The sequence below is a fragment of the Paenibacillus naphthalenovorans genome, assembly GCF_900099895.1.
GTDB lineage: Bacteria > Bacillota > Bacilli > Paenibacillales > NBRC-103111 > Paenibacillus_G > Paenibacillus_G naphthalenovorans.
The window spans coordinates 1-51,839 of the sequence record NZ_FNDY01000032.1 but is presented as its reverse complement, the minus strand read 5'-3'; the positions used below and the strand labels follow the sequence as shown (position 1 = coordinate 51,839).

At 47.9% G+C, this 51,839-nt stretch carries 51 protein-coding genes and 1 pseudogene; 13 read left to right on the top strand and 39 right to left on the bottom strand.

Going from position 1 to position 51,839, the window contains the following annotated elements:
- Positions 1-127: 127 nt before the first annotated feature.
- From BLT35_RS21560 to BLT35_RS21525, 8 genes are all read right to left on the bottom strand, one after another.
- Positions 128-1,411 carry an efflux RND transporter periplasmic adaptor subunit gene (locus BLT35_RS21560; RefSeq protein ID WP_074729703.1) on the bottom strand — a complete coding sequence of 428 codons (1,284 nt, stop codon included), beginning with the start codon at positions 1,409-1,411 and terminating at the stop codon, positions 128-130.
- Between the two features lies 1 nt (position 1,412).
- The gene (locus BLT35_RS21555) at positions 1,413-2,075 is read right to left on the bottom strand and encodes an HlyD family secretion protein (protein ID WP_062408389.1); all 663 of its coding nucleotides are present in this window, start codon (positions 2,073-2,075) and stop codon (positions 1,413-1,415) included.
- A gap of 70 nt (positions 2,076-2,145) precedes the next feature.
- The gene (locus BLT35_RS21550) at positions 2,146-3,723 is read right to left on the bottom strand and encodes a DHA2 family efflux MFS transporter permease subunit (RefSeq protein WP_062408390.1); all 1,578 of its coding nucleotides are present in this window, start codon (positions 3,721-3,723) and stop codon (positions 2,146-2,148) included.
- Between the two features lie 49 nt (positions 3,724-3,772).
- Positions 3,773-4,651 carry a TetR/AcrR family transcriptional regulator gene (locus BLT35_RS21545; protein ID WP_062408391.1) on the bottom strand — a complete coding sequence of 293 codons (879 nt, stop codon included), beginning with the start codon at positions 4,649-4,651 and terminating at the stop codon, positions 3,773-3,775.
- A gap of 254 nt (positions 4,652-4,905) precedes the next feature.
- The gene (locus BLT35_RS21540) at positions 4,906-5,145 is read right to left on the bottom strand and encodes a YkuS family protein (RefSeq protein ID WP_054820207.1); all 240 of its coding nucleotides are present in this window, start codon (positions 5,143-5,145) and stop codon (positions 4,906-4,908) included.
- Between the two features lie 62 nt (positions 5,146-5,207).
- Positions 5,208-5,702 (bottom strand): hypothetical protein, encoded by a 495-nt coding sequence (locus tag BLT35_RS21535; protein ID WP_074729702.1) that lies wholly within the window; start codon positions 5,700-5,702, stop codon positions 5,208-5,210.
- A gap of 199 nt (positions 5,703-5,901) precedes the next feature.
- The gene (locus BLT35_RS21530; RefSeq protein WP_062408393.1) at positions 5,902-6,330 is read right to left on the bottom strand and encodes a GNAT family N-acetyltransferase; all 429 of its coding nucleotides are present in this window, start codon (positions 6,328-6,330) and stop codon (positions 5,902-5,904) included.
- A gap of 78 nt (positions 6,331-6,408) precedes the next feature.
- Entirely contained in the window at positions 6,409-7,620 is a 1,212-nt protein-coding gene (locus tag BLT35_RS21525) for an MFS transporter (RefSeq protein WP_062408394.1), read from the bottom strand.
- Between the two features lie 127 nt (positions 7,621-7,747).
- Between BLT35_RS21525 and BLT35_RS21520 the strand changes: the two genes are divergently transcribed.
- Positions 7,748-8,623: a LysR family transcriptional regulator gene (locus tag BLT35_RS21520; RefSeq protein WP_074729701.1), complete on the top strand. Its 876-nt coding sequence runs from the start codon at positions 7,748-7,750 to the stop codon at positions 8,621-8,623.
- Positions 8,624-8,673: 50 nt separating this feature from the next.
- Here BLT35_RS21520 and BLT35_RS21515 read toward each other — a convergent pair whose 3' ends face one another.
- The 7 genes from BLT35_RS21515 to BLT35_RS21485 form a co-directional block, all read right to left on the bottom strand.
- Positions 8,674-9,732, bottom strand: a complete 1,059-nt coding sequence (locus tag BLT35_RS21515) for a tartrate dehydrogenase (RefSeq protein WP_062408396.1) — start codon at positions 9,730-9,732, stop codon at positions 8,674-8,676.
- A 20-nt stretch (positions 9,733-9,752) separates the two neighbouring features.
- On the bottom strand, positions 9,753-10,436 hold the full coding sequence (locus tag BLT35_RS21510; RefSeq protein WP_074729700.1) for a haloacid dehalogenase type II: 684 nt from the start codon (positions 10,434-10,436) through the stop codon (positions 9,753-9,755).
- A 109-nt stretch (positions 10,437-10,545) separates the two neighbouring features.
- Positions 10,546-11,229: a GntR family transcriptional regulator gene (locus BLT35_RS21505; protein WP_062408398.1), complete on the bottom strand. Its 684-nt coding sequence runs from the start codon at positions 11,227-11,229 to the stop codon at positions 10,546-10,548.
- A gap of 115 nt (positions 11,230-11,344) precedes the next feature.
- A complete protein-coding gene (locus BLT35_RS21500) occupies positions 11,345-13,354 on the bottom strand; it encodes a methyl-accepting chemotaxis protein (protein ID WP_062410918.1) in 2,010 nt (669 codons plus the stop codon).
- Positions 13,355-13,567: 213 nt separating this feature from the next.
- Positions 13,568-15,088, bottom strand: coding sequence for a tripartite tricarboxylate transporter permease (locus BLT35_RS21495; RefSeq protein ID WP_054818413.1), 1,521 nt, complete (start codon positions 15,086-15,088; stop codon positions 13,568-13,570).
- A gap of 21 nt (positions 15,089-15,109) precedes the next feature.
- Positions 15,110-15,556: a tripartite tricarboxylate transporter TctB family protein gene (locus tag BLT35_RS21490; RefSeq protein WP_062408399.1), complete on the bottom strand. Its 447-nt coding sequence runs from the start codon at positions 15,554-15,556 to the stop codon at positions 15,110-15,112.
- A gap of 97 nt (positions 15,557-15,653) precedes the next feature.
- On the bottom strand, positions 15,654-16,691 hold the full coding sequence (locus BLT35_RS21485) for a tripartite tricarboxylate transporter substrate binding protein (protein WP_062408400.1): 1,038 nt from the start codon (positions 16,689-16,691) through the stop codon (positions 15,654-15,656).
- A 354-nt stretch (positions 16,692-17,045) separates the two neighbouring features.
- Here BLT35_RS21485 and BLT35_RS21480 point away from each other — a divergent pair, with 354 nt between their 5' ends.
- The 4 genes from BLT35_RS21480 to uraA all read left to right on the top strand — a co-directional run bounded on the left by BLT35_RS21480 (position 17,046) and on the right by uraA (position 22,118).
- On the top strand, positions 17,046-18,530 hold the full coding sequence (locus tag BLT35_RS21480) for a spore germination protein (RefSeq protein WP_074729699.1): 1,485 nt from the start codon (positions 17,046-17,048) through the stop codon (positions 18,528-18,530).
- Positions 18,531-18,534: 4 nt separating this feature from the next.
- The gene (locus tag BLT35_RS21475) at positions 18,535-19,650 is read left to right on the top strand and encodes a GerAB/ArcD/ProY family transporter (RefSeq protein WP_139170842.1); all 1,116 of its coding nucleotides are present in this window, start codon (positions 18,535-18,537) and stop codon (positions 19,648-19,650) included.
- A gap of 2 nt (positions 19,651-19,652) precedes the next feature.
- Positions 19,653-20,726, top strand: coding sequence for a Ger(x)C family spore germination protein (locus tag BLT35_RS21470; RefSeq protein WP_062408402.1), 1,074 nt, complete (start codon positions 19,653-19,655; stop codon positions 20,724-20,726).
- Positions 20,727-20,837: 111 nt separating this feature from the next.
- The gene (uraA, locus tag BLT35_RS21465; protein ID WP_062408403.1) at positions 20,838-22,118 is read left to right on the top strand and encodes a uracil permease; all 1,281 of its coding nucleotides are present in this window, start codon (positions 20,838-20,840) and stop codon (positions 22,116-22,118) included.
- A 69-nt stretch (positions 22,119-22,187) separates the two neighbouring features.
- Here the strand turns inward: uraA and BLT35_RS21460 are convergent, their stop codons facing one another.
- The 9 genes from BLT35_RS21460 to BLT35_RS21420 all read right to left on the bottom strand — a co-directional run bounded on the left by BLT35_RS21460 (position 22,188) and on the right by BLT35_RS21420 (position 32,344).
- Positions 22,188-22,583, bottom strand: a complete 396-nt coding sequence (locus BLT35_RS21460) for a hypothetical protein (RefSeq protein ID WP_062408404.1) — start codon at positions 22,581-22,583, stop codon at positions 22,188-22,190.
- 296 nt (positions 22,584-22,879) lie between these two features.
- Positions 22,880-23,605: a response regulator gene (locus tag BLT35_RS21455; protein ID WP_083351371.1), complete on the bottom strand. Its 726-nt coding sequence runs from the start codon at positions 23,603-23,605 to the stop codon at positions 22,880-22,882.
- 6 nt (positions 23,606-23,611) lie between these two features.
- A complete protein-coding gene (locus BLT35_RS21450; RefSeq protein WP_074729698.1) occupies positions 23,612-25,237 on the bottom strand; it encodes an ATP-binding protein in 1,626 nt (541 codons plus the stop codon).
- A gap of 121 nt (positions 25,238-25,358) precedes the next feature.
- A complete protein-coding gene (locus tag BLT35_RS21445) occupies positions 25,359-26,885 on the bottom strand; it encodes a tripartite tricarboxylate transporter permease (RefSeq protein WP_062408406.1) in 1,527 nt (508 codons plus the stop codon).
- Positions 26,886-26,916: 31 nt separating this feature from the next.
- Positions 26,917-27,381 carry a tripartite tricarboxylate transporter TctB family protein gene (locus BLT35_RS21440; RefSeq protein WP_054818408.1) on the bottom strand — a complete coding sequence of 155 codons (465 nt, stop codon included), beginning with the start codon at positions 27,379-27,381 and terminating at the stop codon, positions 26,917-26,919.
- Between the two features lie 98 nt (positions 27,382-27,479).
- Positions 27,480-28,529 (bottom strand): tripartite tricarboxylate transporter substrate binding protein, encoded by a 1,050-nt coding sequence (locus tag BLT35_RS21435; RefSeq protein ID WP_074729705.1) that lies wholly within the window; start codon positions 28,527-28,529, stop codon positions 27,480-27,482.
- 190 nt (positions 28,530-28,719) lie between these two features.
- Positions 28,720-30,111: an MATE family efflux transporter gene (locus BLT35_RS21430; RefSeq protein WP_074729697.1), complete on the bottom strand. Its 1,392-nt coding sequence runs from the start codon at positions 30,109-30,111 to the stop codon at positions 28,720-28,722.
- Between the two features lie 165 nt (positions 30,112-30,276).
- Complete coding sequence (gene floT, locus BLT35_RS21425; RefSeq protein ID WP_074729696.1) at positions 30,277-31,794, bottom strand: flotillin lipid rafts scaffold protein FloT; 1,518 nt, start codon at positions 31,792-31,794, stop codon at positions 30,277-30,279.
- Positions 31,795-31,807: 13 nt separating this feature from the next.
- The gene (locus BLT35_RS21420; RefSeq protein ID WP_062408635.1) at positions 31,808-32,344 is read right to left on the bottom strand and encodes an NfeD family protein; all 537 of its coding nucleotides are present in this window, start codon (positions 32,342-32,344) and stop codon (positions 31,808-31,810) included.
- Positions 32,345-32,677: 333 nt separating this feature from the next.
- On the opposite strand from BLT35_RS21420, the gene BLT35_RS21415 reads away from it, so the two are divergent.
- The gene (locus BLT35_RS21415) at positions 32,678-33,661 is read left to right on the top strand and encodes a YpdA family putative bacillithiol disulfide reductase (protein WP_074729704.1); all 984 of its coding nucleotides are present in this window, start codon (positions 32,678-32,680) and stop codon (positions 33,659-33,661) included.
- A gap of 63 nt (positions 33,662-33,724) precedes the next feature.
- Here the strand turns inward: BLT35_RS21415 and BLT35_RS21410 are convergent, their stop codons facing one another.
- From BLT35_RS21410 to BLT35_RS27160, 3 genes are all read right to left on the bottom strand, one after another.
- Positions 33,725-34,456, bottom strand: coding sequence for a phosphonate ABC transporter ATP-binding protein (locus tag BLT35_RS21410; protein WP_062408636.1), 732 nt, complete (start codon positions 34,454-34,456; stop codon positions 33,725-33,727).
- A gap of 78 nt (positions 34,457-34,534) precedes the next feature.
- The gene (locus tag BLT35_RS21405; RefSeq protein WP_074729695.1) at positions 34,535-35,017 is read right to left on the bottom strand and encodes a DinB family protein; all 483 of its coding nucleotides are present in this window, start codon (positions 35,015-35,017) and stop codon (positions 34,535-34,537) included.
- A 122-nt stretch (positions 35,018-35,139) separates the two neighbouring features.
- Positions 35,140-35,286, bottom strand: a complete 147-nt coding sequence (locus BLT35_RS27160) for a hypothetical protein (RefSeq protein ID WP_175472029.1) — start codon at positions 35,284-35,286, stop codon at positions 35,140-35,142.
- A 201-nt stretch (positions 35,287-35,487) separates the two neighbouring features.
- Here BLT35_RS27160 and BLT35_RS21400 point away from each other — a divergent pair, with 201 nt between their 5' ends.
- The 3 genes from BLT35_RS21400 (at position 35,488) to BLT35_RS21390 (ending at position 37,329) form a co-directional block, all read left to right on the top strand.
- Positions 35,488-35,643 carry an aspartyl-phosphate phosphatase Spo0E family protein gene (locus tag BLT35_RS21400; protein WP_249929428.1) on the top strand — a complete coding sequence of 52 codons (156 nt, stop codon included), beginning with the start codon at positions 35,488-35,490 and terminating at the stop codon, positions 35,641-35,643.
- A gap of 184 nt (positions 35,644-35,827) precedes the next feature.
- Positions 35,828-36,013: a hypothetical protein gene (locus BLT35_RS21395; protein WP_054818404.1), complete on the top strand. Its 186-nt coding sequence runs from the start codon at positions 35,828-35,830 to the stop codon at positions 36,011-36,013.
- 131 nt (positions 36,014-36,144) lie between these two features.
- On the top strand, positions 36,145-37,329 hold the full coding sequence (locus tag BLT35_RS21390) for a M20 family metallopeptidase (protein ID WP_074729693.1): 1,185 nt from the start codon (positions 36,145-36,147) through the stop codon (positions 37,327-37,329).
- A gap of 83 nt (positions 37,330-37,412) precedes the next feature.
- Here BLT35_RS21390 and BLT35_RS21385 read toward each other — a convergent pair whose 3' ends face one another.
- From BLT35_RS21385 to BLT35_RS21370, 4 genes are all read right to left on the bottom strand, one after another.
- On the bottom strand, positions 37,413-38,135 hold the full coding sequence (locus BLT35_RS21385) for an amino acid ABC transporter ATP-binding protein (protein ID WP_074729692.1): 723 nt from the start codon (positions 38,133-38,135) through the stop codon (positions 37,413-37,415).
- The gene (locus BLT35_RS21380) at positions 38,128-38,808 is read right to left on the bottom strand and encodes an amino acid ABC transporter permease (protein ID WP_054818401.1); all 681 of its coding nucleotides are present in this window, start codon (positions 38,806-38,808) and stop codon (positions 38,128-38,130) included. The genes BLT35_RS21385 and BLT35_RS21380 overlap by 8 nt, the downstream gene beginning before the upstream one ends.
- Positions 38,809-38,913: 105 nt before the next feature.
- Complete coding sequence (locus BLT35_RS21375; protein WP_074729691.1) at positions 38,914-39,771, bottom strand: transporter substrate-binding domain-containing protein; 858 nt, start codon at positions 39,769-39,771, stop codon at positions 38,914-38,916.
- A 201-nt stretch (positions 39,772-39,972) separates the two neighbouring features.
- On the bottom strand, positions 39,973-40,434 hold the full coding sequence (locus tag BLT35_RS21370; RefSeq protein WP_074729690.1) for a protein-tyrosine phosphatase family protein: 462 nt from the start codon (positions 40,432-40,434) through the stop codon (positions 39,973-39,975).
- 241 nt (positions 40,435-40,675) lie between these two features.
- Between BLT35_RS21370 and BLT35_RS27970 the strand changes: the two are divergent.
- Positions 40,676-40,750, top strand: a pseudogene (locus tag BLT35_RS27970) (hypothetical protein); the annotation flags it as partial.
- Between the two features lie 108 nt (positions 40,751-40,858).
- On the opposite strand, the gene BLT35_RS21365 reads toward BLT35_RS27970, so the two are convergent.
- The 3 genes from BLT35_RS21365 to BLT35_RS21355 form a co-directional block, all read right to left on the bottom strand.
- Complete coding sequence (locus tag BLT35_RS21365) at positions 40,859-41,689, bottom strand: alpha/beta hydrolase family protein (protein ID WP_062408641.1); 831 nt, start codon at positions 41,687-41,689, stop codon at positions 40,859-40,861.
- A gap of 156 nt (positions 41,690-41,845) precedes the next feature.
- A complete protein-coding gene (locus BLT35_RS21360) occupies positions 41,846-42,301 on the bottom strand; it encodes a Fur family transcriptional regulator (RefSeq protein ID WP_054818399.1) in 456 nt (151 codons plus the stop codon).
- A 66-nt stretch (positions 42,302-42,367) separates the two neighbouring features.
- Positions 42,368-43,363, bottom strand: a complete 996-nt coding sequence (locus tag BLT35_RS21355) for a CobW family GTP-binding protein (RefSeq protein ID WP_074729689.1) — start codon at positions 43,361-43,363, stop codon at positions 42,368-42,370.
- Between the two features lie 273 nt (positions 43,364-43,636).
- Between BLT35_RS21355 and BLT35_RS21350 the strand changes: the two genes are divergently transcribed.
- Positions 43,637-44,962, top strand: a complete 1,326-nt coding sequence (locus BLT35_RS21350) for an N-acyl-D-glucosamine 2-epimerase (protein WP_254777636.1) — start codon at positions 43,637-43,639, stop codon at positions 44,960-44,962.
- 115 nt (positions 44,963-45,077) lie between these two features.
- Positions 45,078-45,713: a PAQR family membrane homeostasis protein TrhA gene (gene trhA / locus BLT35_RS21345; RefSeq protein WP_054818397.1), complete on the top strand. Its 636-nt coding sequence runs from the start codon at positions 45,078-45,080 to the stop codon at positions 45,711-45,713.
- Positions 45,714-45,774: 61 nt separating this feature from the next.
- On the opposite strand, the gene BLT35_RS21340 is transcribed toward trhA, so the two are convergent.
- The 4 genes from BLT35_RS21340 to BLT35_RS27155 form a co-directional block, all read right to left on the bottom strand.
- Positions 45,775-46,185, bottom strand: coding sequence for a DUF4395 domain-containing protein (locus BLT35_RS21340; protein ID WP_062408644.1), 411 nt, complete (start codon positions 46,183-46,185; stop codon positions 45,775-45,777).
- A 37-nt stretch (positions 46,186-46,222) separates the two neighbouring features.
- Complete coding sequence (locus BLT35_RS21335) at positions 46,223-48,373, bottom strand: DNA topoisomerase III (RefSeq protein WP_062408645.1); 2,151 nt, start codon at positions 48,371-48,373, stop codon at positions 46,223-46,225.
- A gap of 82 nt (positions 48,374-48,455) precedes the next feature.
- Positions 48,456-49,058, bottom strand: a complete 603-nt coding sequence (locus tag BLT35_RS21330; RefSeq protein ID WP_062408646.1) for a YkoP family protein — start codon at positions 49,056-49,058, stop codon at positions 48,456-48,458.
- Between the two features lie 220 nt (positions 49,059-49,278).
- Complete coding sequence (locus tag BLT35_RS27155) at positions 49,279-49,455, bottom strand: endonuclease/exonuclease/phosphatase family protein (protein WP_175472028.1); 177 nt, start codon at positions 49,453-49,455, stop codon at positions 49,279-49,281.
- A 125-nt stretch (positions 49,456-49,580) separates the two neighbouring features.
- On the opposite strand from BLT35_RS27155, the gene BLT35_RS21325 reads away from it, so the two are divergent.
- Entirely contained in the window at positions 49,581-50,693 is a 1,113-nt protein-coding gene (locus BLT35_RS21325) for an MGDG synthase family glycosyltransferase (RefSeq protein ID WP_062408647.1), read from the top strand.
- Positions 50,694-50,853: 160 nt separating this feature from the next.
- Here the strand turns inward: BLT35_RS21325 and BLT35_RS21320 are convergent, their stop codons facing one another.
- On the bottom strand, positions 50,854-51,711 hold the full coding sequence (locus tag BLT35_RS21320; RefSeq protein WP_054818393.1) for a metallophosphoesterase: 858 nt from the start codon (positions 51,709-51,711) through the stop codon (positions 50,854-50,856).
- Between the last annotated feature and the right edge of the window lie 128 nt (positions 51,712-51,839).

Here is a 51,839-nt window from a genome sequence, read left to right as displayed (position 1 = left end):
TTATCATCGAGGCGGTAATTACAACAGATGCTACGGTTTTCTTCAGCTTGTGTTTCACTTGGGTTTCCTCCTGTCAAGTCTGATGTCGGTTATTTCTGTTTTTCTTCCGTTATAGCTCTCATTGCTGCTATTCAACCACAACTTTAGTGCCATCGGACAAGCTTGCCGGCGGTGAGATCACAATTTTGTCTTCATGATGGAATAAGGAGCTGTTTTCAACAAAAACCCAATCCTTATTTTTATCCTCAGTTGTAACTGCGATCTCCCGGACCTGATCTCCATCCAGCTTATACACAAGTTTTTTTCCGTCTTTTTCAATAATGGAGTCTCTCGGTATTTCTACACGTTTAGCAGCATCGGCGGTAAAGTTCACTGTAACCACGTTACCTGCGCGGAGAAGATTTTCCGGATTCGGGACGGTTAACCTTACCGTAAACGTGTTATTGTTAGGATCGGAAACCGGACTAACGAAGGAAACCGTTCCTTGAATTTTTTTATCCGGTAAGCTCGCGACTTGAATATCGATGGAGTCCCCTTCCTTGATCTGGTTCACCTCTGACTCCGGAACACTCACCTCGACTTTGGCAGGATCCAAACTAACCAGCTGCAGAAGGGAGGCACCGGAAGGCATGGCGGTGAAAGCCATCTCACCGGCTTTTGCATATTTCTTCACCACAATACCGTCGATCGGAGAAACAATAGAGGCATTCCTCAGCATTAAATTGGCCGAATCAAGATCCGCTTGTGCAGCTGCAACCTGGGCTCTAAGCTGGTCTATCGTACTGGCCGCAGCTCCGGCCTTTAATAAGTCCAGCTTCGCCTGGGCACTCCTCGCATTGGCTACCGCTGCATCGTAGGCTGATTTTGCCGTTTTATAGTTGGTTGTCGCTAACTCCAATTCATCCTTCGTGATGTTGCCCATATCATAATGGTTTTTGGCTTGATTATACGTAATTTGAATTTGGTCAAAAGCCGCTTTCGATTGATCAACCAAAGCATGGGCAGCATCCAGTGCACCTTGGACTGCACGGATATCCTCTTGCCTGGCTCCCTCAAGCGTATTAGCGAGTTGGGCTTGTGCTGCATCGAGACCGGCCTGGGCTTTTCTCACCTGCACTTCTAATTCGCTTGTCTCCAGCTGCACAAGCAAATCGCCTTTTTTCACTTTTGCCCCTTCCTCTACCAAAATGGAAGCGATTCTTCCAGGCTGCTTGGAATAGATCTCTACCGTTTCATTCACAACAACCTTACCGATGAGTCCACGTTCGACAGATGACAATGTAATCGTCTTAACCGAAGGAATCTGCTGTTCGGAGGCATTAGCAGGCAGATCGGTGCCGCAGCCTGTAAAGACCATCGTCGAAGCGGCAAGAACGGATAATATGGTGATCGTACGAAACCTTTTGTTCATCTCAGTTCTCCCCCTTAATATGTATCTTCACTTCAGCGCTCATGCCCGGAGACAGGTTCAACCCTCGCTGATCGTCTATCGATATTTTGACCCCGATCCGCTGGGTCACCTTTGTAAAATTACCGCTTGTGCTTGTCGTAGGAAGAAGAGAGAACGTTGACGCCGTGGCGTTCCCGATCTCATAGACTTTTCCAGTAAGCGTATGGCTCGGGAATGAATCAATGGAGAATTCAACATATTGGCCGAGCTTGATCTTTTCGATTTCCGTCTCTTCAATATTGGCGGAAACATAAAGTGCTTTTTTATCCACAATCATCGCTACGGATTGGCCCGGTGTGACGACCTCGCCCGGTTTTGCCGAGGTATGAATTACCGTACCGCTAACCGGAGAGCGAAGTGATGCTTGATCCAGTAACGTGCTGGATAAGTTCGTTATGTCCTGCTGACCTACGATTTGATCCGCAACAACCGTATCTCCTTGTTTGATCGTCAGTGTGTTTAGCTTCCCTGAAATTTTAGGCATGACACGATAGATCTCTCCTGCTAATCGCGCATCTTCCGTTTTCACATAATGAACCGATTGATACCAAAAATAAGATCCAATGCCTGCCCCTGAACCTATGATGACGATAATGATCAATATTAAGATCAGTTTTCTTTTCATGTTTCTCCCCCCAAGATTTCAAACGATAGATATGGTTCTGTATGGTCAATAAGCTCGGATGAACTCAACCTTAGTGAATCATGATGTCATCCCCGCCTTCACGGGACGATTTGTTTTTCATTAGAAATACGAGAGGGATGCAAATCGCTCCCAAGATCACAAGAAGAAAAAACGTATCCGTGAAGCCCCGTACTAACGCTTCTTTCTGAATCGTTTGACCCAGTACGCCAAGGAATCCGCCCTGCGAGGCAGCCGTATCCGCCCCCAGCATCATATAGTTATGTACAATATGGCCTTGGAATACTGCAAATGCCGGCGACGTTTCTGATATCTGCTCCGTTATCGCTGCTCCGTATTGTGTTGTCCGATGCGACATAAAGGTCCCCAAAAGAGCAATCCCAAAGGAGGATGACACACTGCGCAGGATGTTGGAGAGCGAAGACGCGCTGCCCATCAGCTCGTTAGACATCGTATTTAATCCCGCAGCAATAATGGGCATCATGCATAAACCGATTCCCAGCCCTCGAATAACAAGGTATACGTTCAATTCATAGTTGGAGATGTCACCCGTAATAAAATGCAATTTGTAAGTACCAAAGGTTAATAGCGCCAGACCAGTTACTCCAAAAGGAATGACTCCAATCCGGTTTGATAGCGCACCGACAAGCGGCATCATCAAGGCGGTGGCAATGGCTTGAGGCATCAGCTGTACTCCCGTTTGAGACGGCGTTAGCCCCCCGACATTCTGGTACCATATCGGAAGGATATACGCTCCTCCTTGAATCGCAATAAACACCAGGGAAGAGATAAGGATACTGACGGTAAAATCCTTATTTTTAAATAATCGTAAATTGATGACCGGGTCTTTCTTCCCCGTCTCAACCCACAGCAGCAGCATGAAGCTGGAAACCGATATCCATATGAGCGTAACGATGTATAGGGATGTCCACCCCTCTGCTTCACCCTTTTTGATGATCAGCAGCAATGAACAAAAAAAGATACTCGAGAGAATAATGCCCGGAAAATCAAATTTCAAATGCGATTGTTTGGGTGTTTCTTTAATGAGAAAAAAAGCGATCAATAAGGATAAGAGGCCTATCGGAATATTAATATAAAACAAGATGCTCCAATGCATATGCTCTACGACGTAGCCTCCAATCGTTGGCCCCAGGGAAGGAGCAGCCATGGCAGAGATCCCCCAAATCCCCATCGCGATAGGCACCTTGGAGCGATCCATAATCTGATAAAGCATGGCCATGCCTACCGGCATGATGATTCCTCCGCCTAAGCCCTGAAGGACTCGAAATACGATAAGGCTGGTATCATTCCACGCCATCCCGCACATGGCTGAAGTCATTATGAAAGCCGAAACCGAAATCATAAGTATTTTTTTATAACCGAAGCGGTCTGCCAAGAATCCTCCGAGCGGGATGACCACGGCTGTAGCCAAAGTATATCCGGTAACCACCCACTCCATATCATCTATTGTTGAATTCAATAAGCTGGTCATTTTGGGTATAGCGACATTGATTACGCTATGGTCCAACATTTCGAGAAACGTTGCAAAAATAATGGAGAATAAAGCAATCCACTGCTTGATGCCACCCTTTTCCTTATCCGGCGATGGCTCAGATGTATTGGTAGTCATACATGTCCCCTCTTATATTACATATTTTGTAAAGTTAGTGGGCCCTCTCTTAGTCAAAAAGAAGTCTTTCGAGACGGTTACACAACTCCGATAAGGGTTTATGTTCTCTTAAATAATTTAGTAATGACTTCTTGATCACGGTTCTTGGACGATTACGATTCGCTTCTTCCTTCAGATAAGCAATCGCTTCTATCACTTCCTTTTTAGACTGAGGTTCGATGTTAAGAGACGCTGCCTTGCTCTCTATCATCCTATACAATTCCAAGATTTGGTTCTCTTTATCCACAGGACTGTACTCAACAAATTCTATTTTTTTTCTTAGTTCACAAGTAATCACGGGCTCGATACGGCTTTCATGAAAATACTGAATGAGGATATCGAGGATATTTGAAATCAGCTTGGATACAACTGGAATAGCGTTTTGTTGAGTATGAATGATTTGAAAGGCATATTCCCGCATAAAGGAGTGATAGGCTAATACGATATCCCAAACGAAGGGATCGATCTCTTCACCATAGGCAGACAGCAGCATTTTTTTCGTTAAATGCATGATTTGTTTTTCAAATATGACGATGGAGGAATTCGTTTTGACTAGACTTGCAGAGCTCACATCATGGGGAGAGATCACGGATAAGAAGAAATGCCTTTGCTCAAAAATATGTTCCAGTGTGAGCTGACAATGCTTCTCGATCTTTTCTTTTGCAGTCATATCCGCCAGCAGAATGACATAGTCCGCCATTTCCTGCATGGAATCGATAAATTGAGTCAAGACTTCGCTGAGAAGTACATCCTTGGATTCGAACATTTTATAAAAGGAGCCCTTGGCTACACCGGCTTCCTTGGCGATCTCATCTACCGTGGTTGCTGCAAGCCCCTTCTCGGAAAATAACCGGCTCGCTGCATCAATGATTTCTTGGCGCTTTGGCATGCTTCAACCTCCTGGATATTCACTCAAAGAACTAATGAGTTCATTGTGAACACTAAAGTTTAAACATCTTTTACTGATTATACATTGGACATTTTTTCCTCGTCAATACTAAAGAGTCTCTTTTGAACTCATAAGTTTACAGTTTAAAGCCTTTGTTCATTGATTTTTCAATAATTGATAGATAACGTTAGGTCCCGAATAGTTATCCAAACAAAAAAACCCGCTGGCAGCGGGCGTAAGGAATGGTATAGACTCTAGCTCAAGCTTTGGTTTACTCTTTGTACAATTTCATCGGCTGTCATGCCTCGGGCGTTAATCACCGACGCTTGAGTAACGGTTTCACTGATTCCCATCACGTTCTTATCCTGACCGGAAATGACGCAGCAATCGCAATTTTGCAAATTTCCGCTGTCTATGGAAACAACCTCGTGCCCGTTTTGCTGCAGGGCATTCTTTACATCCTCCAAGCTGTTCTCAACCGCAATTTTTGCCATGGCTTTTCTTCCCTCCTTTTCCATGATGTAGTTTACCCTGGAAGTTTCCTTTTTTATACCAGCTATTTTAGGGAGATGGGATAATCTTTATTGATGACAATCGGATCGTATACGCGCTGTAAAGAAATCGTGTACTTATCCTGCTTGGAGGCAGGGATGTAAAGATCCAGGTATGGACTGCTGCTTTCGCTTGTAATTGCTGTTCCGAATCCCGTTATATTCAATTCCTCACGGAGTCTGTTTACTTTCTCCATTAATTGATCGTTTTGGGAAATTTGATCGTTATACTCTTTTATGAAGAAATACACGCCTTCCAGCCGGTCTTGATGAGGGGCTCCTTTTTTCACTTTCAAGTGAAGATACCCGTCATGATATCGAGCCTTCTCAATGACGATGTCCTTATTCTTATATCGAACCGTTAAGGGGAACGTTCCATTCATTGAAAGCTCAAAGCTGCCGCTGGGTTCTCTCTCTGAGACTTGTACCATTCCTATATGCAGGTACAGCTCCTTTACCTCGGTGTCAAAGAACACGGATGAGGAAAATGGCAGCTGCATCTTTCCGTCTTCCATCATCAATCCAGGACCGGAAGAAGTGTTGTTCGTTGTCTCGGTCCAATATGCTTCGCCTCACTTTAAATGTTTCTATTCATATAGGCGTAACCGAGCGCCATTCGGTTCAATCCTGACCAAAGAAAAACAGCTGCAATGAGCAGCTGCGAATTAACCCTATTTTTTACTCTAAGCGGCATCTTGTTCACTCATCCGATTCCACTTCATACACACATTGAAATCGTTCAACGCCGGGGAATTTTTCCCCCAGGCTTCTGATGGAAAAACCGATATTCCTATAGAACTCCACCGATTCTTCATCGGTTTCCGCTTGAATTTCCCGCGGTTTTTTGAGCTCGATCAGCTCCAATATTTGTCCTCTGCCATAGCCTTGCCCGCGATATTCCGGATGAACAGCGAGATGCTTCACTTCCAGAAGCCCATTCGGATGCGCAATAAACCCGACAAGGCCAATCATTTGGCCATCCTCTTCATATCCATACAGCTCGCGGCTGTCCTCTTTCGCATAGGCGTTCAGTTCCTTTTCCAACAAACCGGAGTCGGGAAAGACCGAATACGAGAGCAGTTCCTGTATATTTTTTTCGCCGAGCCTATGTTTAATATCCACTAGCATTGAAAGTCACTCCGTTACCGTTTCAAAATAAGGATTGCACTCTTCTATTAAATCATAGTTTCCGGCGTTGTCCAATTTTTATTTCGTTGTGATCATCCCGTTTACCCGAACCAGACTTCGGCTTTCCTCCGCATAGAGCTTTCTGGTCAGGAAGAAGGTCAAGATAAAGACCAGCATTCCGCCTCCGACCACTCCGGGCCAACGGTTTAGATGCCAAAACCAGCCCAAATAAAAACTTCCCAGGCCGCCGCCCAAATAATAAAAGAATAAGTACAGACTGGCCGCGCTTGCTTTGGCAAAGGCCGCCCGGGAATTTACCCAGCTTGCCGAGGCGGAATGGGAAAAGAAAAATCCGAAGCACTGCAGAACCAGGCCGATCAGGATAACCGGAAGCCAACCGACAAGCGTAAGCAGAAGACCCGAGGCAAAGATCAGGATACCTGCCATCATACAGCGGCTTTTGCCCCAGCGGTCGGACAATCTTCCGGACACCGCGGAACCCAGGCTGCCGGCCGCATAGGCCAGAAAGAGCATGCCCAACTGGGAAGGACTCAGATGAAAGGGCTCCTCGCTAAGCAGGAAAGTAAGATAATTAAACGAACCGATAAACACAAAAAAATGCAGGCCTCCGATCAGCATTCCGATGCTCAGCGTCGGGTTTTTCAGATGATTGATCATAGCCAACGCGGCACTGCGCCATTGCAGAGGCGAAGGCTTAAAATTGCGGGAACGGGGAAGCAAGAACACAAACGCGACAAATAAAGCCACCGACAAGAATCCTATCATGGCAAAGGACGAGCGCCATCCCCAATGCTCTGCGATCACTCCGCTCAGAATCCTTCCGCTCATTCCTCCAAGGCTGTTCGCCGCGATATAAAGACCCATGGAAACACTTAATGCTTTGGGTGAAAATTCTTCACTCATATAGGCCATCGCCAAAGCCGGAAGCCCTGCAAGAAACAAGCCCTGTACGGCGCGCAGGATGAGGAGAACCGAGTAATCGCTGACGTAGGCCGTCAGAACCGTGGAGACGACCCCTCCTGCCATGCACCAGACCATGATCGGTTTTCTTCCAACCGCATCGGATACGGGCCCGTAAATCAGCAAAGCCACACTGATACAAAATACCACCACCGAAAGCGATAAGCTTGACATAAATTCGCTTAATCCAAATTCAACAACGAATAAGGGCAACAGCGGCTGCGTCAAATAAACGATCGCAAATACCAGGAAGGACCCCAGGCTTAGCGCCGCCGTAGCTCTCCAATATTCTCCTGTACCATAATTCATCAACGTAAACTCCTTTACATGACTGTTCTACAGATGATACCATGATGACATACTATTAATAAAATATATTAATTTCATCATTTCCATAACTATTAGGAATAGTGTATTCCGCAAAGGAGAGCCATGGATGGATTTTAAAAAGCTGCAGTATTTTGTAGAGATTGCGAATTCCGGCAGTTTTACCAAAGCTGCCGAGAAGCTGCTGGTTGCCCAGCCGGCGATCAGCAAATCGATTCATAAACTGGAGGAGGAATTGCATCTCACCCTGTTCGACCGTTCGGAAAAGGCAGTGGCTCTAACCCCGGAAGGCCGCGCGCTGCTTATTCACGCCCGGGCCATTCTCAGCCGTGTAGAAGAAGCCCGTAAAGAAATGGAGGAATTAAGAGGACTCGAGAAAGGGGAAATCCGCATCGGTCTCCCCTCCATGTTTGGCAGTTATTATTTTCCCCAGATCATTAAGGAATTTAAAAAGAAATATCCTGCTCTCACCATCAGCGTAGTAGAAGCAGGAACGCTGGAAGTTCAAAAGCTGTTGGATCGTAAAGAGGTGGACATTGGAATTAGTGTTCTCGGCGACCACCAGCAGGAGCATCACGAGGTCATCCCTTTGTTAAGGGAGGAAATGGTGGTTTGTCTGCCGGCCGGTCATCCTCTGGCGGAGCGTTCGTCCTTGCGCCTTCAGGAGATTTTGAGCGAGCCCCTGGTTTTATTCAAAGAAGGTTATCTCCAGCGTGAATTGATTATGGAAGCAAGCCGATATGCCGCGAGCCCACCGAATATCACCTTCTCAACCAATCAATTGTCCCTGATCAAATCTCTGGTATCCGAGGGCTTTGGAATCACTTTGTTTTTGCGTATGGTCATTAAGCACGACGATCAATCTCTGGTTCCCGTCTCACTCGATCCGCCGGTATATCTGCATTTGGGGGCTTCATGGAACAAGGATACGTACTTATCGAAAGCATGCCAAACCTTTATGAACTTTCTCAAGCAGTGGTTATAAAGGCGAAAAATAAAAACAGAAGCACCAGCTGTGCCTCTGTTTTTTACCGATTACAATGTCTTAAGCCGGCGGCAAATTTCCTGAACCACTTCGGTCGTCGACGATGTGCCCCCGATATCCGGAGTTTTGATGCCATCCTGAATGACGCTTTCCATAACTTCAAGCATTTTGCGTCCGGCCTCGACTTCGCCCAAGTGATCCAGCATCATCTTCGCCGTCCAGATTTGACCTATGGGGTTAGCAATCCCCTTGCCGACAATATCGGGTGCGGAACCGTGTACGGGCTCGAACATGGATGGATATTTCCCGTTGATGTTAATATTGGCTGCCGGCGCGATGCCGATGCTGCCCATGATGGCCGCTCCCAGATCGGTGAGAATATCCCCGAACAGATTGCTTGCGACAATGACATCGAACGTGTGCGGGCGGGTGACAAAGAATGCCGCCAAGGCATCAATATGGCAGGATGACGTCTCGATGCCGGGATAATCCTTCCTTACTTCGTTAAACACGTCGTCCCAGAACGGCATCGAATGCACGATGCCATTGGATTTGGTTGCGCTGGTGACACGGCCTTTTCTTTGCTCAGCCAATTTGAAGCCGTACCGAATGGCCCGTTCCGTTCCTTTTCTGGTAAAGACGGCGCCTTGAATGGCTACCTCGTCCTCTCCTTTATGAATCCGTCCGCCGATCTCACTGTATTCTCCCTCGCTGTTTTCCCTCACCACGATCAGATCGAAATCGTTCGGAGAGTGTAAGGGGGATTGAATTCCCTTTATATATTTGGCGGGGCGGATATTGATGACCTGCTCGAATTCACGGCGGATTTTGATCAACAACCCCCAAAGGGACACGTGATCCGGAACCCTCTGCGGATCCCCCACCGCTCCGAGAAATACGGCAGTATAATTTTGCAGGATTTGAATCCCGTTATCAGGCATCATTTTCCCGTGTTCCAAGTAATAATCGCAGCTCCATGGATAGCTGGTAAAATTAAATTTCAAGCCCCCGTGAACTTCCGCTACCGTGTTTAACACTTCCAACGACGCGGGGACAACCTCCTTGCCGATGCCGTCGCCTGGAATCACCGCTATATCGTATATGTTCATGTGTTATCTCCTCCAGTTCCCTACTTGGGGCTTATCATTTGAAGCAGCCCCGTTAAATCAGCCATTTCATAATCCGGGCTGTAGCGGGGGTCAAGCGTATAATCATTCAGCCGGTTGGACCAGGCGCAGGTAAGCCCCGCTGATTTGGCTCCCATCACATCAAACAACGAGCCCGCAACATGCAATAATTCCCTTCTATCCAATCCGAGACGGGTAAACGGAAGCTGATAAATTTTGGGGCTTGGTTTATATGCTTCGGCCTGATCGGAAGAAAAAATGTAATCAAAATGAATGCCGATCTCCTCTTGAAGCGCTTGCAGCATCGCTTCCGTTCCGTTGGACAAAATGGCGATGGCGTAGCCTCTATTTTGGATTTCGGACAGGACCTCCGCCGCCTCCGGCCAAAGGCGCAGTCTCGTCCAAGCCAGTAACAATCGTTCTCTCGCTTCATCGGCCAGCTGAATGCCGAAACGCTTGGCTGTGTAGTCCAATGCGCGGAGGGTGATGGTATCATAGCTTAAATATCCCGTATCCAACGAATTGTTAAGCAATAAATAATCCCACTGCCGGGTACGCCACGTCCGAAAAAACGCCGTCGTATCAAGCTTATTTGAACCAATTTCCTTTGTGAGCTCGGGAATCAGACTCCCTTCAATATTAGCCAAAGCCGAGTATACATCGAAAGAAATCAACCGATAGGACATTGATTTATCCTCCTCTCTCTAAATTTGTAGACTGTCGACAGTAAACAATTATAGTATAACAGATCCGATTTGATTTATGAATCTTTTTTTGAATCGGATCGTGTTTTTTTTAAAGCGGTCCGCCGGAATGCCCGAGAACTTGAATCAAATGCTGATAATCGGCCGTCAAGTGGCGTATCATGGCGCTTGACGCTTCTTCTTCGTTACGCTGCTTCATATACTCATAGATTTCCGCGTGCTGGTTATAAATCGTCCAATCGCGGGCTTCGCCCTGGAAATTCATGATCCGGTATAGAAACATCAAGGATCTCAAGTCGTTTAATTGTTTTTGTAAACGGTCATTCCGGCTGAACCGGATAATCAGATGATGGTATTGTTCGTTTAACCGGATCACTTCGTCCTTATCGTATCCATGGGGCTGTTCAATTTTTGATTTGGTTAACCTCAGCGTCTCTTCGATCTGCTTCAATTCCTCATCCGTCGCTTTTTGAACAGCCACACGGACAGCAAGCGCCTCAAGCGCCATACGGCATTGATAAATATCCTCAACGTCCTTTACCGTCGGCTTATAAACGATGATCCGCGATTTGTCGTCAATGATGACCAACCCTTCTTTTTCCAGGGCCCGGATCGCTTCCCGGATGGGACTTCTGCTGACATTCATTTCCTTGGCCAGCCTGGACTCCACAATTCGGTCTCCCGGTTTGTATATACCGTCAAAAATCATTTTTTTGATCGCATGGTACAGTTGATCATAATAGGGCATGGGCTTCTCGACGGAATAGGACTCCATTCATTTCACCTTCTTTTTCTGTCGGCATCAGTATAGGTATAAATGTAATGAATGCCCTCAGCGAAGTCAATGTCTGAATCCCATGAACCTCCCGGCTTCGCATGCTCAGGAGCCCTTAAACCCGGAATTTCGTTAAAGCCGCCTCCAATGAATCGGACAAGCTCTCAAGCTTCTCGGACAACCTGACGAGTTCCTCGCTGATATGGGTCTGCCCATGACTGAGTGAAGCGACCTCTTCCGTCGTTGCCGACGACTGCTCTGCTACAGCACTGACATTATGAATCGCAGCGCTGAGCGCGTATTGCGATTCATCCAATCGGTTGATCGATAAAGATACGTCCGTCAGCTTCTGAACAAAGCCGTCCATGTGCTCCTGCACCTGATTGAACAGCGTATCCGCTTCCTTGACGGATGCGATCTGTTCTTGGAACAACGGATAAGCGGTCGACAGCACCGATACCGTCTCATCGATTTCGCTTTGAATCGTCTCGATAATCTGCCCTACCACGTCGATGGATTGTTTGGATTGATCCGCCAGCTTGCGGATTTCGTCAGCCACGACCATGAATCCCTTGCCTGCGGCTCCGGCTCTTGCCGCTTCAATCGCAGCATTGAGCGACAAGATGTTGGTTTGCTTGGTTACATTATGTAATACATCCAATATTTTTCGAATGGAACGCGTGCTTTCCTTTAAATGATCCACTTTTTCAATCAGGGAACGAGTCATTTGTTCGGTAGAGTTCGTCTTGGAGATCAGCTCGACCATATATTCCGTTCCTTGTTTACTAGCTTGCTGCACCTGTGTCGCTGAGTTGACCATATCTTTATTAACCTCAACAACCTGCTCCATTTGCTTGCCGATCGTTTGCATGATGTCGCTTCCGCGTTCGGCCTCGACCGCTAAGCTGCCGGCTCCACCGGCGATTTCTTCTGTAGCCACGGCAATTTCTTTGGCCGATGCCGCCGTTTTCCTGGCAGCCTCTGAAAGTTCGCTTGAGGTGGACAACACCTCTTGGGCGGAGCGATTCGTTTGCTGGACCAATAACGTGATTTGTTCCATCATCTGGTTAAAGCTTTGTGCAAGCTCGCCGATTTCATCCCGGCTGTTCACTGTACAGCGAACGACAAGATTTCCCCGTTCCCCTTCCTTCATCAGGTTTCGGAGTTCGACCAACGGACGGGCAATGATCCGAACAACCAGATACCCGATGCCGCAAGCCACCAATGCCGCAATCAATGTCATCAAAACCGTTATTCCGGAGATTTTTTTGGTTTCCGCCAACAATTCATTCATCGGAACGCTTCCAAGCGTATACCAGCCTGTTTTTGACGACTGCTGATATACAACGAGCTGACTTTCGCCCGACGGATCAACCACAATATCGGAATATTGAGCCTGATCCAAATTGACGGCCACCTTGGAACCGGAACCTACAAGCTCTTCATTAGGATCATACACCATTCGGTGATCCGGGCTGACAATCGCAGCGAATCCGGTTTCCCCCATCTTCACGTCATTCATTTCATTCTGAAATACGCTGTACTTGTATTCAAACAGCACTATCGCATGATCCTGACCGCCTGAAATATCCGGCAGGATACCGGCTAGCGCAAAGGATTTCACCCCTTGTGTTCCGAAAAAACCGTCGTTTCGGGTTTCCAGCCAAACCGGAACGCCCTCAGCGGCAGACGATACTTTTTTAAACCAATCCGTATCGGTAACCTCCGTATTCGGCGGGTTCCCTGTTGTAACGATCGCTTTTCCGTTCTTGTCAAGCAGACTGATGGCATACATCGTATCGGCGTTGGATAAAGCGGATATCTGTGCTATGATTTGGCTGCCGATTTCCATCTGATCGAAAGAACCTTCAGGCGCCGAATAATACTTGAGAATGAGTAATTTTAAATCGCTGTCGGACAATGCCTGTTTGAAAATATCCTCAAACGAATTGTACAAAATATCGAGCTTGCGGCTGGTTTGAACAATCGTCTGTAACGACGCATCCGCTACCTTTTCCTGAATCACGTTTTTGGAAATAAAATAGGATGACGCTCCCATGGCGACAACCAAAACGACAACGCTGGCAAAAAAAATCAAAAACAATTTCATACCGACCGATTTCATCGGGTTTTTCTTCGTTATAACGAACGTCTGCTTACGGTTATTCCGATCCAATGAGATGAGTGAACTCCATGCTTTTTTGAACATTAGGCACCATCCTGTTTAACTCAAAAAAAATGGGAATTCAACCTTCTTGAGATGGTTAAATCAATTGGATAACCAAGTCCTTCAGGTAGCGAATTCCCTTTTTTTGAAGTTTATTATATTTGTGCAGATCTATCCGGAAATATCCACCTCAGAACCGACCGCGGCTTTTACCCGTTGTTTGGTACGCCGGATCAGGATCAGCGAAACAAAGAGAAGTACGAACGCCATGATCAGAATGCTCAACGATATCGGACGTGTAAAGAAAATGGAGAAATCGCCTGACGACATCGACATGGATTGAACAAAGGACTGCTCGAACATCGGCCCAAGAATAAAGCATAAGATCAGAGGAACCACCGGCCAACGGTATTTTTGCAAGAAGTATCCGACTGCGCCGAAAACTAATGCCATGAACACATCGAACAAACTGTTTCTTACCGTATAAGCCCCAATAATACTTAATACGAGGATAACAGGAGCCATCACACCGTATGGTACGGTAGTCAGTTTTGCCCATAATCCAACTAACGGCAAATTGAGTACAAGCAGCATCACATTACCGATAAACATACTCGCGATAATCGTCCAAACGAAGCCTCCGCTTTGTTCGAACAAAACCGGCCCCGGCTGAAGTCCGTAGATCATCAAGCCGGCGAGCAGAACGGCAAGCGGCGGAGAACTGGGAATACCCAGAGCAAAAAGCGGGATAAAGCCGGAAGAGCTGGTCGCATTGTTGGCCGACTCCGGTGCTGCCACCCCTTCAATCGCCCCTTTGCCGAATTGTTCCGGGTGCTTGGACACTTTCTTTTCTACGTCATAAGCCAGAAAGGTCGTAACCGCAGTGGAGCATCCGGGTAATAAGCCGAGGACAAAACCGATAAATCCTCCCCGGAACATCGCTTTGTAACTTTTCTTCAGGTCCGCAAAACTCGGATATACGCTGCCGATTTTGCCCGGAGCAATGGCGCCGCTCCTTTCTTCCATCCCCTTAATGACCTCGGTGATGGCGAATAGCCCGATAATGACGCTGATCATATCAATGCCAGCCGATAACGTATCGCTTCCAAACGTAAACCGCATCTGACCTCCGGAAGGCCCCATTCCCCCCATGGAGAACAAATAACCGAAGAGTCCCATGATTAATCCCTTAATAATGGAATTGCCCGCCAAGTTTACAATGACCGTAAGCGCCAACAACATCAATGCAAAATATTCCGGCGGACCGAACTTTAACGCCTGGTCTGCAAGGATCGGAGCAAAGAAGACAAGTCCGATCACCCCCATGGTTCCGGCCACGAAAGAACCGATTGCAGCGATGCCGAGCGCCGGACCGCCTTTTCCCTGCTTGGCCAGCGGATAACCGTCCAAACAGGTCGGCACCGATGAAACCTCTCCTGGAATGTTAAGCAGAATCGCCGTCGTTGAGCCGCCATACATGGCTCCATAATAGATTCCCGCTAACATGATAATTCCTTCTACCGGGCCGAGCACCGTTGTTAAAGGCAGCAAAATGGCGATGGCGGAAGTAGGTCCGAGACCCGGCAGCATCCCGACTAACGTTCCTACAAGTGCGCCCAATATGGCCATCGCAAGGTTAAGGGGTGTAACCGCTTCTGCAAATCCGTGTAAAAGCATGTTTAATGCTTCCATTGTTCATGTTTCACCCCTTCTTTATATATTGAATATTCCCGTCGGGAATGGCATTCCGAGCCAAAAAATGAAAAGGAAATAAAAAATCGTAGTTAAAATCGTTGCGTAAATCGCCGATTTGGCCAAACTGAAAAAACCAAGCACTTTAAACAAACCGATAGAAACCAATAAAGTACTGATCACATAGCCCAAATATTGAATGGCAAACCAATAAGCGAACAATAAACCTAAGGCGAGAAGCATGCTTTTCATGATCACACGGTCCGGAAATTCTACCTTAAAGCTTTCACCCTTTACAAAGAAAACCAACAGCAGACCTAACAAGATTAATGCGCCGCCAACAATCCCCGGCATCGTATGATCCCCGACGAATGTATCCATTCGTGCCGGAAACAAGCGAATTGCTTCCGACATTGCGATGCTCCCGAATATAATGCTGATGATGCCCCCAACACGATCAGACAGCATGTACTCTCCCCCTTCTGTTTGGATTTGACCCGTTACCTTGCAATCTCCTCCTTCTGTCGGTTTACCAACAAAAGGAGGAGATTGTTTTTCCTATCGATTACTTGATGAGTCCCTTATCTTTTACAATTTTCGTGAAGAGTTCCGTTTCTTCTTTTACGTATTTTTCATAATCAGCAGCATTCAAATATGCGCCTTGAACGCTCATCGACTTCAGCTTTTCCTGGAACGCAGGGTCCTGCTGCATTTTTTCAATGGTGGTTTCCCATTTCTTCACAACATAATCCGGAACGCCTTTCGGCATAGCAACCCCTACCCAGAACGATGCGGTGATTCCCTTTATCCCTTTTTCCTCCATAGTCGGAGCATCCGGGAAGAATTCGCTGCGTTTATCCGAGGCGATAGCCAGTATTTTCAGCTTGCCTGCCTTAACCAGATTATTGACTTCACTTACCCCTTGAACGCCAAGGGTGATGTGCCCGCCGGCAACCTTGGGAAGCGCATCGCCGGCGCCATTGGTGACGATCAGCTTAGCTTTGGAAAAATCTCCGCCGATGCTATCCAGCCACTGGATGACGCCGAAGGTTGCGATGGCCGTAGGACCATTGCTTGCAAAGGTAAGCTTGTCCGGATTTTTCTTGACCCAGTCATTCAGCTCTTCAATTGTGTTCCAGGGAGCGTCGGCCTTCACGACAAAAGCCAGCGGGTCATTGGTCGTTTTCGCAATAAACTGATAATCATCAATTGTGAACGGCAAGTTCGGAACACCTGCCAATAATCCCGTTACAGCGGAAACGCTCTGAGTCACTACGGAATATCCGTCCTTCGATCCTTGCTTCAAAACCGCTTGAGTGCCTGTTGCACCACCTGCACCCGGTTTGTTAACGACAATCACCGGCTGGCCCCATTCCTTGCTCAAATAATCACTCATGGCTCTTGCGAAAATATCCGTTCCGCCGCCAGCCGCAAAGGGTACGGTGATTTCAATTTGCTTCGTTGGGTATTTCGGTTCTTCTTTAACAGGTGCAGCAGCACCACCGCCCGAAGGGCCTTTCGAGGCTGGGGCCGAGCCGCACCCGGCTACAGCTACCGCCAATAAAGCCGTTGCCAGAATACCGCCAAACGATTTTTTCTTCACATGGAATTCCCCCTATACATTTTATAAAGAAAATCGCTTACAGTAAGCGTTTTCAGTTATAGACTCATCATAGTGGGATTAAAGAAAGAATACAATCTTTCGACCATATTGGTTCTTTTGGTCATTTTGGTCTTTGTGTCCTATTTGTTCAAAAGCCGGTTCTCATTGGATTCTTTTCGAAATAACGACTTTCTATTTATAAAAAATAACGTTGGAAAATGAAAGGATTGCTCTATTCATTGATGCGTAATTTTTGCTTTGGATGAAATGAAGTCCAACGGTTCATAATAAATCCGGTAAATGAAATAATCTTCACATAAATGGATAGACAATAAATTTTTTAGGTGAGATGCTATGTTCAAATTTTGGAAAAGGGCTGCGGGCAGAAACGTTCATGAGCAACCTGACGATCTTCAGGAAACGGTTCTAACCATCGATGCCTTAAGACAAATGCTGGCTAACATGTATGATGCTGAATTCATTGAACGGCAAACAACCCGAGACCAGAAGGTAGATATTGTATACATAAGAACGTTGATCGACCAAGGGCGTTTGAATGAAGCCATTATCGAACCGATCTATCGCTGTTCCCAGGAGACGGTCTATGATTGTATTGCAGACATCAATGCGTCGGCTGTAGGTACGTTACTCGAGGCGCATGATCTGCTTTTACAAGGTTTCGTCCTTGTACATGATTCATCCATTAATCAATGGTGGTCTGTTCCTCTTCAGAATCCGTTAAGTCGAGCTATAGAGCCTTCGGAGACGGAAACCATTATCTATGGTCCAAAAGATAGCTTCAGCGAACAGATAGAGCAAAATATCACCATGATTCGCAGACGCATGCCCATAGCAAAACTAAAGACAGAGATGTTTTCCATAGGTTATCTAACTAAAACAAAGATCGTTATGATCTATGTTGAAGGTTTGACCAATCCTGAATTTATTTCCACTACAAGAAGCAAATTATCCAATATCGATTTTGATTTGATCCTTGAGTCATCCAACGTGACCGCTTTCATGGATGATCATACGCACAGCGTCTTTCCGCAGTATATGCAAACCGACAGGCCGGATGCATGCGCTTATTCTTTAGGGCTTGGCAAATTGATTATCCTGGTAGACAATACACCGTTTGCGATTATCGCGCCCATTACTTTTTTTCATCTTTTTCAATCCCCCGAGGATTATATCAACCGCTGGATGGTGGCCAGCTTTTTTCGGTGCATCCGATATTTGAGCTTTTTTCTAGCCATCACATTGATCCCGCTCTATGTGGCGTTATCTACCCATCATTATCAGATGCTGCCGCTGCAAATTCTTTTCGTTCTGCTGGAGTCCAGAAGTAAATTGCCGTTTACACCTTTTTGGGAATCATTTCTGATGCTGATCACCCTGGAGATCATCAAAGAGGCCAGTTTGCGGATGCCGACGAAATCGGGTCAGACCTTGGGAGTCATTGGAGGTATCGTGATAGGACAAGCCGCAGTACAAGCGGGATTCGCCAGTAAAGTGTTAATCGTGTTAGTCGGGATTTCGTCGATTGCTTCTTTTTTGGTTCCCAATTATCTGATGACCAAATCAAACACGCTCATCCAGTTTATTTTACTTGTGCTTTCAGCTTTTCTCGGGATTTTTGGAATAGCGATAGGGTTCATCGCATTACTTATCCATCTGAATGGGCTTACTTCACTTAAACAACCTTACTTTTCACCTGTAGCTCCATTTCACGCGGGAGAATGGATGGATCTTTTTATTCGAGGGCCCTTGCCATATATGAAAACCCGTCCTGATTCGTTGAAGCCTTTGGATAAACGGCGATATTGGCGGAGGAGATGATCATTTGAGAGAATTTTCCATATTTGAAAAATCGTCCGCCAATGGCGGTATATATGCCATGCTTATCGTAAACCGGTTGCAGCTGCTTTACTTTGCTTTAATGCTTCCCATGTATTTGATTCATTCCTATATGATTTGGGGGATCATTGTCATGGGGATATTATCACAAATCAATCTGACCCTTCTTTCCAAATGGTTCTCCTCGGATACGTCTCCAAAGGATTATCACGGCTTTGTTCAGCTTTTTGGCGAACGGACGGTTCGTATGTTTGCTTTGGTCGGCTGGGTTCTCATTCTAGTCAAAATTACGGTGATCACACTGAGTTATGTGGAAGTGATCCATTATTTCGTTTTCCCCTCTATGAACATATATTGGTTGATATTATTTGCTTTTTCCATTAGCTGCTATTTAGCCGTTACGGGAATGGAAAAAGTAATACGATTTGTTGTGATCACTTTTCTAGCTTCATTTTGGATCATTTTATTTTTTGTTCCTTTTTTCATACCGCCGGTTGCTTCGCTTTACGATCTATATCCCCTCATACCGACAAACTGGTCCATGGACTCCTGGAAAGGCTTGTTGTTCATATGGTCGGCTTTGTCAGGTCCCGAATACTTGGTTTGTTTGCTTCCATGGCTGGACAAAGGCCCTAAGCTGTTTAGATATGTATTCGCCGCGAATGCGCTTTCCGTTCTGGAATATGTCATTATATTTGCAGCCGCTTTATTTTTTTATGGCTCCAATTATTTGAGCAAAAGTGAGTTTCCGGTAGTGAATATGATCCGTTATCTGGAATCCCCTGTGTTTGAGCGGATCGATATGATTTTGATTTCCTTTAACCTCTTTCATTTCGTATTCGTCGCTGCCATCTTTATTCTCTTTTTTTACGGAGCTACCCGAATCATGCTCGGGAAGCAGGATAAGCCGCCTACCCGAACGGGCTTTTATGCTAGTTGTATTTTCATTTGTCTATGTTTGCTCATCGCCAATGTGTCATTCTGGCAGGAAGGAATCGAGCATAGCATCGGACTCATCCTGGAGGTATGCTTGAGTGCATTATCCTACTTACTGGTTCCGGCCATCCTTGTGGTTGCCGGCAAATTAAAGGGGCGTGTCTAAGTATGATTTGGATCAAGAGGTGTTTGCTAATAGCCCTTTTGTTCACAACGGGATGTTCACCGTTTGTAGAGAACAATACGATTGAAGAAATAGCCCCTGTGGTTTTTTGGTCTTTCAATGAAGGTGAAGAAGGAATGCTAAAAATCAGTACATTGGTTCCTCCGTTAATCAATGAAAAAAAGCGTCTGCTGAGTAAGCAGGTGAAACTGCTCAAGCAAGGGGGAAAGGAATTTAATTTAATTTATTATCGGGAGTTTAAATCCGGTCAGCTTCGGATGGTATTAATCAATAAAAATCTTGCCAAAAAAGGAACCCTCACCCTTATAGATACATTGTTAAACGATCCCGATATTTCTCAACGCCTTTATGTGGCCGTAGTAGAGGGAAGTTTTGAAGACTACATCAAGGGCCAGATAAGCAAGCAAGCCCACCTTGATTTTTTTCTTTATCGCATGTTCAAGCATTACGAGAATAGGCATCAAGGTGAAATGAGCATCGTGAATTTACATGAATTCAAAAATCGACTGTACTCTCCCTACACGGATCCTTTCCTGCCTGTATTCAAGGTTGGTAAAGACAATTTCATATATAAAGGAACAGCTTTTTTTCAAGAGGACAAACTTGTAGGAAGCATCGACAAGCTAAATGATCAAATTTTTCAATTGATCAGCAACGATTATTACCTCAAAAACCTTTCTATACCCGATTTAGCTGTAAGTATAGGTCAGGTTCGCTCCAAAACACAAATTCATTTTAATAAGGATTTCTCGGCCATGTCCATCCAGGTGAATCTGCAAGGAAGAATCGAAGAATACCGCGGGGACAAAAATATGTCTATAACGGAAGACTATTTGAGCCTTAATGAAGAGATAGAGACTTTTTTGGAAAAGCATACGATCATGTTTCTGAATAAATTACAAAAATGGAATGTTGACCCTATAGGGGTGGGGAAACTTACCCTTCGTCCCTTTTCCCGGCCTATAAGCAATAAAGAGTGGTCTTCTTATTGGCCCAGAATGAAGATTAACGTCGAATATCGGATCGATTTTCAACCCATAAAGAGAATGAACCGCTAATTACAGCCTTGGAGTGCCAAGGTGCAAAAAAAGGATGGCATTTTGGCCGAAATTTGATAAGATAGTTGAGGTGTTTGTACATTAACCTGGACCGTCAAGGAGTGTATTGTTTTGAAGCAACCTAAACAAATCGGGGTTCATGAGCGCCTTCCGCTGCTGCAGAGCTTGCCGCTCAGTCTCCAGCATTTATTCGCCATGTTCGGCGCAACCGTGCTTGTCCCCTTCCTGTTTGAAGTGGACCCGGCCACGATACTGCTGATGAACGGAATCGGAACATTGCTGTATCTTTGGCTTTGCAAAGGGAAAATACCGGCCTATCTCGGCTCCAGTTTTGCCTATTTGTCTCCTGTATTTGCTGTTTTGTCAGCGGGGCTGCCTTATGAAGCGGCTCTTGGAGGATTTATTGCATCCGGGATTATTTTCACCTTGGTTGCTTTATTGATCAGCAGAGTGGGAACCCGCTGGTTGGACATCGTTTTTCCGCCTGCAGCCATGGGTGCCATCGTCACCGTTATCGGACTGGAGCTGGTACCGGTAGCTGCCGAAATGGCAGGCTTCATCAAACCGGCTGATGTTGCGGAATGGTCGCCTGATCCTAAAGCGATCATCGTCTCTTCCTTCACATTGCTCATTACGATTGTAGGCTCCGTTGTATTCCGGGGCTTTCTGAAGATCATTCCGATTCTTGTCGGCATTATCTGCGGCTACATTCTCGCTTGGTTTATGGGCTTTGTTCAATTTGGAGCAGTTGCGGAAGCGGATATCGTTGCAGCGCCGCACTTTTATTTCCCGCAGTTTAACCTCTCGGCCATCATCATTATTGCACCGGCCGCGCTTGTCGTTATAGCAGAGCATATTGGGCATCTGATTGTGACCGGCAACATCGTCGGAAAAGACTTATCGAAAGACCCGGGACTGGATCGTTCCTTGCTCGGCAACGGGATTTCGACGATCCTCTCCGGCTTCGTCGGCTCCACACCGAATACGACATACGGCGAGAATATCGGCGTTTTGGCCATATCCCGCGTATACTCTACTTGGGTAATTGGAGGAGCTGCGGTCATTGCCATTATTCTTTCGTTTTTCGGCAAGCTCACCGAAATCATCCGTACCATCCCCGTTCCGGTCATGGGCGGCGTATCTCTCCTCTTGTTCGGCGTCATCGCGGCCTCCGGAGTTCGAATGCTGGTCGAAACCAAAGTGGATTACTCCAAAGCCAGCAATCTGATTTTGACGAGCATTGTCCTTGTGATCGGAATCAGCGGAGCCACCCTGACGATCGGCAGTTTTTCGCTCAAAGGGATGGCGCTCGCGACTGTCCTGGCCATTCTGATCAGCCTCTTCTTTAAACTGCTGGAAAAGCTGAAGCTGATGAACGAATCAAGCGAATAAATTCCGAATAAAGAAAATACCCTGCAGCGGCAGCCATGCCTTTGCAGGGTATTTGGTATTTAAACCATATTACGAGATGGGTTCCAATCCGCCGTACTTGGATATGGCTATCACCAAATCGTGCAGAATGGGCAGAATAAATTGGGACGAGCCCAGCTTGAAGATGCCGCTGCGGTTATGCAGCACCGCTTCTCTTACATACACCCGGTAATGCTGCATGCCTGACTGAGTATTTACGGTCTCGCTTCCGACAGACTTGCTGGTGCTTAGCCGAACCGGACGGGAGCCCGCAGGGAGTTCAAACGGAGTGATGCTGATGATATCCTCCAGCATAATATGGTAATTCGCATGAGGCTTTTGAAAAATCAATTCCTTGGTGGATACCGTTAGACCGAAATCGCGCTTCTTGTGGGATAGCTTCAGGTCGCCCTCGAGCGCCTTGATCTTAATAAAGTTTTCGTTCATCGTTCCTTCCTCCTCGTATTTCTGCTGCGGAATCGCCTGAACGTATGAATAAGATACTGGATAATGCCATGAAACTAGCATACCACAAAACGGGATGTTAGTACTAACCCCAGTGGACAGTTCCTTTCGGCAAAACGGGCGAACGGCTCGTTTTGCCGAAACGACTAGATCCCGACGTGCGCATTCTACGGCTGGTGCTGCGCGACATCAATGAACGGGACCGATCCCTTCAGCCGGCATACAATTGCTTTCCATTTTGGCGGAAAAATACTTATTGTCCTAAATGATTAATGTAATTAATTTATAGACTTTCGATAGACTCGCTCCGGTCGCCCGACGTCTCCGTAGGACAGGTCCGCTCTCAGCTTATTTTCGACAACCAGATGCTCAAGATATCGACGGGCGGTGGACCTGCTTACGCCAACCAGTTTTGCCGTTTGTTCAGCGGTTAAAGGTGCGTCGGCCTCGGCTATCGCTCCGATGATTTTATCCAGCGTAAGCTTGTCGATGCCTTTCGGAAGGGAAACGCCGACCACCTGTGCTTCTTTTTTTCCCGGGCCTTGAAGCAGGCGATCGATCTCGTCCTGACTGATATGGGCGTTTTCCCGCCGAAGCTGACGGATCGTATGGTAAAAGGTCTGGTAACGCAGCAGGGTTTCCCGCATCCGGTTAAACAGAACAGGCTTCATGATATAATCAAAAACGCCCCCACGGATCGCTTCCCGAACGGCATCTACTTCCTTGGCCGCGGTGATCATAATCACATCCGTTTGTCTGAATTCTTGTCCGATCATCCGGAGAATCTCGAGTCCGTTTGTTTCGGGAAAATAAATATCGAGCAGCACCAGATCCGGCTCCAATACCTGCAGCATTTCTACCACCTGCGTCTCATCGGTAGCCATTCCGATGACGGAGAATCCCTCGACCTTCTCGACAAAGCGCCGGTTGATTTCCGCAATGCGTTCATCGTCCTCAATAATCAGGACTTGAATCGGAAACCGTCCCTCCATCTCATTCTCCATCCAAAATCACTCCTTCGTAACGAAAGCTGTGCCTGCGGGGACTGCATTGGGGTTCCGTTTAGGAATAACGACGAAAAAAATCGTTCCGTGATCTGCGGACGGCTCATGCTGTATCGTTCCTCCAAGCCTTTGCACAGCGTGCTTCACCAAGGAAAGTCCAATGCCCCTGTGCTCGCCCTCTTTGCTGGATACTCCCCTCTCAAATATGCTGTCGGACCAATGCGGCGGGATTCCCGGCCCGTTATCTTCACATTCGATCATTAAATCATCACCCAGATCGCTCAAAAATAGGGTGACTTTTTTCTCTTCGTCGATCGAATGCTCAAGATGAGCTTCCATGGCATTGTCCGCCAGATTCCCGATGATGGTTACCAGCAGATCCTTGTCAATCCATCCGGGTACATCCCTGAAAGAACTCTCCCGGTCGATTTCAAATTGAATTTTCAACTCTTGCGCCCGGTTATATTTGCCGATGAGAAGTCCGCCAATGACCGGGTCGGGAATTTCACGCATGATGAACTGAATCAGGTTTTGATGGACGTCGGATTCTCTTGAGATCATCTCAACCGCCTCTTGATACGATTCGAGCTGAATCAAACCCGAGATGACATAAAGCTTATTGGAATATTCGTGCGTTTGCGCCCTCAGTCCTTCTGCAAATCGTTTGACCTGAGACAGCTCTTCAGCCAAACGAAACAATTCGGACTTATTCCGGAAGCTGGCCACAGCACCTATGACCTCCTGTTTCCGGTTGAAGACAGGAACTCTGTTGACTACAACCTCTTGTCCGTTGATCAGCATCATTTCGTCAAAATGGGATTGCCCCGTCCGGATGACCTCCAGCAGCCGGGTGGTCGGTACGACGTCCTGAATCGGTTTTCCCAGCAATTCTGCATCGTCCTTCAGACCAAGGATGTGCAGTGTCTGCTGGTTGGCCATGGTGATCCGCCCGCTGCTGTCTATCGCCAGCAGCGCCTCGCGGATCGATTCGAGTATCGCTTTCTTCTCCATATAAAGAGCGCCGATTTCTTCCGGCTCCAATCCGTGAATGGAACGGCGGACCCCTCTGGCGATCATCACCGCCCCAATTAGCGCAACCAGCAACGCGCCAAGAGCGATGATAAAAATCTGTCGCTGGTAGACGTCATCCCATTGATTAATATCATCGATCATAAAACCGATAGAAACGATGCCGATCACATCTCCATTGTCGGAGTGAATCGGTACTTTGCCCCGCAGCGAAGGGCCAAGCGAGCCTTCGGCTTCAGAAATGATCGACATCCCCTGCAGCACCGGCCCGTTATCTCCCCCGACCATTTCCTTGCCGATCCGGTCGGGGTACGGATGGGAATAGCGTATTCCATCTCGGTTGCCGATGACGATGAATTCAGCCCCTGTTTTGGAGCGGATGTCCTCCGCTATCGGCTGAATGACGGATGACGGATCCGGCAAGTCGAAAGCATATCTGATTTCCGGAATCGAGGCCACCGATTCGGCTACCTTTAAGGCTCTTGTGCCGATTTGATCCTTCAACAAGGAAGTCACCATATATTCAATAACGACGCTTAAAAGAACAAGCACCGTGAACAGCAGCGAACAGATGAGTACGATGAGCTTGGTTTGCAGCCTCACTTTCGTTTCGTTCTCCCTCCGCAGATCATAATATTATTAGCATACAATATTCAGCCGATGAACGAAACAAATCCCCTCACTGATGTTAAAGTCAGTGAAGGGACGGAAAAGCGGAATACGATTATCCTTCTTCGTTGACAAGCACTTTTTTGCCGCGCATCTTGAGCAGCAGAGGAATCGTAATCCAAAGAAGCGCAAGCAGAAGGAATACCAGAGAAAGCGGCTTCTGCAGGAAAATCATAAAATCGCCATTGGAGCCCGTAAGCGCCCGCCGCATATTGTTCTCGATCATTGGACCAAGAACGAGACCCAGCACCAGCGGTGCCAACGGGAAGTCATTGCGGGACAGGCAATAACCGGCTAGTCCGCATCCGACCAAGAGCATCAAATCAAATACCGACGCTTGTACGGCATAGACACCGAACACCGAAATCGCGACGATGCCCGGAATCAAATACTTCGGCGGCGTTTCGATAATTTTTGCGAACACTCTAACCAGCGGCATGTTTAAAATAAGCAGCATGAGATTACCGATAAACATACTTGCGATCAGGCCCCAAGCCACTCCGGGATGCTCTTCAAACAGCAGAGGACCCGGCTGAACATTGTACATGATTAATGCGCCCATCAGAATGGCCGTCGTTCCGGACCCCGGAATGCCCAGCGTCAGCAGCGGAATCATTGCGCCTCCGGCAGCTGCGTTATTTGCCGTTTCCGGTGCAGCTACGCCTTCAATGGCGCCTTTGCCGAATTTCTCGGGATGTTTGCTTACCTTTTTCTCCATAATATAAGAGAAAAAGGATGCCAGTGTTGCACCTGCGCCCGGCAATATGCCGATGAAAAAACCGAGCAGCGATGAACGGACCATGGGCATCGCACTGTCTTTCATGTCCTGTTTCGTCGGCAGGATACGGTTGATTTTGGCAAGAGTGCCATCGTTGGACTCCCGTTCCAAAATCGTCTTGAACACTTCTCCCAGTGCGAAAAGCCCTACAGCCACGGTCAGAAATTCCAGACCTTGATATAACACCGGAAGTTCGAACGTAAAACGTGCCACACCGGATACATTGTCTATACCGATGGTTGCGAGCAATAGTCCGAGAATCGTCATGATCATTGCCTTGGTCATCGATTTTCCGGCTAAACCGCTAACTGCACATAAGCCAAGGATCATTAATGAGAAATATTCGGCAGGCCCGAATCGAATCGCAACCGCAGACAGCGGTTGTGCCAGGAAGATCAGACCGATCAATGCGAACATCCCTGCTACGAACGAACCGATCGCCGCGATGGCTAATGCGGCTCCGGCCCGGCCTTGTTTGGCCATTTGGTAACCGTCGATGGCGGTTACGACAGATGATGACTCCCCTGGCGTATTCAGCAGTATCGAAGTCGTCGATCCTCCGTACATCGCGCCGTAATATACGCCCGCCAAAAGGATGATCGAGCTTACTGCCGCTTCATCCGGAGGCATGCCTCCTGTAATCGATGAAGTGATAGGGATCAGCAGCGCTACGCCGCTCATCGGTCCGATGCCGGGCAGAACCCCTACCGATGTGCCGATAAGAACGCCAAAGAAAGCGAAGAGCAGATTGTGCCATGCAAAAGCAGTGATAAAGCCGTCCATTAAATATTGCATTGTGCTCATAATGTTTCCCTCCTAAGGTGCCGCTCTCCTGTTATAGTCCCAGCCAAGCAGGGAATCCCGGCAGCGTACCCTGAAGCACGACGACGAATAAATAATAAACCCCGCCTGAGCAAAGCGCTGATACAATGATGGCCGAAATCCACCGGTCGCGCTTCATTGTTTGGAACCCGATGAGTAAAAATAAGAATGTACTGATGACGTACCCGATATGTTCCATAGAAAGACCGTATAAAATCGTTGCAGATAATATAATACCGAAACGCTTATAGTCAAGCTTAGGCTTTGAAGAACGATCTTGGGCAGCCGGATATTTGACGGCTTCATAAATCAATCTTGCACTAAGCAGCATTAGAATAATGCCTAAAATTAACGGAAAAATAGATGGCCCGACGTTGCTTCCGTAGGCGCTGGAAGATATGGACCGGCTGCCCAAGGCAAACGCCGCGCCAATCGCTAAAAATACAATGCCTGCCGAGCGGTCAAACGTTTTGTTCATAGGTGTTTTCCTCCCCGCACCATCCAAAAGATCGAAGAAGAGAGCAGCCGTTGATCCAGGCTGTCTCATTCTTCTTATCGATGAATTTCTTTTCTTATTTATTTCGCCATATCCAATGCGGTCAGCATCTCTTTAATAAGCGACTCCTGCTGATCCAGGAAGGCCTTAAAATCGCTGGAGTTTTTGTAGTCTTTTTCCCAGGTATTCGCTTGAAGCTCTTTATTCCAGGCTTCCGAATCGTTCAGTTCTTTCAGCTTTGCGTCCCAGTACGCAAGGGCATCCGGGCTCATCTCTTTCGGTCCGAAAATACCGCGCCAGATATTGAACTCCGCATCGATTCCCTGTTCTTTAAGCGTCGGAACATCTTTCAGAAGACCGCCCAGGCGTTCGGGAGAAGCAATGGCCAACACCCGGATTTTCCCGGCCTTCAGATATTCGCCTACACTGGAAGCATCGGTAGCGATGACGTCGGCGTTTTTACCCAGCAGCGCCGTCATGGCTTCTCCGCCTCCATCATAAGACACATATTTCACTTGTTTCGGATCGATACCGGATTTAAATGCGGGCAGTACGGCAACCAAATGATCCATGGATCCCGGTGCGGAACCGCCGGCAATCGTCACCTTCGCCGGATCGGCCTTTAACGCATCTATAACAGATTTCATATCCTGAAATTTGGAGTCGGCCGACACCACAATAGCTCCGTAGTCCTTCGTCAATTGAGCAAGCGGTGTAGTATCTTTATAGCCGAATGCGCTGTTGCCTTCCTTCTTCAAGTTGTTGATCAGGATCGGAGGAGAGCTGACGAACAGCTTGTAATTGTTTTTTACATCTTTGGTGGCATATTCCGCCATGAATACCGTTCCGCCGCCTCCCGGTTTGTTCTCCACCGTCATCGATTGGCCGATCATTTTGTTTTCGCCAAGCACTTTGACTATGGATCTCGCCGTCTTGTCCCAACCGCCGCCTGCGCCGGAAGGAGCCACCACGATGATCGGCTTTTCCGGATATTTCGATGCCGCGGGGGTTTTGGAACTGCCTTCACTTGCTTGCGGCGTGCCCGAGCCGCTTCCGCATGCAGTCAAGCTAACGGCCATTACGCCAGCCAGTACCATTTTCCAGGAAAGACGAGACAGTGTTTTTAACATCATTTTTGAGGACCTCCCTGATATTCTTTTTCGATATGATAGCGCTTTCCATATTGCTTTGTCATTGTAGCATCAAGCGTTTTCATTCGTATAGCTTATGATCATAAGTTGAATAAACCCCATTTAGACCATTTCGTTCATTATGTTCACGATAAAAAATCCTCCTGCGTTATACGCAAGAGGATGCTTATTATTCTATGGCCTTCTTCTTATCCAGCATGCTGGCGCTCTTCCAGTTTCCCCAAATATAGTAGCCTGCTGACAGCAGAATCCCTGCGAAAAATCCGATCGGAAAGCTCCACCACAGCGCATCCAATCCGTACTGTCGGCCAAGATAATAGGCCAGCGGGACGCGGATACACCACAGCGCCAGGAATGTCGTAATCAACGGAATCATCACCGCCCCTGTTGAACGGACGACACCTGAAAGGACGAAGGTAATCCCGAACAGAATAAAAGCCCACAGTGTGATATGATTAATATTCATCCCTATAGCTATCGCAGCCTCGTCCTGAAGGAACAGCTGCAGCGCTTGCCGGTTGAATACATAAATGAGCGCCACCAGCATCCCCGTCATCATAAAATTAAGCAGTATCCCCAATAACGTCGTCTTGTGCACCCGATCCCACTTGCCGGCACCGATATTTTGCGCGGCGAAAGTGGATACCGCACTACCGATAGCCATAGCGGGCATTTGGATATAGGTAGACAGCTGCATGGCGGCGCCAAACGCCGCCGTAGCCACAGAACCGAAGCTGTTGACCAGATTGACAATGGCAATGGCGCTGGTGGAAACGAACATCAACTGAAGACCCATGGGAACTCCCTTCTTCACCAGCGATCCAAGGATTTGGCTGTCGAACCGCAAGTAATGCCGATCGGCCCCGGTCAACCGCAGAAAATGCTTTTTGCGGTACAGATAAATGAGCAATCCGCACAAGCTGACGAATTGAGCAATGACCGTGGCGGTCGCTGCGCCTGCTGTCTCCATACGGGGTATGGGACCTAACCCGAAAATAAAAAGCGGATTGAGCACGATATCCAGGAATACGGCAAGAAGTAAAAAATAGAATGGCGTTTTCGCATCCCCCGCCCCGCGTAATATCATCATGATGAAATTAAAGAAAAACATGAACGGGATACCGATAAAAATGATACGCAGGTAACCCAAGGCATAGGTCATCGCATCAACGGGAGTTTGCATCCACTCCAAAATCGAGGCGCTAAGTCCTACTCCTGCCATGGTGATCAGCAGAGCCATAGACAAAAAAAACAAGGCGCTGGTACCGACCACGCGTTTGGCCTGCACCTCATCACGGGCCCCTACGCTCTGTCCGATGAGAATGGTTGAGGCCATTCCGACGCCAAAGACTAAGCTCAAGAGGAAAAACATGATGTTGTTGGCGTTAGATGCAGCGGCAAAGGCGCTTTCGCCCAAAAATTTGCCAACCCAAATGGCATTGATCGTTCCGTTCAATGATTGAAGCACGTTTCCCATCAGCACCGGCATCGCGAACAACAGCAGGCTTTTGCCGATCGGACCTTCCGTCAAATTGGCTTCTACGGGCATCGCCTTAGACATGCTCTACCCCCTCCAAAGATAAAAAAGCTTCCGCCCGAAACCGTTTCGGCGAAGCTGCATTCGTATATGTTATGAAAGGAAGGCAGCTGTAATAGCTGCCTTTAAGCGTTTCATCTTGATATGATACTGTTAATATATAGTAAAAAGTAATGCGCGTAAATCCGGCTATGGTTGTGGTTTCGAATCCGGTACGGAGGCTGGAACGTCTTGGATGGCAGGAACGTTAGATTCCGTACGCTTCGTTAAGTGTTTGACCAAATTCTCCAAATCAATACCGCTTACGTTCTTCAGCATCTCCGGAGCGGTGGCCATCAGCTGCGTGACGTAGTTGCTGACGCGCGCCGCACCTTCGCCATTGCCTGTATCGACGACGGTGAGCTTGTCGATGGACTTCAACGGCTCCGCCACTTTTCCGGCAAGCTCCGGCAGCATCTTCACGATGATATCGAGTACGGCGGCTTCACCGAATTTCTCAAATGCCTGAGCAAGCTTCTCCTTCGCTTCCGCCTCGGCCAAACCGCGGAGCCGGATGACTTCCGCCTCAGCCGTACCTTTGGCCCGTTCGGCATCCGCCACAGCCAAACCTTCGAGCCGCTTCTGCTCAGCCATCGCCCGCGCTTCGGCTTCGATGCGGTATTGTCTCGCATCCGCTTCCGCCATTTGCTTGGCCTTTTCAGCTTCCGCAGCCTGAATCACTGCATAACGATCGGCATCCGCTTTTTTCTTCACTTCCGCATCATATTGCTTCTCGCGGCGCAAAATTTCTTTGCCTTCAAGATCAATTTCGCGTTCTTTACGAACAAGCTCGACTCGCATCTGCTCCTCGACAACGCTTTGTCTGGCGCGGGCTTCCTGGATATGGTAGGCTTGATCCGCTTCCGCGCGTGCCGTATCCTGCTCCTTTTTAAATGAAGCCACCTTCAGCTCTTTTTCCTTTGAAGCTTCGGCAATGTTCGTATCTCGCAGCAGCTCCGCTTTCTGCCCTTCTTCCTCGGCACGCGCCTTTTGAATCCTGGCATCCCGCAGGGCTTCCGCTTCGGCAATTTCCGCATCGCGTTTGACCGCGGCGATTCTGGGCTTCCCGAGCGCATCGAGATAACCGTGCTTATCCCGTAAATCCTTAATGGTAAAGGAAACGATCTGGAGGCCCATTTTTTTCAAATCCTTGGCTGCTACGCTTTGAACCTCCTGCGCGAATTTGTCGCGGTTGCGGTACACTTCTTCAACCGTCATCGAGCCCAGAATGGCCCGCAGGTGCCCTTCCAGCACTTCCTGCGCTTCCACCTTCAACGCTTCCGTCGGCTTGCCCAAGAACTGCTCCGCCGCTGTTGCCACATCTTCGACGGATCCGCCGATTTTGATAATGGCAACGCCGTCGGCCATGACTGGAACGCCCTGCTCCGTGTAAACCTCCGGGGTGGAGACGTCCAATTTGTGTGATAAGAGCGAAACAAATTCGGCTTGCTGAAATACCGGAAGGATGAAAGACCCGCCGCCGCGAACAATTTTAATTTTGCGTCCGGAATCGTCCGTCAATACATTTTTGCTGCCGAGGAACGATCCGGTGACGATCATCGCCTCATCCGGACTTACCGTTTTGTACCGGGCCCAGAACGCAAGCCCCAGTACGACGATCACACCGACAACAATGATTGGAATTGTCAGAAGTTCAGTTAATACCATTCCCTTCTCTCCTTTACAACTTGGGTTCGTCCAGACGGGTCACAAACAGCGTGCCGTCTTTCACTTCCACCGTCACTACTCTGGCACCCGCCTCAATCGAGTTACCGTCAAAGCTTTCCGCAATCTGATTCGTAACGCCTCCGCCCATCTGCATCACAACCTCCCCGCAGCCTTGGGCCGGAATCGGCACCGACACCTCCCCGATCCTTCCGACCAAATCCTGCATGGAGAAAGCCAACGAATTCTCGGTGTTTTGCATTGGCTTGACGTATAAGAAAAAGATCAATGTCCCAGACAGAACGGCGGCCAGCAGAGATAGGAACAACACTGCAGCAGCTGCCAAAGGGGAATACTTCGTAAGCAAAATGCCCGAGCCACCGAGTACCGTCAAACCGCTAAACAGCACCATCGGTTGCAAGTAATGCAGCACGTCGCCGGACATCCAATCGAACATCCCGTCTATCGCGCTGCTCAGCAGGTCGCCGAACACAACCGTCACTAGCGCAAATAATACACCGGTAATAAGCAGTCCCCAATACAGCTCCAACATGATGCTCCCTCCAAACTTCAAACAAATGTGCACAATCAGTAATACGCAGCATACATCTACAAAGTTGCATTTTTACCTCATAAATCCAAAAATATGAACAAAATGCGACATGCCCCCGAAATCGCAAATCACGGGTTGAACCGGATCGGACGCAACGCCGCCTATAAGAGCGGTTGGGTGCTCTAAATAAGCGCAAAAAGGATCAAAGATGAGGTTGCCCGGCCCGGGAACACCGCTTGGTCAATGCAAACTGGAAACCGCTGGTCAAATCGGTTACTATGATAAGGGAACTGCTGTACATACCCTTAATTACAGGTAGGCGAGGTGTTTGTTGTGGAAGAAGTCGTTGTGATCGGGGCGGGTCCTTGCGGCTTATCCGCCGCTGTTGAGCTGCAGAGAATCGGTCTGAATCCGCTCGTTATTGAGAAAGAATGCGTTGTGCATTCGATTTATTTATACCCCACTTATATGCAATTTTTCAGTACGCCGGAGCTGCTTGAAATCGGAGGGTATCCTTTCTCCACTCCGAATGACAAACCCTACCGGTTGGAAGCATTAAACTATTACCGGAACGTGGCCCAACGCAGTGAGCTGCGCATCCGCTCGTATGAGACGGTAACGGGAATCACCCGTCAAGCCGACGGCACCTTCGAGCTGACCGTACAGAACAAATTCGGCGCATCTGACAAAGTACAGACCCGTTATGTTGTCGTGGCCACCGGGTACTTCGATTCTCCGAATATGCTGGGAATTCCAGGCGAGGATTTGCCCCATGTCTCGCATTATTTCAGAGAAGCCCATCCTTATACCGGTACCCGGGTAGCCGTCATCGGCGGAAGCAACTCCGCGATCGACGCGGCCATGGAGCTGCTTCGCGCAGGAGCAAGCGTGACGGTCATTTACCGCGGGGAAACGTATTCCTCCGTCATTAAGCCTTGGGTTCTGCCCTTATTCGAAAGTATGGTAAGCAAAGGCAAAATCCGGATGATGTTCCGTTCACGTGTAACGCACATTACGGAGACGACGATCACTGTGGTAACGGACGGGCAGGAGCAAACGCTGGACAATGACTTTGTGCTGGCCCTAACCGGCTTTCGGCCGGATCGAGGCCTGCTGACCAAAGCAGGCGCCGAATTAAACATGGAGGCGGGCGGCGTGCCGAAGCACGACCCGGACACGATGGAGACGACGGTACCTGGCCTGTACATTGCAGGAGTAGCGGCTTCCGGCTCCAATGCCAATGAAGTGTTCATCGAAACCGGACGTCTGCACGGCGGACGCATTGCCGCTCATATCGCTTCAAAGAAACAAACCTGAACATTGGAATCATTCCAAAGGTCGCCCCGGGCTTTAAGGACAGGCGGCCTTTTTTCCTTGCACTTATTTAAAAATAAGATCTTTTTCCCGCTGCGTCAGACGGCGTCCGGCGATATCGACAACCAGCTTTCCCCCCGACAATCCCCAAATCCTGGTGGCAAACTTCTCTGCGAGCTCAACTTGATGAAGGCTGCAGAAGACGAGAATCTTGTTTTTGCGGCAGATCGTCCGCAGATCCTCCAGTACGCGGCTTGCCGCCTCGGGGTCCAGCCCGGACACCGGCTCATCTGCAAAGATCACCCTTGCCCCTTTAATCAACGCTTTACAAATGGCTACCCGCTGCTTCTCCCCGCCGCTCAGCTTTTCAACAGGCTCGTGGGCTTTGTCAAGCAGTCCCACGCGATCCAAATAATCCATCGCTTCCATATGATCGTCTTCCGATACCGTATTGGTGAGAAAGCGCCACCATGATTTTTTGAACAGCAGCGCGGAAAGCACATTTTTAACAGCCGATTTTTTTTCATTTAAGCCCGGTTTTTCCTCCAGATATACCCACTGCTTGCGCAGCTGAAATTTCTCCCAGGCATTCAAACCGGTAATATCTTTACCATCATAAATATATTGGCCTTCATCCCATTTTTCCTTCAGCATCAGACACCGGAAAAAAGTGGTTTTGCCGCTTCCGCTGGCACCAAGCAGGGCGATCAAATCGCCTTCGTCCGCCTGAAAGCTGATACGCTGCAGTACGCGGTGATCGGGTGGGAAGGTTTTGCTCAAACTTCGTACAATGATCATCCGTCCGATTCTCCTTTACTCACATGAATCTCTAATACTATACCATGATCCCCGGCCCGAAAACCACCGCGCCTTCATTCAAGCTTCAGCCAGCCTTAAGTAATAGATGAAATCCGTGGAAGCGCCGGACACACTCCAATGCCGCATCATCGATGCGATATTGCCTAAGTGATATGTACCATGATTCGATAAATGCTGGACGACTTCAAGAATCGAATTGGAGAATACTTCACCCTTTGAATTGGAATAAGTGATCCTGTCCCCGGCACTTACTCTCTGCAAAAATAGGCTGTAATCCGCCCGAAGCCGATCAAACCGCTGCTTCAGCTCTTCGATGGATGGCTGTTCGCTCCTTTCCATCGGATAAGGAATCTGCCGAAGTCGGGATAACCACAAACCGTCGACATCCGCCAAATGAGCCAGTGTTTCTCCAATCGTAGGAAATACACCGGGAACCGGCGTATACAGCACGTCCTCTTCCATTTGTTTTAAATACGCAAGCCAGGCATCGATCGCCCAAAAATGATAATCGATCAGCTTGCATGGCCAGTCATTATTCATTCCTCTCAGCCTCCCTGACCTTTATCATAATCCATTCACGGAATATAATAAATCCTGAAAAAACGGGAAAAAGCCGCCCGCAGTTCGGACAGCTTTAGATTCATTCGGCGAACGGCTTTTTACTATTGAGGATTCGTTTCCTTTGGGACCTCATTCAGACTGGGCGGATGAGTGGCCGCTTTGACCGGCTCTACGATCGCACCCTCTTGCGTAAATTTATTTTCTCTGAAATCAGGATTGTTTCTCTTATTGGCTTTCTTGTTTTCCATGTCCCGCATCACCTCCCATTTTAAGGTTATGATTTCATAATAATACTTTTTTATGCATATTTTGTTATTTGTCATAAAAATTTAACAAAGTTTTCGACAAAAAATTACAATTTTCACGCTAACCTCGTATTATAATACTCTAAGGAATAGCAGTATCTATCAATTATAGGATGTGATAGGACATTCATGGAAGAAGCTGAATTGAAACGCCGCATGGAACGAATGCAGCGCCAGCTTTATGTGCTGGTCGAGAAGACGGGAAGCTTTGTAGACCCCAAGGTCGTCGAGCTTAGCCAACAGATCGATTGCCTCGTTCTATCTATCCAACTCTTACGAATGAAGGACAAACTCCAATAAATCCGAGGCCGTTGAATGAAATCAATGAGCCTCTTTATTGTGCTTCGGCTTGATAAATATTACATGATATGTTATATTAAAAACAAGGAAAATCAAGGGTTTAAGCAATATACGCACCTTGTACCCCCTGCTTGATGTACTCTCTTGATGCACCACTCAATTGATAATAAAGGAGCGATGCACCATGAATTATGATGCTCATCAACAACCGCAGGAGAAAAAGATTTCCGTTGAACTGACTTTGAATGAAGCTCTGGCTCTTACCGGCGTCCGATTCCGGGATAATCATAAGCTCGAGGTCAACGCCATGGCCAAGATCAAAAGACAGCTCGAAGAGCAAATCATCGACAGCCGCAGAAATGTTCAGTAATCGGCTTTGAAATGAAATCGTTAACAAGATCCCGATGCAAGCCCTTTGCATCAGGATCTTTTTGTTTTATTCCGCCCTCTTCATATATAATGGATTCACACTAGGGAATCAGTAAAGGAGCGACATCGTTTATGAAGCAGCAAATCGCGTCGGTCATCGACCGTTATAGTGAATCGTTTACCAGCCTGTCCAAATATATCGGAGAGCAACCGGAGCTCGGAAACGAGGAATGGGAAGCCTCGTCCCGGCTCAAGGAAGCACTGCGTGAGCATGGCTTCGAGATCCAATCTCCGGTCCTCGATCTCCCCACCGCCTTTATCGGCACGTACGTATCAGTCAAACCGGGCCCCACAATCGCTTTTCTGTGTGAATACGATGCGCTGCCAGAGCTTGGGCATGCTTGCGGGCATCACTTGATTGCCATGATGGGACTGGCCGCGGCTGTCGGCTTAAAAGAGGTAATTGACGAGATCGGCGGCACGATCCGCGTCTATGGGACACCCGCAGAAGAAACGAAAGGCGCAAAGGTTCCCATGGCTGCCGCCGGGTTGTTCGATGATGTCGATATCGCCATGATGGCGCACCCTTATCATACATATGAGAAATCCGGCAGCTCGCTCGCCATGGACGCGATTCAATTCGAATACTTCGGTAAATCCGCTCATGCCGCGGCAAGTCCTTATGAAGGCATTAACGCGCTCGATGCGATTCTGCTGTTGTTTCAATCGATTGGGGCATTGCGTCAGCAGCTGCGAAGCCACGCCCGCATCCATGGCATCATTACCGAAGGGGGCAAGGCTCCGAATATTATTCCGGACTATGCGGCTGCACAATTTTACATCCGGTCCGCAAACCGCCCCTATACCGATGAAGTGGTACAGAAGGTGCTTCGCTGTGCCGAAGGAGCCGCCCTTCAAACCGGATGTACGATGAAATGGTCCAACTATGAATTTTCATATGATGAATTAATCACAAACCGCGTATTATCCGACCTGTTTACGAAAAATTTAACATCGATGGGCATTGCCGAGGACATGATCGAAACCGGCAAGGATCACGGTTCGCTTGACCTGGGCAATGTATCGCGCCATTGTCCGACCATTCATCCTTATGTGAAGGTAGTGGATGAACGCCACATGCTGCATACGAAAGAATTTCGCGATCTGGCGATGCTCCCGCGTGCCTTCGAGGGCATGCTGCTGGCTGCCAAGGTGCTGGCTTTTACCGCATATGATGTGATCGTCAATCCCGACCTGCTCCGTTCCATCCGGGAAGAATTTGAACGCAGCATTCGCAGCGGACACCAGGTGAGCTGACGGATTCATCATGAAACAAGAAAGAGGCAGATGAGCAGCTCCATTCACTCATTTGCCTCTGTTTATGCGTTTAAATTCAAAATTCATAACACTTTTCTCAGGAATTCCTTCGTCCGCGGATGCTGTGGATTCGCGAATACTTCCACAGGCTTGCCCTGCTCGACGATTTTGCCGCCGTCCATAAAGATCAACCGTGTGCCAACCTCTCGGGCAAAGCCCATTTCGTGGGTGACGACAACCATGGTCATTCCCTCGGCAGCCAGCTCTTTCATAACATCGAGCACCTCGCCCACCATCTCCGGATCAAGCGCAGACGTAGGTTCGTCAAACAGCATTACCTTGGGGGACATGGCAAGCGCCCTGGCGATGGCAATCCGCTGCTTTTGACCGCCGGATAGCTGTCCCGGATAGCTGTCCGCTTTATCGGTTAAACCGATTCGCCTCAACAGCTCCCGTGCGACCTTGTTCACTTCATCATTGCTCATCTTCTTCAGCTTTCGCGGAGCTAACGTAATGTTTTCCAGCACCGTCATATTCGGAAACAGGTTAAACTGCTGGAATACCATGCCCATCCGCTGACGCAACAGATTGATATCATGCTTGCTGCGGAACAGCGAGGTGCCTTCGAATTCAATATCTCCGCTGGTCGGCTGTTCCAGCAAGTTCAAACAGCGTAAGAACGTGCTTTTGCCCGACCCGCTGGGGCCGATGACAACGACAACTTCGCCTTGGCCGATGTCGATATCGATACCGTTCAACACCCTGTTATTCCCGAAAGCCTTATGCAAATCCGTTACTTTAATCAGAGGTCCTCAGCCTCCTTTCAGCTAGTCCGAGCAGCTTGGACAACACAAAGGTCATCATAAAATAAACGATCGAAACAACGATTAACGGCTCAAACGGCTGGAACGTGTTGCCCTTCACTGTATCTGCGCTGTACATCAGTTCAGCCACCCCGATGACGGATACGATGGAAGAGTCTTTGATAATGGTAATGAATTCGTTGCCAAGCGCAGGCAGCACATTGCGGAACGCCTGGGGCAAAATAATATAGCGCATGGCCATCGCATGAGGCATCCCAAGCGAGCGGGCCGCCTCCATCTGACCTTTGTCAATCGCCTGAATCCCTGCACGAAACGTCTCCGCCACATAGGCGGCGCTGTTAAACGACAGGGCAAGGATGCATGCCGCCACGTCGGGAAAGGCCGACCCCAGCCAAGGAAGCTCGGGAAACTTGATTCCCAGCTTGGGCAAACCGTAATAAAACAAAAGCACCTGCACCAGCAGCGGCGTCCCGCGGATAAATTCAATATAGGACACGGAAAAAATCTTCAGCGGATAAATACGCGACATGCGCATGAGCGCGAGGCCAATACCGAGAATGACCCCGAAAATGACGGTAAAAAAGGACAATATCAATGTCATTTTGGCCCCGTTAATAAAAAACATATAGTACGTCGGCAAAAATGAAAAATCCATCCGTTCCCCTCCTTTTATTTATGTACGGCCTAAAACCGAACAAAAACCCGCCGGAAAACGCTCCGCTCAGGTTTTTGTCCGATCATTTTCATAGACCAGGCCGAATTACTGTGCTTCCACCAGCTCATTCGCTTCGGCAACCATCTTATCAATCGATTTATCCTGAATCAGCCTGTCCAACGTTTGGTTCATCGCTTCCACAAGGTCGGATCTGCCCTTCTTGACGGCAATCGCAGAACCGCTGTCCTCAGAAGCCAGCTTGATATCCGAGATGACCAAATCCTTGTTCTTCGTCAGGTAAGCCTCAGCAACAGGCAGTTCCACTACAAGAGCATCAATTTTTTTGTTTTTCAATTCCATCATCAGGTCGGAAATTTTGCCAAGCGGCTTCACTTCAGAGCCCGGCATCTGTTCTTTCACGATCTTTTCCTGAGTCGCGCCTTTCTGGGCCCCCACTTTCATCCCCTTCAAGGATTCAATCGTATTGAATCGATCTTTATCCTCTGCACGAACGACAACCTTTTGGACAGCCGTATAATATATTTTGGTAAAATCAACAGCATTCATGCGCTCAGGAGACGGCGTCATCCCCGAAATCACAAAATCCACATTACCGGCTTGCAGCGCTGCCAGCAGTCCTTCGAATTTCATGTCTCTGATCTCCAGCTCAACTCCCAGATCCTTCGCAATCTCTTTGGCTATTTCGATGTCAAAGCCGACAATCTCATCTTTTTTGTTAATCTCTTTATGAAATTCGTAAGGAGGATAATCGGCGCTGGTACCGACCACGATTTTGCCGGCTTGCTTAATTTTCTCCAACGTTGATTGTGTTTGCTGCGCGTTTTGGGATGAATGGTCTCCTCCGCCTGTTTGTTCCGTCGTCGCAGCAGGCTTTGTCCCGCAGGCAGTGATGATCAGCAGCAAGCTCATCAGCATAAGTGCAATCGCCTTATATTTTGACATTGGTCAATTCTCCTTTCTCATTAACTTCAACATTATATAATAGAGATTCCAGTTTTACAACATATCGAATGTTGATAATAGGATGTGTTATTATGGAATTTACCCATAATCAATTGGAATACTATGGGATTTTATTCCTGTTCAAAATATAGATAAAGCGGTATTCCCCTTTTTCGGGAAATACCGCTTCTGATTTTCGTTTTATTCGGTTTTCGCATCATCCAGTTGAAAGATCTCGGCCACCGATTTCTTCAGCTTCTCATGAACCACGACTTCCGGACGGATGGCTTGAATGCGCGCCTCGGCATCATCCACCGAGTCGCTGAGTCCGAGGGCAAGAAGGGTGCCGATGGCTACGCTTCCGGCTCTGCTGCGTCCCGCCGCACAGTGAAACGCCACTTTTTTCCCCGCCTCGGCTTCCTTTACGATCGTATCAATGGCTTGTTTAAGAAACTTTTCCTGTCCCTCTTCTTTATCCACCAACGGGATATGGATTCTTACTACGCCTTCCTTATCCAGCTGCGCGTCGGGCGATTCTGCCCTCAGGTCGACAATGACCTCGCATTTTTCCTCTTCTATGAACGACTGCACATCCTGCTCTCCGCCGATGAATATTTTGTTATCCACCAAGGCCTGGTACGATTTTTTCGATTTTTCCGCCACAACCGCCACTCCCCTCACCTGATTTACTATGACTAAGTTTATCAAAGCATGCACAAATACACAATTTTTTTAACTACAGCACAGATACACTATCAGGAGGTGGTCGCTATGTATTCGTACAAAAAAAGTATAAAAGCAAGACGATCAAGGGAAAGCTCCGTGTGTGCCATGATTTGAGAGCCAATAAGGAGCTGAAGCCTCTGGTTCCCCAGACCTTGCCCTTGTCACCGAAGAACCTGGAATGCAGGAAGCGGGAATTGATTTTGCCTATGACTCCAAACAGCGCTTATGGGTGCTGGAGGTGAATTCAAACCACCCCCAATTTCATCCTTTAAAAAAACTCGATCCCGCAGCTTATCGCCGGATGGTCGCTTATCCAGAAGCTACGGCAGACGCGACGATTAGGATGCTTGCATCGGATAAATCAAATCTCCCAATCGTTCCATTCGTTCTTGCGTTTATCGATCTGGAGCAGCCAATCCCGTGTTTTATGAATGACTTGCTCCTTCGCCTGACCGCCGCTGAAGGTATGATCCGCCTGAAAAATAACTTCTTTATCGCATTGTCCCTGACTGCGGAGCCAGAACAGCTTTTGGTATAAGAAGCAGTAATCGACCGGAATTACTTCGTCTGCAGTACCGTGGACAAGGAACACATCGCCGCTGAATTTACGCAGTTGCTCGAACGGTTGATGCTTGGCCAGCGATTCGAAGAATATAGGCTTCAGCGAGTAACCGAGGTAATCGGTTGAACCGTGCTTTACCGCTTCTTCGTATGCCTTTTTACCGGTTATGCCTACAATGTCATTAAAAGGATAAGCAACGGGAGCCCAAAGAACAAGCGTTTTGACCCTTTTGTCCCGGGCAGCGGTCAGTATGGCGACGGCTCCACCCAGGCTATGCCCCAGAAGAATCACCTTTTGAGGATCTACGCAATCGATATCGAGCGCATAGTCAAGGACGGAGCGCGTTTGATCGATCATCGCATCGAGCCCGCCACTTCCATAATCGCCTGTGCTTTCACCGCAGCCGCCGTAGTCGAATCGGAGCACCATATATCCGTTTCGCGCATATTCCCTGGCCGCAAGCACGAATAACCGGTCTACTCCAATCCTGCTTCCGACAAAACCGTGAGCGATAATAATGATAGGGTACTTCTCATTTATAGAATTGCCGTTCCTATTCCCCGATACCGGGTAGTGAAGCGTTGCCGCGAGCTCCTGTTCCCCGCTTTGTATCGTAATATGATGTTCCATGATGACTTCCGCTCCTTTTACAAATCTCCTAAAATATATTATTCCGATGTTTTTAGTATGTTTTATCGCTATAATAGCACCCTGCCCGATATACTGTCAAACGAAAAAAACTCTGCCTTTGCGGACAGAGAAGTTTTCATGCTATTTGAGTAAAAGTTATTGCTGCTTCGCATTCACAGGTGTGCAGTCGCCGCAGTATCCCAATATTTCAAACCGGTGATTGAGCACTTGAAAATCAGTCGGTACGCCATCCATCTGCTTCATTGGACAAAATTCAAAGGGAATCGTCCTCTCGCAGCTGATGCATATGAGATGATGATGGTGATGCGACTCGCATCTGGCGCGGAACTTCAATCCGTCGTTCAAATAAATTTGCTCCAGCACTCCCATCTCGGTTAACAGCCGGAGGTTGCGGTACACCGTATCAAAGCTCACTCCAGGATACTGCTGTCTCATATACTCATAGACATCCTTGGGAGCCAAATAACCTCTCGATTCGGCAAACAGACCGGCAAGACTTTTCCGCTGATCGGTAATGCGCCAGCCCTTTGCCGACATTGCCTTTAAGATTTCTTCAATTGTCGTTTCCGTGTCATGCTCATGAATGGCCATAGCTACCTCTCCGTTTTGCGCCTGGATACTATTAATAATGCCTGAATACGCGCCGTGAGTCAAGATTCATCGGTTTTCGAGCGCGGTTAACTGCTCTGCCAGAGCGGTTTTGTCGAAATGCTCGCCAATGAACACGGCAACGTTCGGAACGTTTTCTTTTGGCGCGATTTTGATAAAATCCATCTCGCGGTACGCATACTGAAACAGGAATGGACTGGCCGTATCGGTAAACCATAGAACCCCTTTGCCCCGATAAATGTTGCGCGGCAGCCGGCCGACAAGCTCCTCAAAGCGTTCGCTGTCAATCGGCCGGGTAAAATAATGGGTATATACCATGACATGGTCATGGCTGTGATGGTGAGGCGGAGACCCTTCATGCCCGCAGACGGGGTCATGGCCGTGATTTCCTTCACACCGGCAGGCCTGGGTCTCTTTATACCGATCCTTCACTCCGCCGTCCGGATGATCCAGCACAGTTAGATCCATCTCGCAGCGTACGGTCGGGATGATCGGAGCCACAGGGTTCAGCTCTCTAATGACGGCTTCCAGGCGCAAAAGCTCGGAAGGAGGAATGAGATCCGTTTTGTTCAAAATAACGCTTGTTGCGCAGCGAATTTGGTCGGCCATCAGCCGGTAGGTCCTTCCAGCCGGATTGATCGATCGTTCTGCAAGCTGGGCGGCGTCAACCACCGTAATCACCGATTGGAGCGCAACCTCCGTCAGCATGGAGGCATCCGTAATTCCGTCGAGCATTTCCATCGGGTTGGCCGCTCCGGTACTCTCCACGAATACGACATCCGGCTTATGGTCCTGAATCAACTGTTTAAGCTCCATTCCCAAATCCCCGCGAATTGTACAGCAGATACAACCGCCAAGCATCTCCGTCATAGGCACTTCCTCATCGACCATCATGCCGTCCAGATTGACATCCCCGAGCTCGTTCATCAGCACCGCCGGCTTTTTGCCGTTGAGCTTGAAGTAATCCAATGCCCGGGTAAGCAGCGTCGTCTTGCCGCTTCCAAGAAATCCGGTCAATATATGCACAGAAACAGGCTGCTTCATTATCTTCACTCTGCCTTCGTTCTTGGTTTCGTTTCAAGGGTACATTGTACTCCCGCTGTCTTATACTGTCAATTTTACAACGTTAGTTTGGTTGTCCCGCCCATTCCGACCCGCTTCATTTATCCCTCCTTTTTTATTCTAAATTGGAAACCGTACGCATAGAAGCGTACAATATAAGAAAAAAGGCGAGCGGAGAAAGAGGTGCAGTGAGGCATGCTTATCCGTACATATGATCCCCGAAAAAAATCTCAACCCCCCTCTGCCATCCATCAGTTGCAGCCCAGCATCCAAATTGATCCAACGTTTGCTTATTATCTGGACAGATCCGAGGATAGCGTCGCGGCAGAGCTGGAGCTGGCCGGATTCCGGGCCGTACGTTATTTTGTAACGAACGAAACCCAGGTCAATGGACGCCTTATTGCCGCTTTGCGCAATCGGGGCCTGGAGGTGTGGGCCATGGTGCTTGGCAACGGAGCCTATGGAACCGGACACCTGCCCCCGGGTTGGAAGGATTGGCAGATGACGCTGCTGAAAAAAATAGATGACGGATTCCACCGGTTCTCCCTGTTCAGCCACCAGTATTTAGCTTGGAAAAAAAACGCCGTTTCCCGTCTCATCAGCCGGCATCCTTTCACCGGCTTCGAGGTGGCGGAACCCTATTTTCCGGAATGGAACGGTCTGGACAGCGGGGTTTACGGGGATGTCGGTCCTTTGGCCAGAGCCGCGTTCAAGAGGTTCAGCGGAGCTGAAATGCCTGACTTTCGTTACCCGGGCTCCCCCGCCTATTATAAAACCGACCGTGCCCGTTACCTGCTGTGGATGGAGTTTCGTGTACAGGCGGTCAACGGCTTCCTGAACGAGCTCATCAACGGCGCAGGCGGGGTGCGGGAAACCAATCCCGGGATACGGATAGCGACATGGTCCCTTGCTGTAAATGCGGGGGACGATTCCGTTCCAGCCCTTAGAGAATACCAGGGCATTGACGCCGCCGCTATGATCCGCACAGTGCGTCCGGACGTGCATATCCTTCAAACCCATTGGCCCGATTGGATGCGCGAACGGCTGAAGCCCGACTATATAAAGCATTACAAACCGTTTATGGACCATATCCGGGCTTCTCATGGTTCCATCCCGATCGGTGTGCAAACCGATATCGGTTCGCTTCGCCGGATGCGGCGCAGCCGTGCCTGGATGGAGCGTTTTGCGGCGGCCGCCGGAGCTCACGGGTATCAATTCTGGACCGCATACGAATACAGTATCGGGCTTCCGATGTATGAGGACAAACCTCAGCCGGTTCGCGCCCATCGTCCCGAACAAAGCATCGTCGTGCTGGAATTCAACAAACGCGTGGACGTACGGACGGCCTCCTGCGGCCAGCATTACCGTTATGTGAGCCATGGAAGCGAACCGGCAATCCCCGTGCGCGTGAACCAAGTCGACGGGCATCGGGTCGTTCTTTCTTCAGAGCAGTTCCCTGTCGAATCGTTTGAACTGCATATCACCGGGATCCGGGATACCCCCGAGCTATGGCTGCTCAAGAATGAGGCGGGCAATCAAACGCCGCAAGGGTGCCGGATCAAGATTCCCCGCTGCATTTGATCATTGGTCATTTGTTCCGTTTGGAGTTACAATGAAATCAACGTCTCCTGCTTTGGCTAGACCGGCCTTGAACGAATCGGCGGAGACCCTATGTTCCGATGGGAGTGAAATGATAATGATCATCGATCCTTGGAAAGAAGAACGCGCCAACGCGGTAACCCACGGAATCGGAGCCGTCCTCAGCGTGGCGGCCCTTGTCCTGCTGCTGATCCATTCTTTACGCAATGGCAGCGTATGGCACATCGTCAGCTTTACCGTTTTCGGCGTTTCGCTGATTTTGCTTTACGTCTCCTCTACTTTGCTGCACAGCGCCCGCCAAGAGCGGTGGATCGACATCTTCTCGATCATGGACCACGCCGCCATATTCGTGCTGATTGCCGGCACGTATACCCCATTCCTGCTCGTGACGCTGCGTGGTCCGCTGGGTTGGAGCTTATTCGGGATCGTTTGGGGATTAGCACTCGCCGGGATTATTTTCAAGCTGTTTTTTGTCAAACGCTTCATTCTGCTCTCCACTCTATTTTATATCGCGATGGGCTGGCTTGTGATGTTCGCGTTTGGTCCGCTGCAAGAAGAGCTTGCTCAGGCGGGAATAGTTTGGCTCGTTGCAGGGGGCTTGCTGTATACGCTGGGTACCATCTTTTATTTATGGAGAAAAATCCGCTATCATCATGCGATCTGGCATATATTCGTACTGGCCGGCAGCATCTGTCATTTCGTTACCGTTTATTTCTATGTTCTGCCCGAATAACAACAAACAGACCGGGAGGCCCGATCAGGCACTCTCCGGTCTGTTTGCATATCACTTCACTTTATCTGTTGCGGAGCTGCTTGAATTGGAAATATAAAAAACAGCCGACACAGAACCCGCAGATCGCGACAAATGCCGCCGCGGCTACCATTCCCGCAAAAAGATAGCCTACCCAACTGCCGGGCATCAGCCAGAAAGAAACCACAGACAAGGTCAATAATATCACGGCAATCGAATTGTTGAACCGCTGCAGCTCCGCGGCTTCTGTCTGAGCTCCGGCAATACGGCCGTGCAGCAGCGGCGCCGCCAGCTGTACAATCAGGTTTGCGCGTACGCCCTGCCATAAGCCGATCACTTGTATCGCCCATAACGCAGCGATTAGAAAGGGCTGTTGAAATATAATGGCGAGAACAACAAGTAAAACAATCCCCGTTTGATTCGCACGAACATAAGGAATAGGAATTTCTTTCATCTTGACCGATCCACCTTTCGTCTAACTGATTATGGAGTCACTTCAATTCAAAAGACACTTTCTGCTGCTCTTTGTTCCAAACCAGCGCTGCCTCGAACATTCGATCTCCTTTTTTAAATCCTTTCAGCGAAGCCGTTTTCCCCGTCTTCAAAAATCTCTTGATTTGAGTTTCAGAAATGGTTTTGCCGAGCACCTTCTTGGAAAAGGAAAAATTACACTGGGGATAGGCCGAGCAGCCAAACAAACTTTTCTTGTCCACAACAGGCTTCTGGCATTTAGGGCACGGACCCAGGCCTTCGGAATCGGCTTCCGTATGTTTTAACGGTTTGCCTTCTTCTAATTGCTGAGCCGTAAAGGTCCAGGTTCTCGCGTTTTCCAGAGCGTCTTGCACGATCTTTTGAGATAATTTTCTGACCTGCTCCATGAACGATTGGGGCGAAGCTTTGCCCTGTCCTATATCGTGGAGACGCTGCTCCCATTTCGCCGTCATTTCTGCTGAAGCGAGTATACTGTCACCAAGGGCCTCAACCAGCATCATACCTTTGTTTGTGGCATAAACCAAGTTTTTTTTAACTTCAATGTAGTTTCGTTCCTTCAGCACGGATATAATGCCTGCCCGGGTGGCTTCCGTCCCCAGACCTTCCGTTCGTTCAAGTACCTTTTCGAGCTCCGAATCTTCGAGATGCTTGCCTGCCGTTTTCATTAAAGTAATTAATTGACCTTCAGTATATCGTTTAGGCGCTTGTGTTTTACCCTCTTTCACCATCAGTTCTTCTACTGCTCCGGTATCCCCTTCGACCAGCGGAGGCAGGACTTCAAGTTCAGATTCTTCCCCCGAGTCATGTTCATACAGCACCGTTCGCCACCCTTCTTGAACAATTTGCCTCCCCTTCGTCAAGAACGTTTCCTGCCCGCCGACTAAAGTAGTTAGACGGGAATAATCGATAATCGCCTTATCATAATGGGCCGCGATGAGTCGTTTGACAATTAATTCATACAAGTTGCGCTCATCGTCCTTTAATCGGCTGGGCTGCGGAATGACCTCAGTAGGAATAATAGCATAGTGATCGCTGACCTTGGCGGCATTTACAAAGCGCTTATGATTGGCAATCGATTGTACAGGAAGCGGAAAATAGCTTTTGAACGAATCCAGCCGGCTTAGCCTGGCAAGTATATCAGGAAACTGCTTGGCCTCTTCCGGCGTTACATAGGCGGAATCCGACCGTGGATACGATATAAATCCATCCAAATACAACTGCTGCAATGCGTTTAAAGTTTTCTGAGGGGAATACTTGTATATTTGATTAGCCGCAGCCTGCAGAGATGACAAATTAAAGAACTGCGGCGGCTGAAATTCTTTTCGTTCTTTCACGAGATCAACGACACGGGCCTCTTTGCCCTTACAAAACTGTCTGACCAATTCCGCTTCTTCTTTAGTTGTAAACCTCGACTGCTCGCCTTTGAACCACGTTCCGTCATAACGTGCATCTTTCGTAACAAACTTGGCTTTCAGTTCCCAGAACGGTTCAGGCTTAAAGTTTCGAATTTCCTTCTCGCGCGCAACGATAAGAGCAAGTGTAGGGCTTTGTACACGCCCGGTGGAGAAAACCTCCCTGATGCCCCTCCGCTGAAACAGCAACGAGTATACCCTCGATCCGTTCATTCCGACAAGCCAATCCGCACAAGAGCGGCTTAGCGCTTCGTAGTATAACGGCCGGGTGGCTTCTTCACTCTTTAAGTTCATAAACCCCTGCTCTACCGCCTTCGGGGTCAATGAAGAGATCCACAGCCGTTTCATCGGCTTCTTGACGCCGCTTAATTGAACCGCAATACGGACGATATATTCCCCTTCCCTGCCGGCGTCCCCGGCATGAACGATTTCTTTAACATCCGGTCGAAGAAGCAGGCTTTTGATCACTTGAAATTGTTTGGCTTTGGAAGGAGCTACCCGATGCTTGAACTTCTCGGGGATGATCGGCAAAGAAGAGATGCTCCATCTTTTAAGGCCGGGATCATATGCTTCAGGAGGAACCAACTCACAGACATGACCGACAGCCCAAGTTACAAGCGCACCTTCGGGAAAAAACGGATTCGGGAATATTTCGATAAAGCCCTGCTGTTTTTTATGTTTAAAGGGTGAGGCCAGTTTGGCCCCTTGATCCGGTTTTTCGGCGATGATTAATTTCAATGAAGTTACAGCTCCTTGTATCGAACGTACAACTTATTATATCAAGAAAATTGAAAATTTGACTAACAAATAAAATAAATCATCAAGAACGGTTTATGTTGGATTTGAGCTCGCCGCTAGGCGTAAACAACACAAGTTTTTGTAATAGCGTATCCTTGGACATAAACAAGTAAGTGGGGACATGCTTTTTCATGTTTTTAAACGGATTCGTCACCGATAACAGATAGATCGGCATCAAACTAATCCATTTTAACCATTTGTACCCTGTGCTGGATATGGGAAATGCTTCAAAATTCAATTTATCGTATCCCCGATTTAACATGGTAATCCCGATCAGCCCTTTGATATCATGGCATTTCGGATGGCTTCTAACATACAAGGCAAGGTCGGGCAGCGATCTTTCAATGCTCCGGTAAAGAAATCTTGCTTTTTGCAGTTCATTCCTCAAGGCCAGCATGTTCTTTAACAGAACAACATTATGTAAATGAATTTTCAGCAAGAGATCGCCCTTTTGAATCGTCGTTCCGTCGGCCAAAGATACCGGTCTGCCTTTGTACAACGTAAGTCGCACTCGAAACGCGCTGCTTTTCCGGTCGCCCCCGCCAATATATCTTAACCGGGTACAGGCATAATAGATGGGATCAAGAATATCCCAAACGGTCAGGGCTATTGACTTTAACCTCATGTCCTTATCCCCTTTGGAATGTTTTAATGGATATGGTTATTTTGTCTTGTGAAAAGGAATTTCATTGGTGGAAAAAATCAGTTTCTGCTTATACATGCTGCTCCGGATTAAGAAAACCTCTCACAAGGCCATTCATGAATGAGCGATCGCAGTGGTTACACATCTAAAATCAAACCCGCTCTTATTTGTACGTCGGCTTCCAATAAAACACGGGCTTCCCTTAATCCGGAACAAACGTTTCCAAGCTTATGCTGTTCTTGAGATATAATGGGAAATCTCGATAAAGATCGGCCTCACTTTCTTCAATGATTCCGGCAATTCGATTCAGGTTTACCTTCCCGTCTATTCCTTGTCCATGAGGTATGTTGAAAGTCATCACCTTCATCTTCATCTCCATCTGTCGGTCTCCTCGCGAACCTCATACAACCATGTATGTCAAAGGCCATGATGTAGTATCCTATTTACCGTATTATCCCCAGTTTGTATTTCGCATATTGCCGTTACTGATGGAGGAAATGAAGGATGAAAAAAATATTGGTTATGCCCTTTCTTTCGATATCTACCGGCCATCACCAGGTTGCAGAAGCTTTAATAGATCATATTCACGGAGTAATGCCTTCTGTCCAATGCAAAAAAGTGGATATTCTTCAATACAGCTATGGGAGGATGGAATCTGCCGTATCACAAATTTACATAAAATGGATTCATTCGTTCCCGAATTTCTACAACTGGATATACAGAATGTCGGTATACCAACCGACGCGGCAACCGCAGCGTTACCGTATCTACGAGTGGCTTTTTCAGTATTTTGTTGAAAAGCTGGTTCGCGAGGAACAGCCTCATATGATCATTTGTACCCATGCTTTACCTTCTTATATTCTCAATCGTCTAAAGACCCGTCGTATAATCTCCGTACCGGTTATTAATGTATATACCGATTTTTTTATCAATAATCTGTGGGGATGCGGCAATATCGATTACCATTTCGTTCCCAACAAGGACCTAAAACAGTCGCTCGTGCAAAAAGGTGTCCCTGAGGAACGGATTTTTGTTACCGGTATACCGATTCACCCGAAAATTACTGAGAATCAAGAAAAATCGGTGTTCTCTTCCCAAATGACCGTATTAATTTCCGGCGGCAGCCTTGGTGCTGGCGTCATTCCTTCCCTTGTTCGTCAAATTGGAAAAAAGGGAAATATCCACTATAAAGTATTATGCGGTAAAAATAAGCATTTGCACGAATATCTGATAAATTTAAAGCATCCCCGTATTACTCCCTTACCCTATATCACATCAAGAGAAGAGATGGATGAATTGTACAATCAAATCGATGGCATCATTACCAAGCCGGGCGGAGTAACGGTCAGTGAATGCCTTTATAAAAGAATACCTATTTTTGTTTACCATGCGCTGCCTGGACAAGAAAAAATCAATCTGCAAAGCTTAAAGCAGCAAGGGCTTATTGTCCAGGCCGACCATTGGAAGCACGAGGCGAGTATGGAAGAACAATTGGGAAGTATATTAAGCTCCCGGGAACAATGTGATGGATTGCGCCGAAATGCAGATCATTATTACGATACAATTACGAATAGAAATATCTCGTTGTTATTGCAAAGCATATGCCAACTTCATTAGGGCATACAGCTAATTTCGAACTGGAACGGTATAATGTGCCCCTCACTCCGCCGCGCAAATGATGGCTGTCATGGGAATGGACGACCTGCGCAATCTTGTTCCATGTCGGGTAAATGATATGATACTCGCACAGGGACTAAAAAAGTACAAACTCCGGTCGCTATACTGCTGTCGGAGTTTGTACTTTTTCAATAGCCTGTAGAGATAGGTGATGAAATGTGATTTCCGGCCTGCTGCCAACCCGGATATTTAACCCTGTTTGCCCCAATCCTTCACTGATATAAAACGCTTTGCCCCGATAACGCTGCAAGCCTTTTACCATATTCATGCGAACCAGACGTCCCATCTTAATCAAATGGTAAGGCTTCGGCCACCAAATCTGGCCTCCATGAAAATGACCGGCCAGCAAATAATCAAAGTTATATTTCTCCATTATTAATACAATATTAGGGTCGTGCGTCAAAACCAACCGAAACCCCTGATTTACCTTCCGAAAGGACTGATCTAAATTACTTCTCTCCGTGCTGAAGTCGTCGATTCCGATAATGTGGACAGGTCTGCCGTCTACGTACAAAAGATCATTTTCATTTTGTAAAACTTGACACCCGTTATCCTCCAACACCTTCCGCAGCTTATCGAAATCATGATGCTTCAACACGTAATCATGATTGCCGAAAACAGCATAAATTCCATATTTCGGCTTCATTTTGTGCAAAACCTTTAAATATTCGGACAGCTTCGGAATACTTTTTACTTTGTCCAAATAATCCCCGGTCAATGCAATCAAATCCGGCTGGTCTCCGGATAATAGATCCGATAACCGGTCAGGCGATACCGAAATGTTCTCCATGTGCAAGTCCGAAAGATGCAGTACTTTCAAAATTTCATTACGAGAGATGTTCTTGTTTTCCGGCAACCGGATATGAGTCAGCTCTACCTGTTTCGTATTTTTATGTGCTTTATATAATAAACAGATGATCACTGCTATGATCAAAACCAACATGATATACCATTCCATTTCGAAACCCCCTTTTCTATATCTAACAGTATACCTGAATCCGTGACAAACTTAAGTCCACTCCGCCAGAGAGGGCAGTATATGGAAAAAAGTAATCGGAAATCCCCCCATCAGCTAAAGATTCGTGA

Excerpts from the sequence above, each read along its gene's own strand:
- BLT35_RS21460 (WP_062408404.1), bottom strand. The coding sequence starts at position 22,583 with ATGAACGAAAACTTTATTAAGATCAAGGCGCTCGAGGGCGACCTGAAG.
- BLT35_RS21365 (WP_062408641.1), bottom strand. The coding sequence starts at position 41,689 with ATGGAACATCATATTACGATACAAAGCGGGGAACAGGAGCTCGCGGCA.
- BLT35_RS21330 (WP_062408646.1), bottom strand. The coding sequence starts at position 49,058 with ATGAGGTTAAAGTCAATAGCCCTGACCGTTTGGGATATTCTTGATCCC.
- BLT35_RS21530 (WP_062408393.1), bottom strand. The coding sequence starts at position 6,330 with ATGCTAGTGGATATTAAACATAGGCTCGGCGAAAAAAATATACAGGAA.
- floT (WP_074729696.1), bottom strand. The coding sequence starts at position 31,794 with ATGGTATTAACTGAACTTCTGACAATTCCAATCATTGTTGTCGGTGTG.
- BLT35_RS21560 (WP_074729703.1), bottom strand. The coding sequence starts at position 1,411 with ATGAACAAAAGGTTTCGTACGATCACCATATTATCCGTTCTTGCCGCT.
- BLT35_RS21555 (WP_062408389.1), bottom strand. The coding sequence starts at position 2,075 with ATGAAAAGAAAACTGATCTTAATATTGATCATTATCGTCATCATAGGT.
- BLT35_RS21470 (WP_062408402.1), top strand. The coding sequence starts at position 19,653 with ATGATTTGGATCAAGAGGTGTTTGCTAATAGCCCTTTTGTTCACAACG.
- BLT35_RS21455 (WP_083351371.1), bottom strand. The coding sequence starts at position 23,605 with ATGGAGAATGAGATGGAGGGACGGTTTCCGATTCAAGTCCTGATTATT.
- BLT35_RS21525 (WP_062408394.1), bottom strand. The coding sequence starts at position 7,620 with ATGAATTATGGTACAGGAGAATATTGGAGAGCTACGGCGGCGCTAAGC.
- BLT35_RS21390 (WP_074729693.1), top strand. The coding sequence starts at position 36,145 with ATGAAGCAGCAAATCGCGTCGGTCATCGACCGTTATAGTGAATCGTTT.
- BLT35_RS27155 (WP_175472028.1), bottom strand. The coding sequence starts at position 49,455 with ATGGAGATGAAGATGAAGGTGATGACTTTCAACATACCTCATGGACAA.
- BLT35_RS21360 (WP_054818399.1), bottom strand. The coding sequence starts at position 42,301 with ATGGCCATTCATGAGCATGACACGGAAACGACAATTGAAGAAATCTTA.
- BLT35_RS21535 (WP_074729702.1), bottom strand. The coding sequence starts at position 5,702 with ATGCAGCTGCCATTTTCCTCATCCGTGTTCTTTGACACCGAGGTAAAG.
- BLT35_RS21550 (WP_062408390.1), bottom strand. The coding sequence starts at position 3,723 with ATGACTACCAATACATCTGAGCCATCGCCGGATAAGGAAAAGGGTGGC.
- BLT35_RS21410 (WP_062408636.1), bottom strand. The coding sequence starts at position 34,456 with ATGATCATTGTACGAAGTTTGAGCAAAACCTTCCCACCCGATCACCGC.
- BLT35_RS21505 (WP_062408398.1), bottom strand. The coding sequence starts at position 11,229 with ATGGAGTCCTATTCCGTCGAGAAGCCCATGCCCTATTATGATCAACTG.
- BLT35_RS21520 (WP_074729701.1), top strand. The coding sequence starts at position 7,748 with ATGGATTTTAAAAAGCTGCAGTATTTTGTAGAGATTGCGAATTCCGGC.
- BLT35_RS21445 (WP_062408406.1), bottom strand. The coding sequence starts at position 26,885 with ATGAGCACAATGCAATATTTAATGGACGGCTTTATCACTGCTTTTGCA.
- BLT35_RS21420 (WP_062408635.1), bottom strand. The coding sequence starts at position 32,344 with ATGTTGGAGCTGTATTGGGGACTGCTTATTACCGGTGTATTATTTGCG.
- BLT35_RS21440 (WP_054818408.1), bottom strand. The coding sequence starts at position 27,381 with ATGAACAAAACGTTTGACCGCTCGGCAGGCATTGTATTTTTAGCGATT.
- BLT35_RS21375 (WP_074729691.1), bottom strand. The coding sequence starts at position 39,771 with ATGTCAAAATATAAGGCGATTGCACTTATGCTGATGAGCTTGCTGCTG.
- BLT35_RS21435 (WP_074729705.1), bottom strand. The coding sequence starts at position 28,529 with ATGTTAAAAACACTGTCTCGTCTTTCCTGGAAAATGGTACTGGCTGGC.
- BLT35_RS21490 (WP_062408399.1), bottom strand. The coding sequence starts at position 15,556 with ATGCTGTCTGATCGTGTTGGGGGCATCATCAGCATTATATTCGGGAGC.
- BLT35_RS21495 (WP_054818413.1), bottom strand. The coding sequence starts at position 15,088 with ATGGAAGCATTAAACATGCTTTTACACGGATTTGCAGAAGCGGTTACA.
- BLT35_RS21510 (WP_074729700.1), bottom strand. The coding sequence starts at position 10,436 with ATGTCCTATCGGTTGATTTCTTTCGATGTATACTCGGCTTTGGCTAAT.
- BLT35_RS21430 (WP_074729697.1), bottom strand. The coding sequence starts at position 30,111 with ATGTCTAAGGCGATGCCCGTAGAAGCCAATTTGACGGAAGGTCCGATC.
- BLT35_RS21500 (WP_062410918.1), bottom strand. The coding sequence starts at position 13,354 with ATGAAATCGGTCGGTATGAAATTGTTTTTGATTTTTTTTGCCAGCGTT.
- BLT35_RS21380 (WP_054818401.1), bottom strand. The coding sequence starts at position 38,808 with ATGGATTTTTCATTTTTGCCGACGTACTATATGTTTTTTATTAACGGG.
- BLT35_RS21340 (WP_062408644.1), bottom strand. The coding sequence starts at position 46,185 with ATGAAAGAAATTCCTATTCCTTATGTTCGTGCGAATCAAACGGGGATT.
- BLT35_RS21395 (WP_054818404.1), top strand. The coding sequence starts at position 35,828 with ATGAATTATGATGCTCATCAACAACCGCAGGAGAAAAAGATTTCCGTT.
- BLT35_RS21405 (WP_074729695.1), bottom strand. The coding sequence starts at position 35,017 with ATGAATAATGACTGGCCATGCAAGCTGATCGATTATCATTTTTGGGCG.
- BLT35_RS21325 (WP_062408647.1), top strand. The coding sequence starts at position 49,581 with ATGAAAAAAATATTGGTTATGCCCTTTCTTTCGATATCTACCGGCCAT.
- BLT35_RS27160 (WP_175472029.1), bottom strand. The coding sequence starts at position 35,286 with ATGGAAAACAAGAAAGCCAATAAGAGAAACAATCCTGATTTCAGAGAA.
- BLT35_RS21540 (WP_054820207.1), bottom strand. The coding sequence starts at position 5,145 with ATGGCAAAAATTGCGGTTGAGAACAGCTTGGAGGATGTAAAGAATGCC.
- BLT35_RS21320 (WP_054818393.1), bottom strand. The coding sequence starts at position 51,711 with ATGGAATGGTATATCATGTTGGTTTTGATCATAGCAGTGATCATCTGT.
- BLT35_RS21515 (WP_062408396.1), bottom strand. The coding sequence starts at position 9,732 with ATGAACATATACGATATAGCGGTGATTCCAGGCGACGGCATCGGCAAG.
- BLT35_RS21355 (WP_074729689.1), bottom strand. The coding sequence starts at position 43,363 with ATGAAGCAGCCTGTTTCTGTGCATATATTGACCGGATTTCTTGGAAGC.
- BLT35_RS21480 (WP_074729699.1), top strand. The coding sequence starts at position 17,046 with ATGTTCAAATTTTGGAAAAGGGCTGCGGGCAGAAACGTTCATGAGCAA.
- BLT35_RS21545 (WP_062408391.1), bottom strand. The coding sequence starts at position 4,651 with ATGCCAAAGCGCCAAGAAATCATTGATGCAGCGAGCCGGTTATTTTCC.
- trhA (WP_054818397.1), top strand. The coding sequence starts at position 45,078 with ATGATCATCGATCCTTGGAAAGAAGAACGCGCCAACGCGGTAACCCAC.